Origin of the sequence: Sorangium sp. So ce887, from assembly GCF_051521455.1 — a bacterium.
Lineage (GTDB): Bacteria > Myxococcota_A > Polyangia > Polyangiales > Polyangiaceae > Sorangium.
On record NZ_CP150354.1, the window covers coordinates 10,272,862 to 10,330,532 of the forward strand.

Annotated in this window: 43 protein-coding genes and 2 tRNA genes (2 of these 45 only partly in view); 15 read left to right on the plus strand and 30 right to left on the minus strand. The window is 72.4% G+C overall.

Annotated features, from left to right (window positions below):
• A protein-coding gene (locus tag WMF36_RS38445) for a hypothetical protein (protein ID WP_437575800.1) crosses the window boundary here: on the plus strand, window positions 1-350 show its 3' portion. The gene continues 1,504 nt to the left of window position 1, outside the view; the window shows 350 of its 1,854 coding nt (coding positions 1,505-1,854); the start codon falls outside the window, past its left edge; it ends in the stop codon at window positions 348-350.
• A 27-nt stretch (window positions 351-377) separates the two neighbouring features.
• Here the strand turns inward: WMF36_RS38445 and WMF36_RS38450 are convergent, their stop codons facing one another.
• The 7 genes from WMF36_RS38450 to WMF36_RS38480 all read right to left on the minus strand — a co-directional run bounded on the left by WMF36_RS38450 (window position 378) and on the right by WMF36_RS38480 (window position 11,078).
• Window positions 378-1,241, minus strand: coding sequence for a hypothetical protein (locus tag WMF36_RS38450; protein ID WP_437575801.1), 864 nt, complete (start codon window positions 1,239-1,241; stop codon window positions 378-380).
• Between the two features lie 138 nt (window positions 1,242-1,379).
• Entirely contained in the window at window positions 1,380-2,597 is a 1,218-nt protein-coding gene (locus tag WMF36_RS38455; RefSeq protein WP_437575802.1) for a hypothetical protein, read from the minus strand.
• An 824-nt stretch (window positions 2,598-3,421) separates the two neighbouring features.
• Window positions 3,422-4,672, minus strand: coding sequence for a protein kinase domain-containing protein (locus tag WMF36_RS38460; protein WP_437575803.1), 1,251 nt, complete (start codon window positions 4,670-4,672; stop codon window positions 3,422-3,424).
• Between the two features lie 229 nt (window positions 4,673-4,901).
• Window positions 4,902-6,650, minus strand: a complete 1,749-nt coding sequence (locus WMF36_RS38465; RefSeq protein WP_437575804.1) for an ABC transporter permease — start codon at window positions 6,648-6,650, stop codon at window positions 4,902-4,904.
• On the minus strand, window positions 6,647-7,885 hold the full coding sequence (locus WMF36_RS38470; RefSeq protein ID WP_437575805.1) for an ABC transporter ATP-binding protein: 1,239 nt from the start codon (window positions 7,883-7,885) through the stop codon (window positions 6,647-6,649). The genes WMF36_RS38465 and WMF36_RS38470 overlap by 4 nt, the downstream gene beginning before the upstream one ends.
• On the minus strand, window positions 7,882-10,017 hold the full coding sequence (locus WMF36_RS38475; RefSeq protein ID WP_437575806.1) for a hypothetical protein: 2,136 nt from the start codon (window positions 10,015-10,017) through the stop codon (window positions 7,882-7,884). Before WMF36_RS38475 ends, WMF36_RS38470 begins: the two co-directional genes overlap by 4 nt.
• Window positions 10,014-11,078, minus strand: coding sequence for an AAA family ATPase (locus WMF36_RS38480; RefSeq protein ID WP_437575807.1), 1,065 nt, complete (start codon window positions 11,076-11,078; stop codon window positions 10,014-10,016). The genes WMF36_RS38475 and WMF36_RS38480 overlap by 4 nt, the downstream gene beginning before the upstream one ends.
• 298 nt (window positions 11,079-11,376) lie before the next feature.
• On the opposite strand from WMF36_RS38480, the gene WMF36_RS38485 reads away from it, so the two are divergent.
• On the plus strand, window positions 11,377-11,922 hold the full coding sequence (locus tag WMF36_RS38485; protein WP_437575808.1) for a hypothetical protein: 546 nt from the start codon (window positions 11,377-11,379) through the stop codon (window positions 11,920-11,922).
• A 33-nt stretch (window positions 11,923-11,955) separates the two neighbouring features.
• On the opposite strand, the gene cysK is transcribed toward WMF36_RS38485, so the two are convergent.
• Together cysK and WMF36_RS38495 are read right to left on the minus strand one after the other, a co-directional pair.
• Window positions 11,956-12,912 (minus strand): cysteine synthase A, encoded by a 957-nt coding sequence (cysK, locus tag WMF36_RS38490; RefSeq protein ID WP_437575809.1) that lies wholly within the window; start codon window positions 12,910-12,912, stop codon window positions 11,956-11,958.
• Window positions 12,913-12,963: 51 nt separating this feature from the next.
• Entirely contained in the window at window positions 12,964-14,034 is a 1,071-nt protein-coding gene (locus WMF36_RS38495; RefSeq protein ID WP_437575810.1) for a sulfate/molybdate ABC transporter ATP-binding protein, read from the minus strand.
• Window positions 14,035-14,392: 358 nt separating this feature from the next.
• Between WMF36_RS38495 and WMF36_RS38500 the strand changes: the two genes are divergently transcribed.
• Window positions 14,393-15,340 carry an NAD-dependent epimerase/dehydratase family protein gene (locus WMF36_RS38500; RefSeq protein ID WP_437575811.1) on the plus strand — a complete coding sequence of 316 codons (948 nt, stop codon included), beginning with the start codon at window positions 14,393-14,395 and terminating at the stop codon, window positions 15,338-15,340.
• 220 nt (window positions 15,341-15,560) lie between these two features.
• Here the strand turns inward: WMF36_RS38500 and WMF36_RS38505 are convergent, their stop codons facing one another.
• Window positions 15,561-15,782: a hypothetical protein gene (locus tag WMF36_RS38505; protein WP_437575812.1), complete on the minus strand. Its 222-nt coding sequence runs from the start codon at window positions 15,780-15,782 to the stop codon at window positions 15,561-15,563.
• A gap of 659 nt (window positions 15,783-16,441) precedes the next feature.
• Here WMF36_RS38505 and WMF36_RS38510 point away from each other — a divergent pair.
• Window positions 16,442-17,413 (plus strand): glycosyltransferase family 2 protein, encoded by a 972-nt coding sequence (locus tag WMF36_RS38510; RefSeq protein WP_437575813.1) that lies wholly within the window; start codon window positions 16,442-16,444, stop codon window positions 17,411-17,413.
• Window positions 17,414-17,524: 111 nt separating this feature from the next.
• Entirely contained in the window at window positions 17,525-18,508 is a 984-nt protein-coding gene (locus WMF36_RS38515) for a lysylphosphatidylglycerol synthase transmembrane domain-containing protein (protein WP_437575814.1), read from the plus strand.
• 24 nt (window positions 18,509-18,532) lie between these two features.
• Here WMF36_RS38515 and WMF36_RS38520 read toward each other — a convergent pair whose 3' ends face one another.
• Window positions 18,533-19,171 carry a hypothetical protein gene (locus WMF36_RS38520; protein ID WP_437575815.1) on the minus strand — a complete coding sequence of 213 codons (639 nt, stop codon included), beginning with the start codon at window positions 19,169-19,171 and terminating at the stop codon, window positions 18,533-18,535.
• Between the two features lie 109 nt (window positions 19,172-19,280).
• Between WMF36_RS38520 and WMF36_RS38525 the strand changes: the two genes are divergently transcribed.
• The 4 genes from WMF36_RS38525 (at window position 19,281) to WMF36_RS38540 (ending at window position 24,355) form a co-directional block, all read left to right on the plus strand.
• Complete coding sequence (locus tag WMF36_RS38525; protein ID WP_437575816.1) at window positions 19,281-21,455, plus strand: DUF2079 domain-containing protein; 2,175 nt, start codon at window positions 19,281-19,283, stop codon at window positions 21,453-21,455.
• Window positions 21,430-21,873, plus strand: a complete 444-nt coding sequence (locus tag WMF36_RS38530; RefSeq protein ID WP_437575817.1) for a universal stress protein — start codon at window positions 21,430-21,432, stop codon at window positions 21,871-21,873. Before WMF36_RS38525 ends, WMF36_RS38530 begins: the two co-directional genes overlap by 26 nt.
• Before the next feature lie 209 nt (window positions 21,874-22,082).
• On the plus strand, window positions 22,083-23,297 hold the full coding sequence (locus WMF36_RS38535) for an ammonium transporter (protein WP_437481525.1): 1,215 nt from the start codon (window positions 22,083-22,085) through the stop codon (window positions 23,295-23,297).
• 308 nt (window positions 23,298-23,605) lie between these two features.
• Window positions 23,606-24,355, plus strand: coding sequence for a YebC/PmpR family DNA-binding transcriptional regulator (locus WMF36_RS38540; protein ID WP_437575818.1), 750 nt, complete (start codon window positions 23,606-23,608; stop codon window positions 24,353-24,355).
• A gap of 22 nt (window positions 24,356-24,377) precedes the next feature.
• Here the strand turns inward: WMF36_RS38540 and WMF36_RS38545 are convergent, their stop codons facing one another.
• The gene (locus WMF36_RS38545; protein WP_437575819.1) at window positions 24,378-25,202 is read right to left on the minus strand and encodes a CPBP family intramembrane glutamic endopeptidase; all 825 of its coding nucleotides are present in this window, start codon (window positions 25,200-25,202) and stop codon (window positions 24,378-24,380) included.
• Window positions 25,199-26,512, minus strand: coding sequence for a bifunctional phosphopantothenoylcysteine decarboxylase/phosphopantothenate--cysteine ligase CoaBC (gene coaBC, locus WMF36_RS38550; RefSeq protein ID WP_437575820.1), 1,314 nt, complete (start codon window positions 26,510-26,512; stop codon window positions 25,199-25,201). Before coaBC ends, WMF36_RS38545 begins: the two co-directional genes overlap by 4 nt.
• Before the next feature lie 145 nt (window positions 26,513-26,657).
• Between coaBC and WMF36_RS38555 the strand changes: the two genes are divergently transcribed.
• Together WMF36_RS38555 and WMF36_RS38560 are read left to right on the plus strand one after the other, a co-directional pair.
• Complete coding sequence (locus tag WMF36_RS38555; protein WP_437575821.1) at window positions 26,658-27,191, plus strand: hypothetical protein; 534 nt, start codon at window positions 26,658-26,660, stop codon at window positions 27,189-27,191.
• Window positions 27,192-27,345: 154 nt separating this feature from the next.
• Window positions 27,346-28,374 (plus strand): tryptophan--tRNA ligase, encoded by a 1,029-nt coding sequence (locus WMF36_RS38560; protein ID WP_437575822.1) that lies wholly within the window; start codon window positions 27,346-27,348, stop codon window positions 28,372-28,374.
• Between the two features lie 64 nt (window positions 28,375-28,438).
• On the opposite strand, the gene WMF36_RS38565 is transcribed toward WMF36_RS38560, so the two are convergent.
• The 3 genes from WMF36_RS38565 to uvrC form a co-directional block, all read right to left on the minus strand.
• A complete protein-coding gene (locus tag WMF36_RS38565) occupies window positions 28,439-30,184 on the minus strand; it encodes a VanW family protein (protein WP_437575823.1) in 1,746 nt (581 codons plus the stop codon).
• A gap of 65 nt (window positions 30,185-30,249) precedes the next feature.
• Window positions 30,250-31,575: a serine/threonine-protein kinase gene (locus tag WMF36_RS38570; protein WP_437575824.1), complete on the minus strand. Its 1,326-nt coding sequence runs from the start codon at window positions 31,573-31,575 to the stop codon at window positions 30,250-30,252.
• A gap of 269 nt (window positions 31,576-31,844) precedes the next feature.
• On the minus strand, window positions 31,845-34,106 hold the full coding sequence (uvrC, locus tag WMF36_RS38575) for an excinuclease ABC subunit UvrC (RefSeq protein WP_437575825.1): 2,262 nt from the start codon (window positions 34,104-34,106) through the stop codon (window positions 31,845-31,847).
• Between the two features lie 2,201 nt (window positions 34,107-36,307).
• Here uvrC and WMF36_RS38580 point away from each other — a divergent pair.
• Together WMF36_RS38580 and WMF36_RS38585 are read left to right on the plus strand one after the other, a co-directional pair.
• Window positions 36,308-36,760: a DNA-binding protein gene (locus WMF36_RS38580; RefSeq protein ID WP_437575826.1), complete on the plus strand. Its 453-nt coding sequence runs from the start codon at window positions 36,308-36,310 to the stop codon at window positions 36,758-36,760.
• 983 nt (window positions 36,761-37,743) lie between these two features.
• Entirely contained in the window at window positions 37,744-37,869 is a 126-nt protein-coding gene (locus tag WMF36_RS38585; RefSeq protein ID WP_437575827.1) for a hypothetical protein, read from the plus strand.
• Between the two features lie 2 nt (window positions 37,870-37,871).
• Here the strand turns inward: WMF36_RS38585 and WMF36_RS38590 are convergent, their stop codons facing one another.
• Both WMF36_RS38590 and WMF36_RS38595 read right to left on the minus strand, forming a co-directional pair.
• Window positions 37,872-39,128: a DUF2062 domain-containing protein gene (locus tag WMF36_RS38590; RefSeq protein ID WP_437575828.1), complete on the minus strand. Its 1,257-nt coding sequence runs from the start codon at window positions 39,126-39,128 to the stop codon at window positions 37,872-37,874.
• A 3-nt stretch (window positions 39,129-39,131) separates the two neighbouring features.
• On the minus strand, window positions 39,132-40,004 hold the full coding sequence (locus WMF36_RS38595) for a tetratricopeptide repeat protein (RefSeq protein WP_437575829.1): 873 nt from the start codon (window positions 40,002-40,004) through the stop codon (window positions 39,132-39,134).
• A 118-nt stretch (window positions 40,005-40,122) separates the two neighbouring features.
• On the opposite strand from WMF36_RS38595, the gene WMF36_RS38600 reads away from it, so the two are divergent.
• On the plus strand, window positions 40,123-42,219 hold the full coding sequence (locus tag WMF36_RS38600) for a peptidoglycan DD-metalloendopeptidase family protein (protein ID WP_437575830.1): 2,097 nt from the start codon (window positions 40,123-40,125) through the stop codon (window positions 42,217-42,219).
• A gap of 187 nt (window positions 42,220-42,406) precedes the next feature.
• Here WMF36_RS38600 and rpsI read toward each other — a convergent pair whose 3' ends face one another.
• The 11 genes from rpsI to WMF36_RS38655 form a co-directional block, all read right to left on the minus strand.
• Entirely contained in the window at window positions 42,407-42,799 is a 393-nt protein-coding gene (gene rpsI, locus WMF36_RS38605; protein ID WP_437575831.1) for a 30S ribosomal protein S9, read from the minus strand.
• Between the two features lie 8 nt (window positions 42,800-42,807).
• Window positions 42,808-43,257, minus strand: coding sequence for a 50S ribosomal protein L13 (gene rplM / locus WMF36_RS38610; protein ID WP_437481539.1), 450 nt, complete (start codon window positions 43,255-43,257; stop codon window positions 42,808-42,810).
• Between the two features lie 277 nt (window positions 43,258-43,534).
• Window positions 43,535-43,619, minus strand: a tRNA-Ser gene (locus tag WMF36_RS38615).
• Between the two features lie 105 nt (window positions 43,620-43,724).
• A tRNA-Ser gene (locus WMF36_RS38620) sits at window positions 43,725-43,811 on the minus strand.
• Window positions 43,812-44,008: 197 nt separating this feature from the next.
• Window positions 44,009-45,826, minus strand: coding sequence for an ATP-binding protein (locus WMF36_RS38625; RefSeq protein WP_437575832.1), 1,818 nt, complete (start codon window positions 45,824-45,826; stop codon window positions 44,009-44,011).
• Between the two features lie 111 nt (window positions 45,827-45,937).
• Window positions 45,938-47,773: a glutamine--fructose-6-phosphate transaminase (isomerizing) gene (gene glmS / locus WMF36_RS38630; RefSeq protein WP_437575833.1), complete on the minus strand. Its 1,836-nt coding sequence runs from the start codon at window positions 47,771-47,773 to the stop codon at window positions 45,938-45,940.
• 58 nt (window positions 47,774-47,831) lie between these two features.
• A complete protein-coding gene (locus tag WMF36_RS38635; RefSeq protein ID WP_437575834.1) occupies window positions 47,832-49,106 on the minus strand; it encodes an MFS transporter in 1,275 nt (424 codons plus the stop codon).
• 171 nt (window positions 49,107-49,277) lie between these two features.
• Entirely contained in the window at window positions 49,278-49,727 is a 450-nt protein-coding gene (locus tag WMF36_RS38640) for an RNA recognition motif domain-containing protein (RefSeq protein WP_437575835.1), read from the minus strand.
• A 502-nt stretch (window positions 49,728-50,229) separates the two neighbouring features.
• The gene (locus WMF36_RS38645) at window positions 50,230-51,591 is read right to left on the minus strand and encodes a hypothetical protein (RefSeq protein WP_437575836.1); all 1,362 of its coding nucleotides are present in this window, start codon (window positions 51,589-51,591) and stop codon (window positions 50,230-50,232) included.
• Entirely contained in the window at window positions 51,588-53,012 is a 1,425-nt protein-coding gene (locus tag WMF36_RS38650) for a hypothetical protein (RefSeq protein ID WP_437575837.1), read from the minus strand. The genes WMF36_RS38645 and WMF36_RS38650 overlap by 4 nt, the downstream gene beginning before the upstream one ends.
• A complete protein-coding gene (locus WMF36_RS38655) occupies window positions 53,005-55,464 on the minus strand; it encodes an MMPL family transporter (protein WP_437575838.1) in 2,460 nt (819 codons plus the stop codon). The genes WMF36_RS38650 and WMF36_RS38655 overlap by 8 nt, the downstream gene beginning before the upstream one ends.
• A gap of 132 nt (window positions 55,465-55,596) precedes the next feature.
• Here WMF36_RS38655 and WMF36_RS38660 point away from each other — a divergent pair, with 132 nt between their 5' ends.
• Window positions 55,597-56,208 (plus strand): peptide deformylase, encoded by a 612-nt coding sequence (locus tag WMF36_RS38660; protein WP_437575839.1) that lies wholly within the window; start codon window positions 55,597-55,599, stop codon window positions 56,206-56,208.
• A 30-nt stretch (window positions 56,209-56,238) separates the two neighbouring features.
• Here WMF36_RS38660 and WMF36_RS38665 read toward each other — a convergent pair whose 3' ends face one another.
• Window positions 56,239-57,671 carry the 3' portion of a UDP-N-acetylmuramoyl-tripeptide--D-alanyl-D-alanine ligase gene (locus WMF36_RS38665; RefSeq protein WP_437575840.1) on the minus strand. 43 nt of this gene lie beyond the right edge of the window, so only the last 1,433 of its 1,476 coding nucleotides appear in the window; the start codon falls outside the window, past its right edge — the gene reads right to left on this strand; it ends in the stop codon at window positions 56,239-56,241.

A 57,671-nucleotide genomic window follows, 5' to 3' on the forward strand; every position in this document is an offset into this window, starting at 1 on the left:
GCAGCGGAGAGCGCGGCCAGGGCTCGCAGGCGGGCGGCGCAGGCAAGCAAGGGCAAGGGCCCGGGCAGCCAGGTCATTCCGAGGGAGGCGGGCCGGGCAGCCACGAGGGGCAGACCGGCGCGATCGCGGGGGGTGAGCTGCGCTCACGCGCCGGCGCGAGGCTCAATCCGGGCAGGCCGATGCCCGGGATCGCGATGGGCCGGACAGCGGGACGCGCCGGAGACACCGCCAACGTGCAAGGCGAGGGCGCGCTCGGCGTCGTGGGTCCCCAGGAGATCGGCGGCGTCGAGCGCAGCGACGTCCCGGAAGAGTACCGCGAGCAGGTCGGTCGCTACTTTCAACCACGGTGAGCCCGGATCGGGCTCCTGGCGGCGGGCTCAGAAGCTCGCGCCGACCAGCAGGCCCTTCGCGTCGGCGGTGACGAGGGGCGCGGCGTGGAAGCGGGTGAGCGCGGCCCGCGGCGCCGGCGGCGTGCGGCCCGACGTGCGGAGCGCGTACGCGGCCGTCCCGGCGAGCACCACGCCGCCGCCGACGAAGCTCCAGAAGGAGAGGTTGGCGAGCGTGGTCTGGGTGTCGCGCAGGTCGATGCGCCGCGCGCTGCCGGAAGGCTCCGCCGCGGCGGACTTGCCCTTCGCGGTGGAGAGGATCGCGAAGGTCACGCCCGATGCGACCCCGAGCAGCCCGACCGCTCCGCCCGCGACCACCAGCGGGAGGTTCGAGCCGGCGTCGAGGCTCAGGGCGATGCTCTGGTCCGAGCCCCTCGCCACGAGCAGCGACGTCGACGTCCGGACGCCGGAGCGGCGCGCCTCGATCGTGCGCTTGCCAGGATCGACGAACACCTGGGCCTCGATGGGCGACCGGCCGATGACCTTGCCGTCGATCAGCACCTCGGCATCATCGACGTTCACGTTGATGATGAGCGCGCCGACCTGCGATTTGGCCGCGGCGAGCCGCTGCTGCAAAAAGAGCTTCTTCTCCTCCGTGTCGCCGAGAGGAAACGTGTTGAGCGCGTACAGGAGGTGCTCGGCCGCCTCGCGGGGCTGGCTCACCTCCAGCTCGACGTTCCCGAGATTGCCCGCGACGTCGAAGCTCTGCTGGAGGTCCCACGCCGCCTGATAGCGCGCCTCGGCCTCGACGAACCGCGCCTCATCGTAGAACCTGTTCCCCTCCCGGTAGAGCTGCGCGGCGCGCTCGCCCGCGCTCGAGTTCGCGGCCGGCGCGTCGGCCGGAGAGGTGGGCATGAGCCGAGCTTTGCCGGTCGCGCTCGCGACGCCCGGCGCCAGAGCGACCGTCGAGCACAGGAGGAACAGAGGCGCGTATTTCAAGAATGGCTTTCGCATGGGGGCTGCCGGAGGATTGCAATCCGGAGAGGCGACGCCTCAGGGGAATGGGCGCGGGGGCGCGGTCGTCCCCGGCGGCGTCGTGGGCAACGCAGGGGTCGCAGACGGCAGGACCGGTGGTGGGATCGGAGGGCTCACGGACGATTCGTAGAAGTCTTCCGGCGGGGCAGGCGGCTTGGGGGGACGCTTCACCTGCCCCCCAGGGCGCACCGACGGCGGGCGGGCAGCGGCCACCGCCCCGGAGTGTGCGGGCGGCGAGGTCCGCTCCGCGGCAGGCGACGCGGGCGGTACGTCCGGCGCGGTGGGGACCGGCTGCTCCGCGGTGGGAAGCGGCTGCTCGCTGGCCGCCACCGGAGGCGGCGGCGGCGGCTCGGGCAGCGCGTTCGGGGTGGGCGTCGCGATGCCGGGCTCGGGGGCCGGGACGCGGGCGTCCTCGGCGACCGAGGCGTCGCGCGGGCCCGAGGGGTTGGCGGCGCGCCACAGCACCCAGAAGCCCGCGACCGTGGCGCTGCCGAGAAACACGAGCAGCGCGAACAGGCCGAGCGGCACCGCGCGGCGGCGCGCCGCGAGCGCTGCCGCGGAAGCAGCGGCGGCGACGGCGGCATCGGGGGGCGCTGCGGCCGGCGGCAGGTCCGCTCGAGAGACGGCTGCGGCGGGCTGGGGAGCGGCCGACGCGGCCGGCCGCTGCTTGCGGGTCGGCTCTTCGGGCGGCGGCCAGACGCCGCTGCCCACGCCGACGCGGGCCGTGCGCACGCCGCCGGGGCGCGCGCCGCCCGGCCCCTCGGGGACTCCCGGCGGGGGGCTCGGCATGCCGTGCACCGGGATCCGGCGCATCGTCGGCCGGTTCCGCTCGTCGACGCCCTTCAGCAGCGACGGGGCGACCTGGATCTTCTGCAGGTCCATCGCCTGGTGCTCCCGGTTCGGGGGCAGGGTGACCGGGGGAACATACACCTGCTTTTCGCTCGGCCCCGCCTCGCGGTCCTGACGGCGCCGCGGCCTGGGCTCGCCCCACTGCATCATGCGCTCGGCGGGCGGCGCTGCGGGGGCCGGCGCTGCCTCGTCCGGCCTGCGGCGCGGTTCCTGCGCATGCGCCCGCGGGTGCGCCAGCGAGGGGTGCTCCTGCGGTGCGAAGCTCGGCGCGTCGTAGCCGCGCGGCGGCTGCTGCGGCTGCGTCGGCGGCTGCGACGCGGCGTCGCCCGCAGCGCCCTGACCCGCCGGCTGCCCTGGCGAGCTCTTGTTCGCGTTCCTGTTGGTCATGCCAGCCCCTCTCGCCACGCGCAAAAGGCGCGCCGCTGCCCCGCGTGGGCAGCAGCGCATCGAGCATCCGGTCCAAAGCTCCGCGTCGTCATGGACGTGCTCCCGAGGCGATCTGCCTCGACCGCTGCTCTGTAGACGGCGCGGCGGGCGCCGCGGCAGCGCTCCGGCCAGCGCGGGTGCGCCGCGGGCCAGCGTCGAACGTGCGCTGGCCGGCGCGCGATACGTCGGCGCTCGCTCGGGGGTAGGGCCACGGCATAGCCCCGAAGATACCCCACCCAGCCGTCGCCACCACGCACCCAAGCATCACGACCCCTCCGCAGCGATACAACGACGGCGTCCAGGGATGCACCAGGATCGGGAGCCACCGCCGTCACGGGCGTGACGGCGCCGCTCGGTGGCCGCGCGCGCCGAGGCCCCGGACCGCGACCTCGGGCGAGGCGCGGCCCAGCGGGCCGACCGAGCGCGAAGTTGACCCTGGCCACCATCCTGCCGCCTCCCTGGACCCCGTGGGTGTTGTCCATGGCTACGCTGTCGTGTCTTCCTCGATGCCGCAGCCTCGATTTATTACACCCGTCCTGCACCTGTCCCCCACCCAGGTTGAGCCGCCCCCAGGTTGAGCCGCCCCCACCCAGGTTGAGCCGCCTCCCCCACCCAGGTTGAGCCGCCCCCAGGTTGAGCCGCCCCCACCCAGGTTGAGCCGCCCCCACCCAGGTTGAGCCGCCCCCCCAGCGCCAGCGCTGCCCGTCCATCCCACCCCCGCAGGGTAGCGGTTTCGCTGCGCCGGGTGAGGTTCCTTGCAACTGCGGCGACGTCGCGGCCGCCCGTCAGCCCACGACGCTCACCAGCAGCGCCACGGCGAAGCCGAACAGCACCACGCTCACCACCAGCATCGCCATGGCCGCCAGGCTGGACTCCGCGCGCGCCGCCCGCCGTCGCGCGCGCCTCCCCCCGGCCCGCCGCGCCTCCGGCCCGCGCGGCAGCGCAGGTCCCGAGCTGGGCTGCGCCGCCCCGCCGGGCGCCGTCAGGCCGAACGCCTCCACGGTCGCGCTCAACGTCGGTGCGACCAGCGCGCGGACCGGCGGCACCGTCAGCGGCGCCGTGCTCTGCCAGCACGACCCCGCCGGCAAGGTCGGCGCCGGCGTCGCCTCTCGCGAGAGCGCGGCGCCGATGCGCGACAGCTCGTCCGCGAACGCCGCGGCATCCGGGAAGCGGAGCTCCGGGCGCTTCTCGAGCGCCCTCATGACGGCGCGGTCGAGCTCCGGCGGCACCGGCCGCGGCGCGTGACAGGACGGCGGCGCGGGCACCTCGCTCGCGTGGGCGCGCACGAGCTCGTGCACGCGCTTCATGTGCTCGAACGGATCGCGACCGGCGAGCAGCGCGTAGAGCACCACGCCGGCGGCATACACGTCGGTGCGGGCGTCGACGGCGAGCCCGCACGCCTGCTCGGGCGAGAGATAGCGCGGCGTGCCGACGAGCACCCCCTCCTCGGTCTGGTAGAGCGACGGCGCCGGCGCGCGGCCGTCGCCGCGCGGAGCGATCACCTTGGCGATGCCGAAATCGAGCACCTTCACCACGCGCCGCCCCTGCGCGTCCGCGTCGCACACGAAGAGATTCTCGAGCTTCACGTCGCGATGGACGATGCCCGCGCCGTGCGCCGCGGCGAGGCCGGCGAGCGTCTGCGTCACGAGGTCGAGCGCCTCCAGCGGCGGCAGCGCGCCGCGCGCCGCGAGCTCCTCGCGCATCGTCCAGCCGTAGAGCCGCTCCATCACGAGGAACGTCCGCCCCTCGGCCGTCCGCCCGAAGTCGGTCACCGTCACCAGGTTGGGATGGGCGAGCCGCGCCAGCGACTGCGCCTCGACGCGCATCCGCTCCACGAGCCGCGGCTCGCGGTTCAGATCGCGGTGCAGCAGCTTCACCACCACGGGCTTGTCGAGGCCCACGTGCGCGGCCTCGATCACCTCGCCCATCCCGCCCCGCCCCAGCCGACGCACGGGCCGGTACGGCGTTCCGTACAGCAGGGTATCGCTCAGCTCGAGCGTCGAGCACCGGCGGTCGTCGTGCGAAGACAAGGCCATCCCCCGCGGGTCGAGGTGGTGCCGCTGTCGTCACGCGACGCGAGAATCGAGATCCCCTCTCGCTCCCGGACCTCGAGCGCGGGCGCACTTTTCACACGCCCTCAGGAAGCGCTCAAGATTTCGACAGATCCGCGCGCAGGCGCATCGTGAAGCATTCCCGCATGTCGATCCAAATTTCCAAACAATGAACCCGGTGCGTACGATTTCAGAGCACGTCGCGGTGACGCGCTCACGCGAGGGTGCCTGCGGCGCTCCCTGGCTCGGCATGCTCCGGAGCGGCTGGATGCGCCGGAGCCGCCTGTTCGGCCGCGAGCGCCGCCTCGTCTTCCTGGGCGAGGAGCGCGTCCGTCGCGGCGAGCGCTGCCTCGCGCTGCGCGATGAGGGCGGCGCAGCGCGAGCGCGCCGCGGCGAGCAGGCCGAGCCCGACGGCGACCCAGACGACGGCGGCCGTGTGCCCGGCGACGACGACGGACCCCGGATCGCTCTGCGTGGCCCTGTCGAGCATCACGAAGGCGTAGAACGGCGAGGGGGCCGCGATGAGGAGGGCGCTCTCGCTGACGCTGAGCTCCGTGACCAGGCCGGCGATGGCCGCGACGATCCACGGGCCGACCGCGATCGAGAAGAGGAGCGTCAGGAGCAGCACCCGCGCCACCAGGGGCGCGGCGATCCGCGCGCGAAGAAAGGCACCGAGCCCGACGAGGAACACGTAGAAGGCGAGCGCGTAGACGGCGAAGTACTGGAGCTGCTGCGCCTGGATCTCCGGCGTCCAGCCGGGCGCGGCGAGGATCAACCGGTGCCCGGCGGCCCAGAGCGCGGCGATGGCGGGGACCCCCGCCGCGAGGAGAAGGTACGCCGAGCGGGTCACGCCGGGGCCGAAGAAGCGACGCAAGCGGCTGGCGCGGCCCCGGGCCCAGGTCACCTCGACGCGGCGCGACGGCCCGATCGGATCGCCGGCGAAGAGGCACACGCAGAAGATCAGGAACGAGAACATCGCGCACATGCCCGCGAGGATCGCGGCCAGGCGCTCGGACGGGTCCACCGCGAACGCCGGCACCGCGACGGCGGCGGCGACCACCGGCGTGCAGGCAGCGAACCACGTCTTCAGGCCGGAGGAGCGATCGTCGCTCTCGCTCGTGAGGTTCGCGACGGTCACCTGGTACAGGAACCACGCGGGGACGACGACCGCGGCGATCGGCAGGAGGATCAGGAAGAGCACGTAATCGAGGCCGAGCGGCGCGCGCTGGTACGCGACCGGGAGCCAGATGGGGGGGCCCTCGGGCACCTCCGGCCACGCCAGGTGGGCCGCGTACGAGAGCCCCGTGCCCCCCGCCGAGAACAGGCAGATCGACAGGGGGAACGCGAGCAGCAGCGTGACGAGGATCGCCCCGCGGAGGCTCGCCATCTTCGAGCTGATCGCGAGGCCGAAGGCGACGCTGAGCAGCGCGATCAGGAAGAGGAACAGGAAGGCGATCACCACCTCCATCGCGGTGATCCCGCCGAACAGGAACGGCAGCGCCCCGACCGGCGCGAGCATCACCACGTACATCGAGATCGCCGTGTAGGCGGCGAGGAACTTGCCGCGCGCGATCTCGCCGGGCGCGATGCCCGTCAGGAGCACCGCCTCCCAGGTGCGGCCCTCGCGCTCCGAGGCGATGCTGTTCGCGGCGACCGCCGGACCGACCAGCGCCACCACGAAGTACGCGAGCGAGAAGAAGACCTGGAACAGGATCACGCCCGTCTTCGCGGGCGCGATGTCCCTCGCCACGATGCCGCCGATCGACGCCACGAGCAGCGTCATCAGCACGGCGAGCACCAGGAGGATGATCGGCGTGCGGGCGAGGCGCGCGGCCTGCTTGAGCTCGCGGATCCAGATCGGGTTCGGCTCGCCGAGGAGGCGACCCACGCGGCGCCGCGCCCGATCGACGAGCCGCTGAGACGCCGGGCCGCCGGGCGGCGATGAGCCAGTCTGCACGCTCACTGCACCTCTCCTTGCGTGACCTCCAGGAAGATCCGCTCGAGCTCGTTGCGCTCCGGCTCGACCCCGATCACGCCGATCCCGCGCTGCACGAGGTGCTGCACGATCTCGGCGATCTTCACGTCGTTGCCCATGTAGCCGACGTGCACGGCGCCCGCGACGATCTCGATGTCGGTGATCCCCGGGCCGCCCCGGAGCAGGAAGGCCGCGCCCTCGGGATCGCCGAGGACCCGCACCTTGACCTTGCGCCGGGAGAGCTGCGACATCCCGGGATAGCCCGCCGCGGGGCCCGCAGGGCCCGCGGGACCGGCGGCGTGACGCGCGTGCGGGTCGTATCCGGGCGGCGGACCGGCGGCCTGCAGGGGATCGACGGCGGCCGGATCCCCCGGCGCCCCGGGAGGCGCGGGCGCCTCGGGCCCATACGGCGGCGCGTGATGCGCCTGCGCCGGGTACGCGCCCGGCGCGGCGGCGTACCGCGGCGGCGCGTGCCCGAGCGCCTGCGCGCCGCGCAGCGCCTCGAGGCGCGCCGCGATCTCGCCGATCGGCCCGGCGACGACGAGGCGGCCCTTCTCGAGGATGCCGATCGAGGTGCACACGTCGGAGAGCTCCGTGAGGATGTGCGAGGAGAGGAAGATCGTCTTCCCCAGGCTCCGGAGCTCGAGCAAGAGGTCGCGGATCTCGATGCGCGCGCGCGGATCGAGATCGCTCGCCGGCTCGTCCAGGATGAGGACCTTGGGATCGTGCAGCAGGATCCTCCCGAGCTGGAGGCGCTGCTTCATGCCCTTCGACATCGTGGCGACGATCCGGTCCTGGATCTTGCCGAGATCGGTCAGCTCCAGGACCGCGTCGACAACGTCGAGCGACGGCACGCGGAACGCATCCGCGAAGAACTCGAGGTACTCGCGCACCGTGATCCGGTCGTAGACGCCGGCGTGATCCGGCATGTACCCGATGCTGCGGCGGACCGCCGCCGGGTCGATCGTGACGTCGACCCCGTCGATCTCGACCCGCCCCGCCATCGGCTCGAGCAAGGTCGCCATGACCCGGATCGTCGTCGTCTTGCCCGCGCCGTTCGGCCCGATGAAGCCGAAGATCTCGCCGGGGCCGACGTCGAAGGTGACGTCCCGGAGCACGTCGAGCGAGCCGAAGCGGTGCGAGAGGTGGCGGACGCGGATCGTCGGCGCAGGCCGCTCGATCTGCGCCGCGGGGGGCGGGGCGCCGCCGGACGCGGCGCTCACGGCCGGCCTCCGAGGCCGACGATCCGCACGAGCACGCGGTCGCTCTCGATCCGCAGCCCGGAGTCGCTCGCGCGGCCCTCGCCGCCGTCGAGCTGACCGAACAGGACGGGCACGCCGGCGGGGAACCAGTCGACCGCGGTGCCGGCCGCCTCCTCGATGGCGAGCCACGCGGCGCCGAGCCCCGGCGCGTCGGGCTCGAGCAAGGGGACCAGCAGGCTCCCGCCGAGATCGTGGATGTCGATGCCGCCGACCCGCCGCCCGAAGCCCGCGTGCGCGAGCCAGCGCTGCCCCTCGGCCCGCGCCGCGAGATCGACCCCCGCGCGCGACGAGACCTTCTCCCCGTTCTGGATGCGGGCGAAGTAGCGGGCCGCGCCCTCCGGAAGCCACAGGACGCCGCCCCGGAGATCGCGGCCGCTCCGGTTGCTCACGACGACCTCGCCGCTCGGCTCGGCGACGATCGCGATGCCGTCGCCGAGCGGCGCGGCGCCGTCCTCGCGCACGATCACCGTCTGCCAGGGGAGCGCCGCGACCTTCGTCAGCCGGGCCCCGTCGCGGTCGACGACGAGCCGGTCGCGCCGCCCCGAGAGCTCGGCGACCACCGCCGTGCTGATGACGCTGCTCGCGTCGGTCGTGCGGACGGTGAGCTCCTCCGCGCTCGAGACGAAGAAGCCGCGGAACCGGCGCACCGCCCCCTTCGTCATGCCGGCCCCCGCCTCGATCAGCGTGAGGTGCCGCGCCCTGCCTCGCACCCCCTTCGCGAGCAGGCCCACGCCGACGATCGCCGCGAACGCGACCGCCGCGTACACGGGCAGGTGCCGGAGCGCGCGGAGCGGCCTCCCCTGCCGCGCGGCGCGCGCGAAGTTGATCGGGCCGGCGAGCACCGCGTAGATGCAGAGCAGCAGCGCGGAGACCCCGATGGCCCAGCGCGCGCCCTCGTTCGGATCGAGCTCCCGCCGCACCGGATCCAGGTCGAGGCCCATCGCCTCCTCGCCCGGGCGGAAGGCGACCGTGGAGCGGCGATCGTGGGCGCGGCGCGCGAGATCGGCCACCCGGATCTTCACCCACGGGTCGCCGGCCGCGGGCAGGCGCGTGGGGTCGAACGCGAGCAGGTGCACCTCGCCGAGGCCGTAGAACGCCGAGCTGCCATACGGGCTCGCCCGCAGGTTTCCGCCCGACCAGCCGGAGAGCGCCTCGGCCACCGCGGGGCTCGCGCTCGGCGCGGGCAGCAGCACGTTGCCCTGCTTGCCGAGGCCGCTGGGCACGCCCGGCGGCACGATCTCCTCGAGGGTGGGCGGCGCGATGCCGGCCCTCGAGACCTCGCCGCCGACGAGCGCCGCGAGCGTCGGGTGCCGCAGATCCTCGGGGCGCGCGACCGACAGCGCCAGCGTGCCGCCGGAGAGCACGTAGCCGGCGAGCGCGTCGAGCTCGGCGCCGTTCAACCTCGAGAGCGTGTCGGTCCGCATGAGCACCGCGTCCGCCGCGCTGTACAGCGCCGCCCGGTCGGGCAGCAGCGGATCGCCCGTCGCGCCGTCGTAGCGCGGCTGCCCGACCCACAGGACGGCGTCCGGCGACAACCCGGGCCCGCGGCCGGTCGGCATGTACAGCGGCGCGACCGGCGCCTCGTGGAGGCCCCCCCGGAGGAGCGACGTCTCGCTGACGTCGAAGAGCACCACCGCGCGCTGCGAGGTCGACGAGAGCACGTGCGACGACACCGCCGCGCCGCCCTCGTCGAGCGCGCGCACCTGCACGTCGCCGAAGGGCGACACCTGCACTGGCACGCGCACGTTGACCGACGCGCCCGCCCCGACGGTGTACGGCGCCGACGCGACGAAGACGCGCTGCTCGGAGGTGCGCCTCGACTCGACCTCGACCTCGCCTCTCGCCGTCCTGCCGCCGTTGTTCTGGATGCGCACGATGATCTGGTTCCACCCCCAGGGGACAGCGCCGCTCGTCCCGAACACCGGCGCCGCGTCGACGGCGAGCTCCGGCGCGCGGGGCGGCGGCGCCTGCCCGGACGCGGACCCCGCGGCGAGGAGCGCCGCGAGCCACGCCGCGCCGGCCGCGCCCTTCGCGCCCTTCGGCGGCGACGCGATCCGGAGCGACCGCCCCCGCGCCTCGTCGCCGGGCCTCATCGGCGGATCGCCTGCGCCACGGGCTCGGGGCGCGGCTCGACCGCGGAGAGGAGCGCGGCGACCACCTGATCCGTCGTGATCCCCTCCGCCTCGCCCTCGAAGGACCGGATCATGCGGTGGCGGAGCGCCGGCCTCGCGACCCGCTGCACGTCGGCGAAGGCGACGTGCGCCCTGCCCTGGAGCAACGCCACGGCCTTCGCGGCCAGCACCAGCGACTGCGCCCCGCGCACGCCGGCGCCGAACCGGAGCGCCCTCCGCACGATCTCGGGCGCCCCCTCGACGGCCGGATCGCTCGCCCGCGTCAGCCGCGACGCGTACCGCATCACGGGCTCGGCGACCGCGACGTCGCGGCAGAGCGAGCGGAGCGAGAGCACATCGTCGCGGGTGAGCACCCGCGGCGGCGGGCCGCGATCGTGGCCCGTGGTCCGGGCGAGGATCTCGGTCAGCTCGTCCTCGGTCGGGCTCGGCACGAGCACCTTGAGCAGGAACCGATCGAGCTGCGCCTCCGGCAGCGGGTACGTCCCCTCCATCTCGATCGGGTTCTCGGTGGCCAGCACGAAGAACGGCTCTTCCATCGCGTACCGCGTGCCCGCGATGGTGCACGCGTGCTCCTGCATGGCCTCGAGCAGCGCGCTCTGCGTCTTCGGCGTCGCCCGGTTGATCTCGTCGGCCAGGATCACCTGCCCGAAGATCGGCCCCTTGTGCAGCGAGAAGTGGCGCGAGCCGTCCGCGGCCGAGACGAGCACGTTCGTTCCGGTCACGTCGCTCGGCATGAGATCCGGGGTGAACTGGATGCGGGAGAACCTGAGATCGAGGCAGCCGGCGATGGTCCTGACGAGGAGCGTCTTGCCCAGCCCGGGCGCCCCTTCCAGCAGGACGTGCCCTCCCGCGATGATCCCCCAGAGCGTCTGCTCGATGACGTCGCCCTGGCCGACGATGGCCTGCCCGATCGCCTCGCGCAGCCGCGCGCTCGTCCGCTGCGCGAGCTCGAGCCTCGCCTCGAAGGAAGCCGGGGCCGCGCCCTGCTCTCCGTCAATACCTGCGCCTGATTCCGCCGCCATCTGGTCGTCCTCGGGCGACGACCATAGCCGGCCCCGCGCCGGGCGTCGATCGGGGCCGAGGCGCGCGACGAGGACGACGAGGAGCGGCGAGGCGCCGCGCCGGCGCCGCCATGCCGCCGAGAAGACTCGACATCTCGTGTCGAGACGAGCGAGACGAGATCGATGGGGCCGCGCGGGCCGCGCGCCGGGAGAACGGGAGAACGGGAGCAACGGAGCCGCCTCCGGAGGCGCCGCGGACACACGGCAAACCCTCCGTCGATCTCCTCGGCCGCGGACGCCACCATGCTATGTTTCATGAATGAGCATGCTTATCCGGATCGGTCGCCGTGCCGTTGCCTCGCTCTTCCTCACCGCGCGCACCGGCGCGGCCCTCACCGCGGCTCTGGCGCTCGGCGCGAGCGCCTGCGCCACGGTGGCGGGCGAGCATGAGGTAGAGGCCAAATTCCTCGTCAAGCCGACCTCGCAGTCGACCTTCTCCGGATGGAGCGAGGTCTCCATCACGCAGGACCCGAATTCCGTCGACGGCGCCGAGCTCAGGTTCATCCGGCTCGAAGCGCGCGACAACAACGTGCCCGACCTGACGTTCATCAAGAGCATCACGGCCGAGGCCGTCGTCGACGGCGTCGCGACCGTGGTCGCCAAGAAGGCGCCGATGCCTGCCGGCGAGCGCATCGTCCCGCTGGATCGCGCCTATCACGGCGACATCCGGAAATTCTTCTATGAGGACGCCGAGAATGACGGTTACACCGTGCACGTCGACTGGCACGGCGAGGTCGATCTGACGAGGACGATCCCGCCCGAGGGCGTGTGGATGAGGGTCATCGTCGCCATCCGCGTCGAGTGATCGCGCCGATGTGCGGCTGCCTTCCCTGGGCCCTCAGCGGGACACGGCCATGCGCGCGCAGCCGACGAGCTCCTTGAAGAGCGGCGAGGTGACGTACCGCTCCCCGCCGTCGGGCAGGATCACCACGATCTTCTTGCCCTGCATCTCGTCGCGCGCCGCGATCGACAGCGCCGCTGCCATCGCCGCGCCGCCGGAGATGCCGACGAGGATCCCCTCGGTCTTGGCGAGCCGGCGCGCGGCCTCGAACGACTCGTCCTCGGACACGGGCACCACCTCGTCGATGAGCTCGCGCCGGAGGATCTTCGGGACGAAGCCCGCGCCGATGCCCTGGATGAGGTGCGCCCCCGGGCGGCCGCCGCTCAGCACAGCGGCGTTCTTCGGCTCGACCGCGATCATCTTCACGCCCGGCTTCTTCTGCTTGAGCACCTCGCCCACGCCGGTGATCGTCCCGCCCGTGCCCACGCCGGCGACCACGACGTCGACCTCCCCGTCCGTGTCGTCCCAGATCTCGCGCGCGGTCGTCACCCGGTGCGCGGCGGGGTTCGCCGGGTTCTCGAACTGCTGGAGCATCACCGCGCCCGGCGTCTCCTCCACGATCTGACGCGCCCGCGCGACGGCCTGCACCATCAGCGACCCGGGCGTCAGCAGCACCTCGACCCCGAACGCCCGGAGCAGCGCGATCCGCTCCGGGCTCATCGTCTCGGGCATCGTGAGGATCAGCCGGTAGCCCTTGGCCGCGGCGATCATCGCCAGCGCGAGCCCCGTGTTGCCGCTCGTCGGCTCGACGAGGACGCTCCCCCGGGTCAGCCGGCCCTGCCGCTCGGCGTCCTCGATCATCGCGAGGCCGATGCGATCCTTGACGCTGCCGCCGGGGTTCCGGCTCTCGATCTTGCCGATCAGCTCGGCGCGCAGCCCCTTGCCCGCAGAGCTCAGGCGAACGAGGGGGGTGCGCCCGATCGTCGCCGCGATGTTGTCGAAGATTGAACCCACGTGGCGCCTCCGTGATCGCCCCCGGGCCAGGCGGAACCGCCGGCCGGGTGGCTAGATGGAGTAGTCTTGCACGAAGATCTTCGCATCACGGAGATTTACAAGCACCCTGTCTCCCTCGGACAGGGCGAGCTCGGCGACGCGGTCCTTGGTCAGCTCGACGGAGAGCGGCTGGCCATCGGAGAGGCGGAGCTCCGCCTTGACCATCCATCCGACCCGCGACAGCCGCTCGACGCGCGCCATGCTGGCGTCGTCGGCGCCGCCCGCGCGCGACGAGTCGGGCCGGGCGTGGAGCTCGATGTCGTGCGGCCGCACGAAGGCGTGCACGCTCGCGCCGTTGCCCGTCCCGGGGGGGGCGTGTACCGCGAGGGTCCCGAGCGCGGCCTGGCCGTCGCGGACCTCGCCCTTGAGCACGTTGATCGACCCGACGAAGCTCGCCACGAACTCGGTCGCCGGCCGGTCGTAGATCTCCTCGGGCGTGCCGATCTGCTCGACCCGCCCCTTGTGCAGCACGATGACCCGGTCGGCGAGGTCCATCGCCTCTTCCTGGTCGTGGGTCACGAAGACGCTCGTGATCCCTCGCTCCTTGTGGAGCCTGCGGATCCACTCGCGCAGCTCGAGGCGCACCTTGGCGTCGAGCGCCCCGAACGGCTCGTCGAGCAGGAGCAGCGACGAGCCTGGCGCGAGCGCGCGCGCCAGCGCGACCCGCTGCCGCTGGCCGCCGGACAGCTCGTGCGGGAACCGGCCGCCGAGCCCCTCGAGCTGCACGAGGCCGAGGAGCTCGTCGACGGTGGCCACGATCTCCTTGCGGGGCCGCTTCCGGATCGCGAGGCCGAAGGCGATGTTGTCGCGCACGTTCATGTGCCTGAACAGCGCGTAGCTCTGGAACACGAAGCCGATGTTCCGGTCCTGCACCCGGGTGTGCGTCGCGTTCTTGCCGTTCAGGATCACCTCGCCCGAGTCGGGGCTCTCCAGCCCGGCGATGATGCGCAGGACGGTGCTCTTGCCCCCTCCGCTCGGCCCCAGCAGCGCGACCAGGGCGCCGCCCTCGATCTCGAACGAGACGTCGTCGACCACCTTGTTCGGACCGAACCGCTTCGTGAGCTGCTCGACAACAATTCCCATAAGCGACAGCTAGCCTTCTGCCCCGTCTCGCGCGCGCCTCGAACAGAAAAAAACCAGGGCGCCCGAGCGCGGTCCAGCGTCGCCCGCCGGACGGGGAGGCGCAACCAGATTCAGAAATATACATCGGAAAGGTGGGTGTATTTGCAAAAAGCGCGTCGCTTGCGCTCCGGCCTCCGCTGCTGGAGCTCGCTCGGCGGCGGGCGCGCGCGTCGCGCAGCGGGCGGCAGCCGGTCCAATGGACGGGCTGAAGTGCTAGCATCGTCGCGCCGCGACGCGGCAGGACCGGGACGGGAGGCCGCAGGGCGGCAGGACGAGGGCGGCGGGCCGCGCGGCGCGGCGGGACCAGGACGGGAGGCGGATGCGTTGTCTGGTGACTGGGGTGGCCGGATTCATCGGCGCCCACCTGGCGGAGCGGCTGGTCGAGCTCGGGCATGAGGTGCTCGGGGTGGATCGCTTCACCGACTACTACGCCCGCGAGCTCAAGGAAGGGAACCTGGCCCGGCTGCTCGGTGAGCCGCGCTTCTCTCTCTCGACGGCCGATCTCGCGACGGACGACCTGCGCCCGCTGCTCTCGGCGTGCGAGGTGGTCTTCCACCAGGCGGCGCAGGCGGGCGTGCGCCCGAGCTGGGGGCAGAGCTTCGAGGGCTACCTGCGCGACAACGTGCTCGCGACGCAGCGGCTGCTGGAGGCGGCGAGGGCGCACGGCCGGGTGCGCAAGCTCGTCTATGCCTCGTCGTCCTCCGTGTACGGCGATGCGGAGGACGTCCCCATGCACGAGTCCAGCCGGACCGCGCCTCACTCGCCCTACGGGGTGACGAAGCTCGCGGCCGAGCACCTCTGCGAGCTGTACCGGCGCAACTTCGGCCTGCCGACGATCTCGCTCCGGTACTTCACGGTGTACGGCCCCGGGCAGCGGCCCGACATGGCGTTTCACCGGTTCATCGCCGCCGTGTTGAAGGGCGAGGTGGTCCGCGTGCACGGTGACGGCGAGCAGACGCGCGATTTCACGTACGTGAGCGACGTGGTGCAGGCCAACGTCGAGGCGATGGAGGGCGGGGCGGTCGGCGTGTTCAACATCGGCGGCGGCTCGCGGGTGAGCCTGAACGAGGCGCTCGGGCTGCTCGGGGAGCTCGCCGGGCCGGTGCGCGTGGAGCGGGGCGAGCCGCAGGCCGGCGACGTCCGGCACACCTGGGCCGACACGGCGGCGGCGCGGTCGGCGCTCGGGTATGTGCCCCGGGTGCCCCTGCGCGAGGGGCTCGCCGCGCAGGTGGCCTGGCAGTCGAGGAGGCTCGGGCTCACCCGGTAGCGGGGCCCGGCGCCCTCATGGGCCGGGGAGTCCCGATGGGGGGATGAGAGCGACGGCGTGCACCGCCGCTCCCACGAGCGTTGCGTTGCAGACGCAGAAAAGGAGGATCTGCTGCGCTGGGCTGCCGTCTGCGACCTTTGGATAACATCCAGACTTTAGGTCCGGTACGGATCGGGTCTATTCAGCAGATCATCGGCTTCTCCGCCGGCGCCTTCGCACGTCACACACGCATGGTTGTGGCGATGTTGCAAACGCCTGACAGCCCACCGACCCGCGTCGCCGCGGCGGCAGAACCATAGCGCTCGATCTCGGTGCGTGTCGATCGCTCTTCGGCCATGGCTCGCGCAATTTGCGTCGCGGACGCCATTGCGATCGGCATCGTCTTTTTCTCAATCCGATTCTCAATCCGATCGCCGTGCGTCGCGCCGCTGTTGCCGTCCATCGCGTCACCCGCCTCCGAGGCGCGCCAGCACGCACGTCACGTTGTCCGGCCCGCCGTGCTCGTTCGCGACCGGGGTTGCGGCCGGCCCGACCGGGGTTGCGGCCGCCGGCCCGACCGGGGTTGCGGCCGGCCCGACCGGGGTTGCGGCCGGCCCGACCGGGGTTGCGGCCGGCCCGACCGAGGTTGCGGCCGCCGGCCCGACCGAGGTTGCGGCCACGCCGGCGGCGCCGCCGGCTGACCCGACCGAGGTTGCGGCCACACCGGCCGAGGTTGCGCCGGCGGCGCCGCCGCCGAGGTTGCGCCGGCGGCGCCGCCGGCCGGAGCGCGACCGGCCGGCGGCTCATGCCGTCCTGCCGGGCCTCCGCAGCCCTTCTCCGAACCCCTGCCGGGCCTCCGCAGCCCTTCTCCGAACCCCTGCCGGGTGTCCGCACGGGTGTCCGCACCCCTTCTCCGAACCCCTGCCGGTGACCGGCAGCACCTTGCCTTCGCGCGATCGGCATCCGGCGGCGCTTCCCGAGGACGGAACCGCACGTTCCTGTGGCGATCTGCTATCCTCCGCCGCCGTGATTGTGGACCAACCCCCCACACCTGCCCCTACGGAGGCTCCGGAGGACCGAGTCACGTTCGGGCTCTCCGCCTTCGATCCTCGTCCGAGCCTGATGGCGCCCTCCGTTGCGCCGGCCGCATCGGCGCCGCCGCACGTCTCGGTGGTCGTCCCGGGGCTGAACGAGGGCGAGAGCCTGGCCGAGCTCGCGCAGCGCATCGATCAGGCGCTGAGGGGGCGCTTCACCTACGAGCTCATCTTCGTGGATGACGGCAGCACGGACGACACCTGGGCCGTCATCTCCAGGATCCGCGCGGAGAACCCGGTGGTGAAGGGCATCCGGCTGCGGAAGAACTTCGGCAAGGCGACGGCGCTGACGGCCGGCTTCCGCAAGGCGAGGGGCACGGTGGTTGTCACGATGGATGCCGATCTCCAGGACGACCCGGCCGATCTGCCGAGCTTCATCGCCAAGGTCGAGGAGGGGCTCGATGTCGTGGTCGGCTGGAAGGTCAACCGGCTCGACCCCAAGAACCGCCTTGTCCTGTCCCGCATCTTCAACGGGACGGTCCGCTCGGTCACGGGCGTGAAGCTCCACGACATGAACTGCGGCTTCAAGGCGTACCGGAGCGAGGTGCTGCGCACCATCCCGATCTACGGCGATCTCTTCCGGTTCATCCCGGCGCTCGCCGCGTGGCAGGGCTTCCGTGTCGCCGAGATCCCCGTGCGCCATCACGCCCGCAAGTACGGCAGCTCCCGCTACGGCCTGGAGCGCATCCTGCGCGGCTTCTTCGACCTCCTCAGCGTCATGTTCCTGACGCGCTACTCGAAGAAGCCGATGCACCTCTTCGGCCTCATCGGCCTCGTGTTCGCGGCGGTCGGGGTGATGATCAACGCCTACCTGACGTTGCTCTGGTTCCTCGGTTACAAGATCGGCGATCGCCCGCTGCTCCTGCTCGGCGTGCTGATGATCCTCCTTGGCATCCAGTTCTTCTCGATGGGTTTCATCGGCGAGTTCCTCACCTTCCAGATGCAGCAGCGGCACCAGCACCAGGCGGAGGAGCTGCCCATCCGCGAGGAGATCGAGTGATCTCCGCCCCCGTCGCCGCTCGGACCGGGCTCCCTGCGCTCGGGGCCGTCTCCCCGCTCCGGCTCCCCTGCTTCGCGGCGCCGCGCTGAGCGCGCCGCGGCCCTCGCTTTCATGCGCCGCACCGTCCTGCGCGCCCTCGTTCGCCTGATCGGCCCGCTCCTGCTCGTCCTCGTGGTCGTGCGCATGGACGATCGTGACGCGGTGTTCGACACCGTCGCCTCGGCCTCGGCCGCCCCGCTCGTGCTCGCGGCGGTGCTGAATGTCTTCAACATCCACCTCAAGGTGGTCCGCTGGGACGCGCTGCTCCGTGCCCGTGGCATCCTTTACCCTCTTCGTCGAGCGTGGAGCGCGTACCTCACGTCGCTGTACGTCGGCATGTTGACCCCGGGTCGGGTCGGCGACCTCCTGCGGATCCGCTACCTGCGCCACGACCTGGGTGTTCCCTACGCGGAGGGGCTGGCCACGGTCGTGATGGACCGGCTCTGCGATCTCTACGTGCTCGCCGCGTTCGTCGCCGTCGGCGTGGCCCGCTACAGCGCGGTCATTGCCGGTCAGCTGGCCTGGCTGACCTGGGGCGGCATTGCGCTCACGGTCCTCGCCCCGCTCGTGCTGCTCATCCCTGGCCTCGCCGAGCGCGTGCTCCTCGCCTTCTCGCGCAAGATCGCGAAGGAGCCCGCGGACAGCGCCGAGCCTGGCGCCGCGAGCCGCTTCCTCGTCGCGTTGCGGGCCCACGTCGGTCGCGGTCTGCTCTTCACGCTTCCGGTCACGGTGGCGACGTTCGGCGTCAACTTCGTGCAGGGCTACCTGATCGCGCGCGCGCTGGGCATCTCGCTCTCGTTCTTCGACGTCACGTGCCTGCTTGCCATCGCGAACCTCCTCGGCCTCTTACCCATCTCGATCGCCGGCGTCGGTGTCCGAGAGTTCTTCTTTTCCCTCGTATTCCCCACGCTCGGCCTCACCGCCGAGCACGGCGTGAGCTTCGGCCTCCTCGTCTTCGCCGTCATCTATCTCAACGTCGTCGCCCTGGGTTTCGTGAGCTGGCAGCTGTCCCCTCCGCCCACTGCCCCGGCCCCCCCGGCCCCTGCTCCTCCCTGACAGCGCCCCCCTCCCCGCGCCGCCTCACAGGGAGAAGCGCGTCGTGAGGGCGATGGGGTCCCAGTCGAAGGACGGGACCCGCGTGGCGGCGGCGCGGAAGGCGTCGATCACGCACTCGCCGACGTCCGTCCCGGCGTAGGGCGGGCCGTCGAGCTCCACCTGGGCCCCGCCGCTCGGTGCGAAGGTCACGGTGACGCTCCCCTCGCCGCTCGGACCGTCCGGCTGCCAGCAGCGCTGCGCGCGGACCCGGCCGTGCTCGAGCGCGGCGCCCGCGGCCCTGCCCACGCGCAGGCGCGCCGCGTCGACCCGGTTCGACCCGTGATCGTGCCCATCATGGGAGCGCGGCAGCATCTCGGCCGAGGCAGGGTACGGAGCGCCCCGCTGCGGGCAGTGCGCCGGGCGCACCATCGCGTAGCCCGTCGCGGTGGCGAAGCCGCACACCGCGAGCGCCATCAGCAGGGCGCGCTGCCCTCCGCCCCGGCCGTGAGGCCCGTCGGGCGGGCCGTCGTCGCCAGATCCGCCGCGCAGCCGCTCGACCTCGGCTCGGATCTCGGCGAGCTCCGCATCCCGGGCGGCCAGCGCCGCCTCCCGCTCCTTCAGCTTGGCTTCGAGGGTTTCGATGCGGGCGCGGGCCGCATCGAGATGATCCCGGTAGTGCGACATGGGCCCATTCTACCGCGGTCCACGGGCGGCGCCCTGCCCTTCCCGCGCCCCCCGCACCGTTCCTTGACAGCGGGGGGTAGGGTCAAGTAGCCGAGGACCCGCCTCTCCCATGCTAGAGAACCACCGTACCAGGCTGAACAGCGCGCTCGCAAAGCTCGACGGCGCCATCGAGCGGCTCGCGCGCGCCGCCTTGACCCTGGCGCCGTGGCCGATCCTCTTCGGCATGTGCATCGCCGTGACGGCCTGGGTCTTCACCCACCCGAGCCGCCTCGCCCCGCTCGCGACGAACAAGCTGAACGAGCTGGAGCGCCGCTGGATGGCCGGCGGCGCCGTCGCCGCCATCGTGGGGGTCGGGCTCGCCTACTTCCTCGCGATGCTGGCGCGGCGGGTCCTGACCCGCTCATGGGACGTGGTGGGCACGGCAGGCCGCCTCAACCGCGCCCTGCTCCCCCTGCTCGCGCTCCCGTTCGTCGCCGCGCTCAAGCTGCCGAACATCGAGAAGGACAGCCCGAAGACCGCGATCTTCTTCGCCGCCCTCGCCGCCGCGACGGTGGGCGCGGGCGTCTACGCCTGGGGCCGCGGCGCGCGGCTCTCGCCCGCGCTCGGCGACCCGCCCGGGCTCGACGACGCGCCCGCACGCGGCGGCCCGCTCGCGAAGGCCGGCCGGTGGCTCGCGCCGCTCGCCGTCGGCGCGCTGTGGGCCGGCTACGCCCTCTTCTTCTCCCGGCTCGCGATCACCAACCACCACGCCCTGCACACGCGGACGCCGGACCTCGGGTACTACGACAACATCTTCTACCAGTCGATCCACGGGCGGCCGCTCGGCTGCTCCTGGCTCAGGGCCGGCTACCACGGCTCCGCGCACTTCGATCCCATCCTCGTCCTGCTCTCGCCGCTCTACCTCCTCTACCCGAGGGCCGAGTTCCTCCTCGTGCTCCAGTCCGTGTGGCTCGGCGCCGGCGTCATCCCCGTGTACCTGCTCGCGCGCGACAAGCTCGAGCACCGCGGCAAGGCGCTCCTGCTCGCCGTCGTGTGGGCCCTCTACCCGGCCCTGCACGGCGCGAACATGTACGAGTTCCACTCGCTCGCGCTGATCTCGCCGCTCGTCGTCTGGCTCCTCTACTTCTACGAGACCGGCAAGGACAGGCTGTACTGGGTCACCCTCGCCGCGCTCCTGCTCTGCCGCGAGGACGTCTCCCTCCTGATGTGCTTCATCGGGCTCTACGCCATCCTCGACCGGCGCGCGGGCCGGACGCGCCTCGGCTGGGTGACCATCGCGACGAGCCTCGTCTACCTCGTCGTCGTGAAGGCGTTCTTCATGACGTCGGCCGGCATCATCATGTCGGGCAAGGACGCGTACTCGTTCGCCTACTACTACGAGGAGCTCATGCCGAACCGGAGCGGGCTCGGCGGCCTCGTCATCTCGGTCCTCACGAACCCGGTCTTCGCCCTCAAGGTCATGCTCGAGGAGCCGAAGATCCTGTTCCTGCTCCAGCTCTTCGTCCCGCTCTGCTTCCTGCCCTTCCTCGCCAAGCCCGGGCGATGGATGCTCGCCTACGGGCTCCTGTTCTGCCTGCTCGCCTCGCGCGACGCTGTCTTCTCGATCCACTTCCAGTACTCGTCGATCCTCTTCCCCATCGCGTTCGTGCTGATGCCGATCGCGCTCAAGCGGGCCGAGGACTCCGCGCCGGCCGCGTACTTCGGGCTCGACGGGCGGCGCCTCTCGCGCGCGCTGCTCGCGGCGACGCTCGTGGCGAGCGCGCTCGTGTCGTGGAAGTTCGGCGGCCTCGTCGAGAACGCCTCGTTCAGGGGCGGCTTTCACCGCGTGGCGCGCAATCTTACGCCCGATCAGGAGCTGACCTACGCGTGGGTGAGGCAGCAGGTCGCGGCGATCCCGCCCGGCGCGATCGTCGGCGCGACGAGCAAGATGGGGCCGCACGTGTCGAACCGGAAGGAAGCCTATTTCTACCCGGGGGACCGCGCCGCGATCGTCCAGTACGTGCTCCTCGACGAGGGGGAGCTCAAGGGCAAGGACCTGGACCGCCACAACGCGGCGGTGAAGCGCGGCGAGCTCAAGGAGCTCGGCCGGCTGAAGAAGATGGCGCTGTTCCAGCGGGTGAAGCCGGCGTCGAAGCAGCCGCCGCCGGTGCCGGACGAGCTCTACGAGCCCCCTACCGGCGACCCGCGTCCGGAGCTACGAAAGCCGGACAAGAAAGACGGCGGCGCGCCGCCCGAGCCCCCCAGCACCGCGGAGCAAGATGAAGACCCTCCTCCTGGCCCATGACTTCGATGAGACCTCCGAGCTCGCCCTCGACACGGCGATCGAGCTCGCCCGAAAGCTCTCCGCGAAGATCGTCGTTGCGCACGTGTACAGCCTGCCCGTCTACACCTTCCCGGAAGGCTCGTCGCTGATCCCCTCGGCGGAGGACGCCGCGCGCCTCGCCGAGGCGGCGCAGCGGAGCCTCGATCAGGTGCTCGAGCGCCGGCGCGGCGTGGCCGACGTCGAGCTCTCGGGCGTGCTGCGCGCCGGCGTCCCCGACGAGGAGATCTGCCGGCTCGCGGAGGAGATCGGCGCCGACATGATCGTGATCGGGACGCACCGGCGCGGCGCGATCGCGCGGGCGCTGCTCGGCAGCGTGGCCCAGCGGGTGGTGCGCGCGGCGAAGGCCCCGGTGCTGACCGTCCGCGGCCCGCAGGATTGACACGGCGGGGGCACGCGCCCCCCGCGATCCACCTGTGACTTCCGCGCGGGTTGCCGCTTCGGGCCTGACGTACGTGGCATCACGAAACCATCGCATCCGGTATCCGGTGCCGCCGGATCGGGCGTTAGAAATTTCCTGACCCCCTGTCAAATGCATCCAGCCGCGGCGCCGAAACCTCGTTGAAACATCGGGCACGTTACGCCCGTGCCATGAAGATCGACACTGGGGATACGGCCTGGCTCCTGGCATCGACAGCCCTCGTCCTTTTCATGACGCCGGGCCTCGCCCTGTTCTACGGCGGCATGGTGCGCCGCAAGAACGTGCTCGCGACGCTCATGCACTCGTTCGCGGCGCTCGCGGTGATCTCCGTGCAGTGGGTGGCGATCGGGTACTCGCTCGCGTTCGGCACGTCGCAGGGCGGGCTCATCGGCGGGCTCGACTATATCGGCATGCGCGGACTTGCAGGGGTGGAGCGGGGAACCGTGCCGCACCTCGCCTTCGCGGCGTTCCAGATGATGTTCGCGGTGATCACGCCCGCGCTCATCGCGGGGGCGTTCGCCGAGCGCATGCGGTTCCCGGCGTACCTGGTCTTCATCCTGCTCTGGTCCACGCTTGTCTATGATCCCGTCGCCCACTGGGTGTGGGCGGAGAAGGGCTGGCTCTTCGAGATGGGGGCGCTCGACTTCGCGGGCGGCACCGTGGTTCACCTCGCCGCGGGCGTCTCGGCGCTGATCTGCTCGCTCGTGCTGGGCAAGCGCACGGGGTACCCGCACGAGCGGCACGTGCCGCACAACCTGACGATGACCCTGACGGGCACGGGCATCCTCTGGTTCGGCTGGTTCGGGTTCAACGCCGGCAGCGCGCTCACCTCGGGCGGGCTCGCGGCGCTGGCGCTGCTCGACACGCACCTCGCGGCGGCGGCCGGCGGCGCGGCGTGGCTCTTCGTCGAGTGGGCGCAGCGGGGCAAGCCGACAGCGCTCGGCGTCGCGTCCGGCATCGTGGCCGGGCTCGTCGGCATCACGCCGGCGGCCGGCTTCGTCGCGCCCTGGGCCGCGGTCGTGATCGGCCTGCTCGCGGGCGCGGTCTGCTATTTCGCGGTCGTCTCGAAGGAGCGCCTCCGCTACGACGACTCGCTCGACGCGTTCGGCGTGCACGGCGTGGGCGGCCTCCTCGGCGCGCTCCTCACCGGCGTCTTCGCGGAGAAGGCCCTGAACGAGGCCGGCCGCGACGGCGTGATCGCCGGCAACCCCGGTCAGATGGTCCCGCAGCTCGCCGGCATCGTGGCCGTGGGGCTGTACGCCGCGATCATGACCTTCCTGCTCCTCAAGCTCGTCGACAAGCTGGTCGGCCTGCGCGTGGCCGAGAGCGACGAGCGCGAGGGCCTCGACGCCACCGAGCACGGCGAGACCGGCTACGCGCTGTAGTCACACGGCGGGCACCCCCGCAGAACCCAGGTCGTCAAGGGCCTCGGCCGCGCTCGTTCTCCTGGTCAGGAGGGGTGCGGGCGGCCGAGATGCCGTCGTGGTTGCCTCCACACGGGCGCACCGCTAGAGCGACAGACGGTTCGAAACGCGGGGGCGCCGGGACCGCCAAGAGAGGTCGACCATCTCTTGACGGTCCCGGCGCCTCGGCGATCCCTCCCCTCGAACCCATCGGTGCTCCAGCTTGCGCCGAACCTTTCCCCTGGGCGCGCTCCGCGAGCGAGCGCCCCGTCATCACGGAGCAGACAGGCATGAGCGGCCATTCCAAGTGGGCCACCATCAAGCGGAAGAAGGGCGCCCTCGACGCAAAGCGCGGCAAGCTCTTCACGAAGCTCATCAAGGAGATCACCGTCGCCTCGCGCATGGGCGGCGGAGACCCGAACGGCAACCCGCGCCTCCGTAAGGCGGTCAACGACGCCAAGGGCCAGGCGATGCCCGCCGACACGATCAAGCGCGCCATCCAGCGCGGCACCGGCGAGATCGAGGGCGCGAACTACGAGGAGATCCTCTACGAAGGCACCGGCCCCGGCGGGACCCTGTTCCTCTGCGAGGCGATGACCGACAACCGGAACCGCACCGTCGCCGAGATCCGGAAGATCTTCGAGAAGAACAACGGGCAGCTCGGCGCAGGCGGCTCCGCGCAGTGGGCCTTCGACCGGAAGGGGATCCTCCTCATCGCGAAGGACGCGGCGACCGAAGATCAGCTCATGGACATCGCCGTCGGCGCGGGCGCCGACGACTACAGCGACCAGGGCGAGGAGTGGCAGGTGCTCTCCAGCGTCGAGATGATCGAGCCCGTCGTGAAGGCGCTCGAGGACGCGAAGATCCCGGTGAAGTCGAGCGGCGCAGGCTACGTCCCCAAGACAAAGAAAGAGGTCGCGGGCCGCGACGCCGAGGTCTGCCTCAACCTCGTCGACTCGCTCGACGACCACGACGACGTGCAGAACGTCTACGCCGACTTCGACGTCCCCGAAGAGGAGCTCGCGAAGCTCGAGGGGTGATCCCGGCGAGGGCGCCCGGACGTCACGGGCGCCAGATCGGGAAGCTCACGATCGCCCACGAGAAGAACGCGTGGGCGAAGATCGCCGGCGGCAGACGGCCGGTCCGGTGCACAACGCGACCCCACACGATCGAGCAGCCGAGGCCCGCCGCGACGAGCAGCGGGTTCGGCCCGGCGAGCGGATCGCCGAGCAGAAAGAGCGTGGGGACGTGCGCGGCGGCGAACAGCGCGCTCGACAGCAGCCAGGCGGTCACCGGACCGAACGGCCCCTCGAGCGCGCGCATGACGAGCCCACGCCAGACGACCTCCTCGAGCGCGGCCACGACGAAGACGACCGCGCCGACGAACACGCGCGCGTCGGCCGAGGGGTCGCCGAGCTGGAGGTACAGGCGAAAGAGCCACGCCTCGCGCGGCGAGCCCCGCGGGGCGAGCGCCAGCTGCACCGCCATGGCCAGGCCGTAGAGCACCGCCGCGACGAAGGCGCCGCGCGCGAGATCGCCCGAGAGGGGGCGGAGCGCGACGCGGAGCTCGCCGCGCCGGCGGAGCCACAACACGGTCACCGCCGCGAGGACGGCGTAGAGCGCGCCGAGCGCCGCGAGCATGCCGGGCGCGCCCGCGCGATCGGGGTGGAACGCGTACGAGACCGCGAGCGCGACGCCGGCGGTGACGGACGCGGCGATGAGCGCGGCCTCGCGGCGCGAGGCCCGCGGCGGCTCGCGCGGATCGGTCGCCCCCGGATCGCGCGGCCGGGCCGGGAGGGGCGAGCCCGGGGCAGCCGGCGGGGGCGCGGCCGCAGCAGGGGGCGCGGCCGGCGGGGACGCGGGAGGCGCAGCGTCGCCCGGGATCATCGCGCGCACAGCTGCACGACCCGGTCGAGGATGCGGTCGGCGAGCACGGGCTTGGGCAACACGCCGAGCGAATCGGCGGCGTCGCGGGTCACGATCGTGGCGCGGTTGTCGTCCCGGCCGAACGAGTCCGCCGCGTGGTTGGCGACGATCATGTCGACGCGCTTGGTCGCGAGCTTGTGCCGGGCGTAGGCGATCACGCCGTCGTCCGTGGCGGTCTCGACGGCGAACCCGACGAGCACCGGCGGCCGCGCTCTGCCGGCGCGCGCGGCGCTGGCGTCGCCGGCGCGCGCGAGGCCGACCTCGGCGAGCAGGTCGGGGTTCGGGACGAGCGGCAGCGAGGCGAGATCGGGCGTCCGCTTCAGCTTTGTCGCGTGCTGCTCGGCCGGGCGGTAGTCGGACACCGCGGCCGTCATGATCAGCGCGTCGGCGCCGCGCAGGTCCTCGCCGAGCGCCTGCCAGAGCGCGGTGCGCATCGCGAGCGCGCCGCGCACGTCGACGCGCCGCGCGCCGGGCGGCGTGGCGAGCGACACGGGACCGGCGATGAGCGTGACCTGCGCTCCACGGAGCGCGGCCCGCTCGGCCACGGCGAAGCCCATCTTGCCGGTCGACCGGTTGCCGAGGAACCGCACGGGATCGAGGTCCTCGAGCGTGGGCCCCGCGGTGACGACGACGCGGAGCCCCGCGAGATCGCGCGGGGCGAGCCGCGAGAACGCCGCGGCCGCGATCGCCGCGGGCTCGGCCATGCGCCCGAGGCCGCGCTCGCCCGAGGCGACCTCGCCGAAGACCGGGCCGACGAGCTGCACGCGCCCGTCGGCCTCGAGCGAGGCGACGTTCCGCGCCGTCGCGGGGTGCGCCCACATGCGGGGGTGCATCGCCGGCGCGGCGAGCACCGGGCCCTTCGCGCACAGGGCGAGCGCCGTCACGAGATCGTCGGCGCGCCCGGCGGCGAGGCGGGCGAGCAGGTCGGCGGTCGCGGGCACGAGGAGCACGAGGTCGGCCTCGGCGGCGAGCGCGACGTGCAGCTCGCCCGCGAAGCCCGGATCCCACATCGTGTCGCGCACCGGCTCGCCGCAGAGCCCGCTCAGCGTCATGGGCCCGAGGAACTGCTGCGCCGCGCGGGTCATGATCGGGAGCACGCGCGCGCCACCCTGGATCAGGAGCCGGGCGACCTCGGCGGCCTTGTAGGCGGCGATGCTGCCGGAGACCGCGAGCGCGACGGTCGGTCGCCCGCCGGCGGAGGCATGGACGGCGACCGGCGGAGCGGGGGTGTCGGGGTGAGGCGCAGGAGATGACGGCGTTCGGCCGGACATGACGCAGGTGCCAGCGTGGGGGATCCGCTTCGCGGTCCCGGCAAACATCGGCCGGGGATCCGCTTCGCGATCCGCGTCCGCCCACCGTGGCACGAAAACCGGCAGCCGTACACGCTGCGCCTCGGGCGGATGCTACCCTCGCCGGGTGCGCTCCTTCGATCGGCCGCGCAGTCGCGCCCCGGCGGGCTCCGAGCAGCTCGTCACGGTGGCGACGTACAGCGAGTCCGTCGAGGCGCAAATGGGACGCTCGGCCCTGTCCGCTCATGGCATCCGCGCCTTCCTCGCCGATGAGCACGTGGCGACGCTGACCCCTCATTATATCGGCAGGTCCCTCGGCATCCGGCTCCAGGTGCCGCGCGCGGAGCTGAAGCGGGCAGCCGAGATCCTGAAGCCGCCGCCGCCCGTCGACGACGATCGCGAGCTCGACGAGGACGACGAGACGGCCGAGCTCGATGGGCCGAAATGCCCGGCGTGCGGAGCGCGCTACGCTTACCGCGAGTGGGCCCCGGGTCAGATCCTCGCCCTCATCGCGCTGCTCGGGTTGCCGCTCCTCGTCCTGAAGAAGCGGTGGCACTGCCGCAAATGCCACGCCTACTGGGCCCCGGAGGCAGCTGCGCCGAAGCGCGGAAACCCCTACCGCGCCCCGCGCGGCGGGGCGGCGCGGCGCTCGAAGGGCTAGTGTGCCGGGCGGCGTCCGCGACGCGGCGCCCAGGTGCCGCGCGAAAGCCACGATGACGCGACGCCCAGAAATCCATGGCGGGATTTCTGGTACGCAGCACTATCATCACCCGCCGAGAGCTCGTAATGGACTCCCTCAGAGGAACACGACAACGATGGCAAGCACCGTCCTCACCGGCATCAAACCCACCGGAACGCCGCACCTCGGCAACTTCGTGGGGGCGATCAAGCCGGCGCTCGCGCTCGCAGGGACCGCATCGAACGCGCTCTACTTCGTCGCGGACTACCACGCGCTCAACGTCATCCACGACGCGCAGAAGCTCCGCGGCCTGGTCCACGAGGTCGCCGCGACATGGCTCGCGCTCGGCCTCGACCCCGAGAAGGTCATCTTTTACCGGCAATCCGACATCCCGGAGATCTTCGAGCTCACCTGGATCCTCTCCTGCTTCACGGCGAAGGGGCTCATGAACCGCGCGCACGCCTACAAGGCCGCTGTCGCCAGGAACATGGAGTCCCGCGCCGGAGCGTCGAGCGCCGCGAACGTGGAGGACACGGACGACCTCGACGCCGGGATCAACATGGGCCTCTATAGCTATCCGGTGCTGATGGCGGCCGACATCCTCCTGTTCAAGACGAATGTCGTGCCCGTGGGCAAGGACCAGGTCCAGCACATCGAGATCGCCCGCGACATCGCGCAGCGGTTCAACGCGATCTACGGCCCGACCCTGATCCTGCCCGCGGCGCGCATCAACGTCGACACCGCCGTGATCCCGGGCCTCGACGGCCGCAAGATGAGCAAGAGCTACGACAACGCCATCTCGCTCTTCCTGCCGCCGGAGAAGCTGCGCAAGACGATCTTCAAGTACAAGACGGACTCGTCGCCCCCGAGCGAGCCGAAGGATCCGGACTCGTCGCCGCTGTTTCACCTCTACCGGGAGTTCGCGACGCCGGAAGAGACGGAGGCGCTCCGGGGCCGCTACCGGAGCGGCATCGGCTGGGGCGAGGCGAAAGAGGCCGTGTTCGAGGTGCTGAACCGCGCGCTGGAGGAGCCGCGGCGGCGCTACGCCGAGTTCATGGCCGACCCGGCGGGCGTCGACGCCCTGCTCGCGGAGGGCGCGGTGCGCGCGCGGCAGATCGCGAGCGCGACCCTCCAGGAGACACGCCGGGCGGTCGGCGCGCGCTGAAGGCCGCCGCCGGCGCCAGGCAGGCGCCGACCGCGGCTGCCGGCGCCAGGAAGGCGCCGGTCGCTCAGCCGTCGTCGCCCTTCTTCTTCTGCCGCTTCTTGCTCTTGCCGCTCTTCGCCTCGTCGCCCGCCGGGTCCTTCTGGCCTCGGGCTTCTCTCGCCGCTTTGCTCTCGGACGCGGGCTCGCTCGTGGCCTGCATGATGGCGGTGCCCTCGGCGGGCGGGGCGTCTTCACCCCGCGCGCGGCCGCCTTCGCGCTCATCCCCCTTCGCGCGGAAGGTGCCGATCCCCGCGCGCTCGGTCCAGCCGCGCTCGCCGGTGAGCCCCGGCTCGCGGCTCTCGACGGTGCCGCCGCCCGGCTCGGGGCCGGTCACGCCGGGCGTGCGGACGTCCGGACCCTGCGTGACGACGAGGTACTCGTCCGCCACGTACTCGGGGTGATTGTCGTCGGCCGCCTTGACCTCCGGGTCGCGCGGGCCGCTCCCGACATGGACGATCTGCGTGGTCGGCGGGTAGCTGTCGCTCCACTTCTCTCGCACCCCATACGCGCCGTCGCGGACGACCCGCGAGCTCGTCGTCCTGAAGCCGGGGATGCCGCGCTGGGCGAGCACCCGTGTCCCCTCAGGCAGCTTCGGCGCCGGGCGCTCCAGCTCCTCGAACGGGACGACCGCGTCGACGCGGCGAAAGTACGTGACCGTGAGCTTGCGCGAGGGGCCGAGGATCTCGGCGCGCACGACGCCGCCGGCGACCGTCTCGTGGAGCACGACCGGGAAGTCGAACGGGTTCCTGAAGCGATAGTTGATCGTCGGATAGACGACGGTCGCGTCGAGGCCGAGCTTGATGTAGTAGCTCGGACGGGAGTGCGGATAGCGCTCGACGATCTCGAGCCCGGCGAAGAACGCGGCGCCGTGGAGCGTGCCCGAGATCTGGCAGGTCCCGCCGCCGAGCCCGTCGACGAGCTCGCCCTGGGCGATGACCGGAGCGACGCGGTAGCCGTGCGCCTCGTCGCGCGGGCCGACCGTCTCGTTGAAGTCGAAGATCTCCCCCGGCAGGACGACCACCCCATCGAGCTTCGAGGCGGCGAGCCTGAGGTTATACGTCCTCTCCTTGGACCTCGCCCCGGTCGCGTAGCGCGTCTCGAAGTAGCCGAGCACCTGGTCGAATTTGACGTTGCCGAGCTGCTCCGCGACGAGCTTCGGCGCGATCGTCTCGACGCTGGCCTGCGCCGTGTCCTCGCCCGCCCGGAGGGCGGCGTCGATCCGCGCGAGCGTGCCGTAGACGTCCAGCCGATACCCGATCTTCTCGGGCCTGAGCTGCTTCGCCTCCAGGTCGACATAGGCGTCGACCGCCGGCGCATCGAGCTCGACCTTCAGATCGAGCAGCTTGCTGATCGCCCGCTCGGAGTCGAGGAGGAGCGGGATCGGGATGTCGAGCGGCGCGTCCTCGTCCTCGCGCTCGTGCGCGCGGCGGAGCGCGCTCGCCGGGCGGAGCGCCTCGCGGACGAACTCGGCGAGGCGGACCCGGTTGATCTCGACGCCGAGGTCGTTGCGGCGGAGCGCGCGCGCGGAGCCGTCGGGGAGCACGATCCGGATCTCCCCGGTGGCGTAGCGGCGCACGAGATCGAGCGCGTTGGCCACGACGTCGCCGCCCGCCGGCACCGGCACCTGCGCCACGCGGAGGACCGGCGGAGGCTTGGGGCCGTCGTCCAGCGGCGGCGGCAGCACGAGGTAGGTGATGACCAGGCCGCTCGTGACGAAGATCGCCACCAGCGCGGCGAACCGCCAGAGCTCCGGCGAGCGGCGAAGATCCATGGGAGGGCGGCCATCTTGGAAAGCCATCCCCGAACCGTCAAGGAAACGCCGCCGCCGGCGGGCCGCTACGGGGCGGCGCGCTCCCCGTGGGCGCGACCGCGCAGCGCCTTCGACGCGGCGCGGGCGGCCCTGAGGACCGGCGCCTGGATGGAGCCCGCCGTGGGCACGATCAGACCGCCCCGCCCGTGCGACGGGCGGGGGCCCGGCGAGGACCGCAGGAGGTACGCGCCCGCGAGCGCCACGAGGACCGCGAGGGCGACGGAGGCCACGGGGATGAGCCAGCGCCGAGCGCGCCCGTCGGGCGGCGGAGAGCTCCGCGGCCCGAGCGCGCCGCGCTCCACGATCGCGCGCCCGGGAGGGTCGACGGCCTCTGGCGAGCTCGGCTGTGGGGGCGGATCGTCGGGGTCGATCGAGCGCTCGCGCGCGATCTGCATGGCCTCCTGGATCGCGGCGCGCCGGCGCTCGCCGCGCGGGCCGAGCTGCTGCTGCATCAGCGCGGCGAGCTCGTCCGACGTGGCGAGGGGCATCGCGAGCGACACCTGCTCGATGGCGCGGCGCAGCTCGGCCATCGTGGCGAAGCGCTCGTCCCGCGGCTTCGCGAGCGCCTTCATGATGATGCGCCCGACGTCCTCCGGGAGCGAAGGGACGAGGGTGCGCGGCGGCTCGACCGCGGTCTTGTCGCAGATGCGGCGCACCGTCGCAGGCTCGTTCTCGGCGAGGAAGGGGTGCTTGCCCGTCACGAGCTGATAGAAGACGATCCCGAGCGTGAAGACGTCGGTGCGCCGATCGATGGGCTCGCTGCCGGCCTGCTCCGGCGACATGTACGCGTACTTGCCCTTCACCTGGCCGACCTTGGTTCGCTGCAGGTTCGAGGCGGCCTTGGCGACGCCGAAGTCGAGGATCTTCACCGACCCGTCGTAGCCGACCAGGATGTTTTGCGGCGAGACGTCGCGGTGAACGAGGCCGACGAGCTTGCCGTCGCGGCCGCGCAGCTCGTGCGCCGCGTGCAGGCCGAGGGCCGCCTCGCCCACGATGCGGAGCGCGACGGGGAGCGGGACGCCGCCGCGCGCCTTGTTCTCGCGGAGAACCAGGTTGAGCGGCTCGCCGTCGATGAGCTCCATCACCTGATAGAGGACGCCGTCCTCCTCGCCCATATCGATGGTCTCTGCGACGTTCGGGTGGTGGATCTGCGAGACCAGCGTGGCCTCGTCCAGGAACATCGCCTCGAAGTCGGGGTCGTCGCTCAGCTCGGCGCGCAGCAGCTTGACGGCGACGATCCTCGGGAGCTGACCGCTCGTCCGAGCGGCCCACACCGAGGCCATGCCCCCGAGCGCAATAGGAACGAGGAGCTCATAGCGACCGAGCGTGTGGCCAGCGCGTACTTCTCCCATGGTGCTCACGTGCCGCGTAACCCCGGAACGAGGCAGTCCCCGCCGGGAATGGAGCCCGCCGAGCGCGGCCTCCCTGAGGTCGGGTCCGCGAGAAGCGCTCGGTGTGCCAGGTGGTGTTCTTGATCGAGGATCGACAGCGTGCGCCCGGAGCGAAGCCGGGCGCCTGTTGTCCGGATCGTCGCAGAGAACGCCTTGGCGCTCAACCCGGAACGCTGTTCGGTCACAGCGTGATCTTTACACGGTGCATCGCAGAGCGGGCCCGCTCGCGCTCACCGGGTGAGCCCCGGATCCTTGTCGGGATCGCCGCCGTCCTCGACCGGCGCCGGCGCGGCGGGCGGCGGGGCCTCGGGAGACGGGATGACCTTGCGCAGCGCGGAAAGGTGGCGCTTGGTGACGCCGGTGACCGCCAGGATCTGAGCGTCGGTCGCGCGGCGCACGCCCTCCAGGGAACCGAGCTCCCGGAGGAGCGCCGTCCTCACCGGGCTGCCGAGCCCTGGGATGTCCTCGATCTCGGAGCGGAGGCGCCGCGCTTTGCCGAGCCGCTTGCGTGCGTGGTTTGCGAAGCGGTGCGCCTCGTCGCGCGCCCGCGCCAGGAAGAAGAGGGCCGAGCTCGTGGAGCGGAGCGGGATACCGTTCTTCTGGCCAGGCAGATAGACGCGGTCGACGAGCTTCTCGCCGGCCTGCGTCTCGCGCTCCTTCGCGAGACCGACGATCGGTAGGTCGTGCAGGCCGAGATCGCGCGCCGCCGACAGCGCGACCTGGAGCTGGCCGCGCCCGCCGTCGACGACGAGCAGGTCCGGCAAATCCCACTCGGCTCCGCCGGGCTGCGCGCTCTTCGGCGCCTCGCTGCCCGAGCCGGCCGCCTGCCGCTCCGTGAACACCTGCGCAGGTTCTGTCTCCGGCGGAGCGTCGCCCGCGCTCACCGGGCCGCTCGTCTCTTCGGGCGCGTCGCCGTCGGTTTCATCGCCCTCGGGCGCTTCGTTCTCGGTCACATCGCCCTCGGGCGCTTCGTTCTCGGTCACGTCCTCCGTCACGTCGCCCTCGAACACGTCGCTCACGGCCGCCTCGGAGGCGCCGAGCGCGTCGACATCGGAGTCTCCGGCCACGGCGTCCGCGCGGGCCGACGGGCTCGCCGGCCGAGCGGCCTTGCCGCGGCGGAAACGTCGCGCGAGCACCTCGTACATCGCGGCGTAGTCATCGCCGTCGGCCACGCTCTTCACGTTGAAGGTGCGGTAGCGCTTCTTGTCGGGCTGACCGTCGAGGAGCGCCACGATCGATCCCACGGTGTCGCCGCCGCCGAGATGCGAGATGTCGCAGCACTCGATGCGACGCGGGAGCGTCGGGAGACGGAGGCGCTCCCTGAGCTCCTCGAGCCGGGCCTCGAGATCGTCGGAGCTCCTCTGCTTTTCGCGGAACGCGTGAGCTGCGTTCTCGCTCGCCATCTTGAGCAGATCGGCGCGGGGCCCGCGCTGAGGCACGAAGAGCGTCACCTTGCGGCCGCGCCGATCGCCGAGCCACTCCGCGACGCCCTCCGCGCCGTCGGGCAACACCGGCACGAGGACCTCATCGGGGATCATGGTGGACGCGACGCCATAGTACTCGTTCAGGAAGCCGCCGAGCACCTCGTCGTCCGGCAGCTCCATGTTGCGGAGCGAGAAGGACAGCGTGTCTGTCACGCGACCCTGGCGCACCATGATCACTTCGACCTCCACGAGCGTCCCCTCGCGGTAGAGGCCCACCACGTCTTGATCGACGTCGTTCACGTAGACGACGCGCTGCGCTTCCCGCACCGTCTCGACCGCCCGGAGCTGATCGCGGTAGATGGCGGCGCGCTCGAACTCGAGCTCCCGCGACGCGTCCCGCATTCGCGCGGTGAGCTCGCCCGTGAGCTCGTCATGGCGCCCCTCGAGGAAGAGCGCGACCGAGCGGACCATCTCCGTATAGAGCTCCCGGTCCACATCCATCACGCACGGCGCGAGGCAACGCTTGATCTGGTACTGCAGGCAGGGGCGCCGGCGCGACGCCATCTCGGCATCGGAGCAGGTGCGGAGCTGGAAGTGCTTGTTGACCAGGTGGAGCGTCCGCCGCGCGCTCGTCGCCGAGTGGTACGGGCCGAAATAGCGGGCCTTGTCCGGGGCGGGACGGCGGACCGTCTCGAGCATCGGCCACTCCTTCTGCGTGTCGAGCTTGAGGCAGAGGAAGTCCTTGTCGTCACGCAGCTTGACGTTGAACCGCGGCTTGTGCTGCTTGACGAGCTCGTTCTCCAGTACGGCCGCCTCCTTCTCGGTGGCGGTCACCACCGTCTCCAGATCGGCCACGATCTTCCGGAGTATCGGGATGAAGTACCGGGCGTCGCTCCCGCTCTCCTGAAAGTAGCTGCGGACGCGCGAGCGCAGGCTCTTCGCCTTGCCGACGTAGACGACGGCGCCCGTCTTGTCGATGAACAGATAGCAGCCAGGCTTCGTCGGGAGCGAGGCGAGCTTGGCTGCGAGGAGGGCTTCGGGATCCTGCTTGGCGCTCGGGTTGACCACGGCCGGAACGATCTAGAAGTCGCGCGCGCCGGCAGCAAGCGCTCCGATCACGACCCTTCCGTCACAGGGGGGCGACGCGTCCCGCGCCGGTTCTCCTTTACATCTCGGAAACGCCGTCATGCAGCGCGGCATCGCTCGCCGCGGCGGAAGAGGCGGAACGCCCAGGTCGAGATCTCACGCCGGCCGCTCGAACGGCGAACGGCGCGAACGGTGGATGCGCGGTGGCCTGCGCGACAGTCACGCCGCCGAGCTCGTCGCGCTCGACTCGCGTGAGCGCGGCGACAGGCGCGGCGCGGCGAATGCGCGGCTTCGTCTGGGGCACGCTCGCGGCGCCCGGTGGCGTGGTGCGCTGCCCGCGCCGGCGGCGACGCCTTCCTGATCACGGTGGCGCCGCCCTCGGCTGTCTCGCCATCGCCCGTATGGCGGGCGGCGGAGACGACAGCGGTGATGCCTCACCGCGCCCGGCTCGACGCGAGACACGCCGTCGATCGGCCAGTGGACCGAGCGGCAAGATCTTCGCAGGAGGAGGTCTGCGGTGTCGCGCGTTCGTGCTTCGTGCCCTCGCGGGCGACGGCGTCTTCGCCTCGGTCGCAATCCGGCGCGACTCCTCGTCGCGCCATCGCGCCCAGTCCGTCTGGAGCTTCTTGGCCTTGAGAAAGGCCGCCCGCTGGAGAGCGAGGTTGCCCAGGCCGGCCCACGGTGCCCGCTTGTCCTCGCCGTAGCTGCGCTTCGGGTTCTCCCCGCAAGCCACTTTCAGCCCGCCGGGCGCCACGGTGACGCGCGTCTGGGGACCATCTGGGGAGCATCTGGGAGGGGCCGATGCCCGGCCGGAGCTCCATCGTTACCGCGCACCATCTAATCAGGTTGCCTGAACCCGAAAGGACTTGTATGGTCGTAACACCACCAGCGACTGCCCGTTCGATTCCCGGGTCCTGTCGCCAGAAGGCATCGGCGGACTGAGCCTGCGGCGCCATCGGCCCCACCTCTGGTTCCCGTTCGCTGCCGTCCAGGTGCGCCGCTGCGCCTGGTGTCGGGTGGACCCCGAGGTGGGAGTGCATCGAACAGCCGAGGAGTGACGAACTGTCCACCAGCGTCCATCACCGCCGCCCCGCTCGGGGGATCGATGTCGCCCTCGGCGGCGGCGGTGCCGCGCTCTGCCTCCGCTCGCGGGGGCGAGCCGCGGGCGAGCGTCACCCTGGTGCCCAGCACGAGTGTCACCGCCTGAATCAGGATGAGCGGCTGAGCAGGAGCGGCGGCCTCGTGACCTCCCGCGGGCAGACTTCCGGCTTGCCGGGGCGGCGACCGGGGCGCGGGCGCGGCGAGCGGTTTGGAGGACACGGCCGGAGGCTGGGCAGCTCCAGCACAGCCGCAAAAAGACGCAGCCAGGCCCAAGGCGAGGTGGCGTTCGGCCAGCAACATGGGTGGGCGCATACGCCTCGGGCCGTCGCGCCGATCGGCCAGGGGGATGTCCTGGCAGGTGGGTGGGGTAGCCCTCATGACGTCGACAGCCCCGGAGGGCGGATCGGTGGCCGACACGTTGCGGTCGATCCCGGAGAGCAGCTCGGCCCGGAGACGAGAGCTCGGGCATACAGACACGCCGCCGGGGCCGAGCGGAATGCAGAAATGAAAGACCTCCGGTCCAGCGCACAGGGGTGGGCCGGAACGGCGGCCTCGTCCATGACACGTTTCCTCATCGAGGACGGCTCACCCGGGGGGGTCAGGCTCCTCCGCGCTCCCTCGGTCAGGCGCCCGCTTCGCCTGCTGCGCGGTGGGTCGCTTGTGTCCGGAGCACAGGAAAGCCAATCTTCGTGGGAATGTCGCTGGCTCCACGCGGCTCGGGGGCTGCCCGCGGCGCGCGTCGCGCGGCAGCAAGAGAGGCCGCAGCGCGGCGCAGAGAGGAGCACGGCGCTGTCCATCGCACCCCTCCTGGGTTTGGGCAGAGCCTGGCTTCGTGGAGCGGTGCCACCGGGCTTCGCCCCGCTCCGCGAAGCCACCAGGCTTGGCTTCGCGGAGCGAAGCCACCAGGGAGACGTGGTGGCTGGAGTCCGGCTCGACCGGTCGTCCCAGCATCCCATGACCGGACGGGGAGCTCGCGAGCGCGGGTTCCCGACGCACGTTGAGGGGACACCTCTCGAATTATTTTCAAGCACGGTGCTGTTCAGCAGTTGACAACTCTAGCTATTCATGGGACGCGAGATCCAATGAGCAACGTCGAAACCGAGATCAAAAGCCACGTTGATGCATTCGTCTCTCAGCTGAGCGGACTTGTCCGCAAAGCGGCTCTCGAGGCTGTCGCCGACGCCTTGCGAGGGGAGGGCCAGCCGGCCGCTGCCGCCGCCGCGCCGCGCAAAGCAGGTCGGGCCAAGGCCGCTCCTCCGGCGCCTGCGGAGGTCAAGAAGGCGGCGGGGCGCCCCGCTCGCGCCGCGAAGCCCACCCGCAAGAAGGGCGAGAAGCGCTCGAAGGAAGAGCTCGCCGCCATGACGCAGAAGGTCCTGGAGCACATCCGGGCCAACAGCGGCCAGGGCGTGGAGCAGATCGCGAAGGATCTGGGCACCACCACGAAGGAGCTGACCCTTCCGATTCGGAAGCTGCTCGTCGAGAAGAAGATCACGTCGAAGGGAGAGAAGCGGGCGACGAAGTACTTTTCCCGCTAAAGCTGGCCGCAACGCGCTCCGGGCGAGTCCGGCCAAGCCAACCGAGGTCGACGTCCAGCCTTCCCCCAAGCCCAGCAGGGGAAATCGTGGCAAGCCAGGAGCTGTCCAGGCAGCCGCGGAGACGTCGTACATCGGGGCGGAGCAAGCTCCGCAGCCGTACACGCCTCTGGAACTCCCCCAGGAAAGCTCCCCCACCAATGGCCTCTCCGCGTAACACCGTGGAGAATCCCGCACGCGCGGTGGAGAAATCCGCGCGCGCGGGCTGTCAGCTCCCGCCCGACCGCTGCTGAACGGATCCGCCCGGCGACACGACTCGGAGGGCTGCTCCCGACAGCCGCTGTGCGCCCAGGCTCGCTCCGGCGCCCAGGACGCCGGGTTACCGCCGAGCCGCCATGCCCGTGCTCCTGTCGTGGACACGGGAAGGCGGGCAGCGTCACGTCACCCGAAGACCCCAACATGTCGTGGGGTGACATCGAGGGACCACCACATCTAGCCGCCAGGAGCTGTGGGGTGGTCAGGATTGCCAAGCTGGCAGAGCACGATCGGCGCAGCGCGCGAGCGTTGCCGCTGTGAGCGCCTGGCCCGCTCTGCATCCACCCGGTGTCCCGGCGCGGACCGACGGTTGAGCGTTCGAGGCAACACCGCGTCCCGAAACGGGCTGGCGTCCAACGCACTTTCACAGACATCTGAGCAGGACGCCCCAGGCGGATATTGCGAACTTGCAACGTGGGCGAGCCCTGCGTCCAGCAAGGAGGGATCCTTGGGCGCTATCGACCCCTGTTGATCACGAAGGAACGCGGACAACCGGGGGGTACCGCCAGGCCCCCTCGGATCAAGCATGGTCTGTGCCACCGGGGAATCATTCCGCGGATACGGCGGCTCATGAGCCGAGAGAACCGGAGAAAGCAAACCGTCACCGCGCTGGACAGGTTCTGACCATCCGCGTGCTCGTCTGATCATCGGCGGTGCTCGTCTCACCCTCCGTGGTGCTCGATCGACAGGCAATCCACCTGGCCGAGCCTGCACGCTGGATCGAGCGTTCCGGTGACACCGCTGAGGGCGACGCGCCGGAGGCGCATGAAGAGATCTCGGCGCGAGGCGCGACTTGAGCTCAGCGCTCGGCCCGGGTCCCGACGATGAGGACATTCGAGAACGGCGTTTTCCCCCAGGCGGGCCTCGTCTCGCACGAGAAGCCGAGCTGCTCGAGGAGCGCCACGATCTCGCGGGCAGGGCGGAAGCGCACACGCTCGCCGCGGTTGAACCGAAGCGCAGTGAAGATGCGCTCCTCGAGGAGCGTGATCGAGCTCCTCAGGCCGCGCTCGGTGTCCGCCTCGCGGACGAGCAGGCGCCCTCCCGGGCGAACTGCGGTCGCCGCCCGTCTCAGGATCGCGTCCTGCTCCTCCACGCGGAAGTAGTGGAGCAGGTCGATGAGCAGCACGGTGTCTGCCTCTCCCAGCTCGGCCTCGCGCGCGTCCGCACACCAGAACTCAGCGGCCAGCGGGGGGGCGGCGTGGAGAGAGCGCGGCTCGCCGGACGAACCGGGCGGCTCGGACGATCGCGACAGAGGCGCACCCGGATTCCCGCCGGCCGCGCGGCGGGCGTCCTCTATCTTGGCTCGGTCCCAGTCGAACCCACGCGCGCGCGCGGCCCTGCCCAGCTCGAGCAGGAGAATCGGCAGCTGGCCAGCCCCGGTCCCGATATCGAGGACCTCTCCCAGCGCGACCGGGCGGTCGCCGGCGATGTCGGCAATCAGCCGCGCGACAGGATCGCCGAGCAGCTTGAAGCGGACATAGTGAAACCGGGTGCGCTGCGCCGGCGTGGCGCCCTCCGGCGGGCTGTACCGCGCTGCGACGCGCTCGATCGCGTGAACCCACGGCGGCGCGTCGCCGGGGAGCCGATACGGCTCCATCCTGCTGCGCTGCAGCGACGGCGCGCGGCGCCGCTTCAGCGCGACGAGCGCGAAGACCAGGCCGCCGCCGAGCGCGGCGAGCGCGAGCCCGACCACGGGGGCGCCGAGGAACATGTGCTCGGGGAACTCGGACAGTGCTTGCGCCCAGCTCATCTTCTCATGAAAGCGCAGCCAGCGACCGGTGCGGAGGTACGCCCCGACCTGGACCTCGGCCGTGAGCAGCGCTGGCGCGAACAAGGGGTTGGAGATGTTCGCAGCGACCCAGGCAATCGCTGCATCCAGACGGAACCACAGGCAGAGGAGGAGGACGAGCGGCGTGTGGCAGCCGAAGATCGGCTGCGATCCGATGAACAGGCCGATCGCCACCGCCACGGCCGTCCGGCCGGCTGACAGCTCGCTGCCACGGAGCTCACGCCACGCGCGGCGCGCCTCCTCGCGGAGCAGAGAGTATTTCGCCAACGCTCAGGGTTTGCCTTCCGGTGCAGGGTGATCCGTCTCCTCCGCTGCATCGGCCGTCATCGTGGACAGGAGGTCGCTCACCTCCGTGGGGGTCGCCTCGTCGAGCGCATCCCAGGAGCCGCCCCTCGTGATGGTCGGCGACGAGTCGCGCGACACGGCGTCGCCGGTGCTCCCGCTCCGCTGCGCCTCCACCATGCGAAGGTACATCCTCGCCGTCTTGTTGTCGGGCTCGATCACGAGCGCCTGGCGCCACTCGGCGATCGCGTGCTCGGACGCACCGAGGGAGTGCAGCGCGACCCCGAGCAGCACGCGCGCAGGCGCGTACTTCGGGTTCGCGTCGCACGCCGCGGCGTAGTGCTCGCGGGCGAGCGGCAGATCGCCGGCGTCGCGGTACATCGTCCCGAGGCGCAGCTGGAGATCGACGAACGTCGGGCACAGGGCCACGGCCCGCTTCAGCTCGGCGATCGCTTCCTGCGCGCAGCCCGCGTCGGCGTAGGCCTGCGCGAGATCGGCGTGCATGTTGGCGATCTTGCCGCGCGCGAACGGGTCGAGGACGCCGCCGTCCCCCTCGCCGCGCCGGATACGAGAGTAGACCTGTCGCGCCGCTTCGTATTTGCCGAGGTCGTTGTATGTGACAGCGAGGTTCAGCAGCGCCTCGGTGTAGTGCTCGTTCAGCTGCACCGCGCGCTCGAAGTGGGCCTCGGCAGCAAGGAAATCCCCGCGCTCGTGGAGGATGACGCCGAGCATGTTGAAGACGTCAGCGAAGCGGTCGGTCTTCTCGAGGATCTGACGCAGGGCGTGCTCGGCGAGATCGTACTCGCGCCGCTCGTAGTGCTCCCTGCCGAGAACCAGAAGCTGCTTCAGCCGGTCGTCCATGAGGCCCGCCAGCTTACGCGACCGGCGTACGGTGCGGTCGGGTCTTCCGCGCAACCCTTGCGCTATCCGGGTGGTCGCGCGGTTGCAACCCCGTCGATGCCTTGGTACGCACGTCGGCGTGCCGAGTGCAGTACCCCAGAACCCGCTGGAGGCCTCCGGAGCGCCGGAGGCCGCGGACCGCTCCGAGGAGCGGAACGGAGCCGCCGGCAGCGCGGCGGGGCCCGGCGCCGCCGCCCCGCTGGACGCGCCGCGCGCAGAGCCCGGCGCCGCCGGCAGCGCGGCGGGGCCCGGCGCCGCCGCCCCGCTGGACGCGCCGCGCGCGGACCTCGCGCGCAGCAGCGCGGCCGAGGACGTAACGGACGACGCGCTGGACGCATCCAGCAGGCCTGCGACGCCGCCGCTGCCGAGCCATCGCCGGGGCGAGAGCGCTCCGGCCGCGCCCTGGTCGCGCGGCGGCGATCTGCGCGCGCGCGCGGCGCCGACGTGGGGGCAGCTTCCTCCTCCTTCTTCTCGCGGGCGCGGAGCAGCGCAATGGCCGCGCGGCAGCGATCCGCGACCGCATCCCTCGCGGCCGTCGCTCGTGGACGGCGGCCCCTACGCGGGACCCGGCATGGCCGACGGCCCACGCCTGCCCGCCGGCCTCAGCCGGCCGCCCCCGGGGCCGCACCTCTCGCCGCGCATGACCGCGGTCTTCGGCGGCATCTTCGGCCTCGCGACGCTCACCTCGCTCATCGCGCTGTTGATCCAGAGCGTCCCGGTGCGCGACGAGCGCGCGCTGGTCGCAGGGAGCCCGGCGGGCTCGGCCGCAGGCACGGAAGAGGCCGACAGGCTCTCCGCCGCGCCCGAGGTGAAGGCCAAGAAGCGCACGCCGCTGCCTGGCCCGTGGCGGCTCTCCGAGCTCGCGAAGGATCCGTCCGTGATCCTGGCGAGCGACGTGATGGATCGCCGGTCGTTCATCACGGCCCTCGGCGAGAAGGGCGTGCCGAAGGCGCAGATCTATCGGGTCATGAAGGCCTTCGACGGCCTGCGGAAGTTCGACAAGTGCGGCCGCAAGGACCGGTTCACGGCCGCGATGGACCGCTCCACGCGCCGCGTCCGCGCCTTCGAGTACGAGGTCTCGGCGAGCGAGATCTACCAGGCGAGAGAGGACGCGGCCGGGCTGCTCTCGGGCGCCACGCTCGACATGAAGATCGCCGAGGAGGAGGTCATCGCCGCCTTCTACGTGGGGAAGGATCTCACGAGCGCGTACCAGGCGGGCGGCCTGGAGCCGGGCGTGCTCGACGAGATCGACGAGGCGCTGAGCGGGCGCATATCGACGGAGGGCTTCGAGGAAGGGAGCACCGTCCGGCTGATCGCCATGGAAGAGACGGCGCTCGGGATGTTCTCCCGGTACAAGAAGATGATCGCGCTCGAGTACCGGCCAGCGGACCCCGCCGAGAAGCCGCTGCGCATCTACGATTTCAAGGGGCAGGAAGCCCGCGGCTACTTCGATGAGCGCGGCCGGCAGCCGTTCGCGGGTGGCTGGCGCGCGCCGGTCCCGGGCGCGCCCGTGACGTCGAAGTTCAACCCGAAGCGGATGCACCCGGTGCTGAAGAGGCCCATGCCTCACAACGGGACCGACTTCGGCGCGCCGACGGGAACGCCGGTGTACTCGGCGTACCGCGGCGTCGTCGAGTGGGTCGGCCCCGCGGGTCCGAGCGGCAACCTCGTCACCGTCCTGCATCCGAACGGCATCAGCACCGGTTACGCCCACCTGTCGAGGTATGCCCCCGGCATCAAGGCCGGCATGAAGGTGGGCACCCACCAGCTCGTCGGGTACGTGGGCTCGACGGGCCGCTCGACGGGCCCGCACCTTCACTTCAGCGCGAAGAAGGACGGCAAGTACTTCGACGCCGAGACGCTCCAGCTCGACGGCGAGCGCGTGATGCCCGGCGTCGATCGCGAGGCGTTCGCCGCGGCGAAGGAGGCGCTCGACAAGCGGCTCGACGCCATCCCGCTGCCCGAGCCGCCGCCCGAGCCGGTGAAGCCGGAGGCCGCGGAGCCGACCCCTCCGCCGCCCGCGGCCGCCGGCAGCGAGGCCACCGTCTCCGCGGCGCCCGAGGTCGGGCCGAGCGGACCGACCGAGCCCGAAGCGAAGCCGCCCGAAGGCGCCGGAGACGACGAGGGCGAGCTCATCGAAGGCCCCGATCTCAAGAGCCCGCCGGAGACGATGTGACACCGGGCGGGCCGAGAGGTCCGCTCGGAGAGAACAGAAGTACGAGGACGCCGGGGACGAGCCCTCGCGTCCTCGACGTCCTCGGGTGGCCGACAGACAAAAACATAGAGGACGCCGAGGGATGAGCCCTCGCGTCCTCGACGTCTTCGCCATGGCGTCCGCCCTGAGGGGCGGCAACCTGGGCCTGCTATCGCTTCGAGTACTGGAAGCGCTTGCGGGCGCCGGGCTGGCCGTACTTCTTGCGCTCCTTCTTGCGCGCGTCGCGCGTGAGGAAGCCCGCGCGCTTGAGCGAGGGCCTGCGCTCCGGATCGAGCTCGCAGAGGGCGCGCGCGATGCCGTGCCGCATCGCCTCGGCTTGGGCGCTGTGGCCGCCGCCGACGACGGTCGCGTTCACGTCGAACTGCTCGAGCACCTCGAGCAGCTCCAGCGACTGCCGCATCACCATCCGCGAGGTCTCGCGGACGAAGTACTCGTCGGCGGGCCTCTTGTTGACCTTGATGGTACCGGTGCCCGGCGTGAGGAAGATGCGCGCGACCGCGGTCTTACGCTTCCCAGTGGCGTACGTTCTCGTTTCCGTCATGGCTTTGCTCAGCTGTAGCTAAGGGGCTGCGGTTTCTGCGCCGCGTGGGGGTGATCGGGACCGGCGTAGACCTTGAGCTTGGTGATGAGCTCACGTCCGAGCACGTTCTTCGGGAGCATGCCCTTCACGGCCTTCTGGATGGGGAGCTCCGGCTTGCGCTCGAGCAGATGACCGTACGCCTCGGAGCGGAAGCCGCCCGGCGCGCCGCTGTGCCGAACGTAGTTCTTCTGCTGGAGTTTGCGACCCGTCAGAAGGACCTTCTTGGCGTTGACGACGATCACGAAGTCGCCGGTGTCGACGTGCGGGGTGAACGTGGGCTTGTTCTTGCCGCGAAGCACCGTGGCGATGCGGCTAGCAAGGCGGCCGAGGGGCTTGCCTTCCGCGTCGATCACCCACCACGTACGCTCGTTGCGGGCCTCCGCAGGCTTGGCGGAAAAGGACTTGGGCTGAGGATTCATTGGGCGAAAAACTCCGGAAGGGCGCCTGCCAAAAACGGGCGCAACTTCTACAAGGCGGCCCTCCGCCTGTCAAGCGTCTCGGGTCCTATCGTGGGCCCCTCGTCGTCATCGTCATCGTCCGGCGTGGGTCGGTCAAGCGCGTCGATCGACGTTCTGGCGACGTTCTGGCGACGTTCTGGTCGCACGAGCGCTCGCGCCGGCTCGCGCTCTTAAGGATTTCCTGCGGGCTCGGTTCGGAGGAGCTCACCATCAGGAGTCGACGGACTGTTCAGCTCGGCGGAGAGGGCGGGATTCGAACCCGCGGTACGTTTCCGTACACACGATTTCCAGTCGTGCACCTTCGACCACTCGGTCACCTCTCCCGATACTTCCTCGATGCGCCCCGCTTCTGCCGGACCGGCGCCGCCCGCGCGTGAGCGAGCGGTCAGAGCCCACCTGGTTCAACGGGGGCAAGCAGCCAAGCGTAGCGGAGAGAGCGGGATTCGAACCCGCGGTACCCTTGCGGGTACACCTGATTTCGAATCAGGCACCTTCGGCCTCTCGGTCACCTCTCCGCGGGCGAACATGTCAAAGCGGGGCCGGCTGGTCAAGCATCTCCTGACCACCGGCCGGTCCGGAGGCGCGCTTTCGCTGCCGGGGCCTCCCGCCAGCAGCCCGGCCCGAGCTCCTGGGTGCGGATAGCTCGGCGCCTCCTCCGTGATGATCAACCTCGTGCAGATGGCTCTCGCGGAGGGCGCTCGACCCCGCCCCGCTAGGCGCCGCCGCCATCGCCAGCGGCGGGTCGGGCCGGGCCGGCGCTCCCTGCGGCCACCTCGCGATCGCCCTCGGAGAAGACGTCGCGCCCGAGCGCCGCCGGGCTCCCGGGTCCGCCCGCCGCGCGTGAGGTCGACCGCGGTCCGCCCTCGCCCTCGACCGTCTGTGCGGCGCGCGCCGCGGGTGTGCCTGCGCGCGGGAGCCGGATGACGAAGCGCGCGCCCCCGAACGGGGACTCGAGCACGTCGATGGTGCCGCCGTGGTCGACGACGATCTTCTTCACGATGCTCAGGCCGAGCCCGGTGCCGTCGTACCGCGTCGTGACGTAGGGATCGAAGACCGAGTCGCGCACGGCGGGATCGATGCCCGGGCCGTCGTCGTCGATCGCGATCAGGTGGCTCTGCCCCTCGCTCCGCGCCGAGACACGGACCCTGCCCCACAGGACGCCGGGGCGCACTGCAGCGCCTCCGCCCGGCGCCGCTCGCTGCGCGTCGCGCAGCGCCTGCGCCGCGTTGCGCACGATGTTGCCGAGGGCGCGCCGGAGCATCTCCCGATCGAGCGCGGCCGGCATCGGGGCGTCCGGCACGTCAAACTCGAGATCGATGCGCCCGAGCAGCGCCTCGTCCGAGGCGTGCTCGCGCCCCGCCTCCTCGACCGCCGCGAAGCGCTCACCCTGCTCCCGCAGGAACTCCGCGAGATCCGACGGCTCGAGCTCGGCCTGCGGGAGCCGCGCGAAATTGGAGAACTCGCCGACGAGCCGGCGCAGCGTGCCGACCTCCTCCTCGACGACCTCGAGCGTGGTCTGGAGCAGGCGCTGGTAGGCCGGGTCGCTGCCCGCATAGCGGCGGTGGCACTCCTCGACGGCGAGCTGGATGGGCGTCAGCGGGTTCTTGATCTCGTGCGCGAGGTGCCGCGCCATCTTTTGCCACTCGCCCATGCGCTTGAGGAACTCGATCCTCGCGCGGCTGCCCTCGAGCTCCTCGAGCATGCGGTTGAAGGCGCGGCCGAGGTCGGCGACCTCGTCGTTGCCCTGGAGCGCCACGCGCACCGAGAGATCGCCCTCGGCGACGGGCCGGGTCGCCGCGGCGAGCCGCGCGATGCGGTCGGCCACGGGGCGCGCCACGAGCACGCCGGCGAGGACGGCGAGGACGATCGTCGCGCCGAGGAGCGCGGCGAAGGCATCGCCGTAGCTCTCGTCGAGGTACTTCTTCCGGTGCTCACGCTCGAGGGCGCGGTACGCCTGCGCGAACGCCTGCGCGGACTCGAGCTCGTCGAAGCGGGCGCTCGGCGCGGCGAACGTCGCGACGAGGGTCCTCGCGTCGCCGTCGCACTCGCCGTCCTCGGGCGCGGGCTCGGCGGGCAAGCCGGGGCGGCCGGAGGCGCGCTCGATCGCCTTCCGGACCGTGAGCGTCTTCTCGTGCGCCGGGTCCACCGGTCGGCCGCGCTCTCGCGCGCTGACGAGCTCGCCGTCGCAGCGCTCGACGCGGAGGGAGACCAGCGTGGCGTGGGCCGCGACGATGCGCGCGAGCTCGTCCGAGAGGAGCTCCGCGTCTCCGGCGAAGGCGCTCCGGCGCAGCGGGTCCGCCGCGGCGATCACCTCGGCCTCGGAGCGCATGCCCTGCTTGATGGCGGCGGCCAGCTCGGCGTACAGGCCGAGCGCCCTGTCCAGGTGGACGCCGAACTCGGGCTGGAACGCCGTCGCCGACACCCGCGCGATCACCGTCCTGGCGACCACGATGCTGGCGACGAGCGGGATGAGCGCGGTCACGAGGATCGCCGCGACGACCCGCCGCTCCGTTCTACCGGGGATGCGCATGCGCGCAGCATAGCCGCGGCCCCGAGCCGGCGCGCATGCGGGGCGCGAGGCGCCCGCGCCGCTCAGGAGCGCCGCCCGCGACGCCGGAGCGAGCCCGCCGCGAGGGAGCCGCTACTCGACCGTGACCGTCTTCGCGAGGTTGCGCGGCTGGTCGACGTCGTTGCCCTTCAGGTTGGCGACGTAATAGGCGATGAGCTGGAGCGGGAGCACCGTGAGGAGCGGCCCCACCTCGTCCAGCACCTTGGGGATCCAGACGTGGTGCTGCGCGATCTCGAGGATCGACTCGTCGCCCTTGGTGGCGATGGCGATGACCTGCCCCTCGCGCGCCCGGACCTCCTGCAGGTTGGAGAAGGTCTTGTCGTAGTGCGCGTCGCGCGGGCAGACGACGATGACGGGGAGAGCCTCGTCGATGAGGGCGATCGGCCCGTGCTTCATCTCGCCGGCCGCGTAGCCCTCCGCGTGGGCGTACGAGATCTCCTTGAGCTTGAGCGCGCCCTCGAGCGCGATGGGGAAGCCGAGGCCGCGCCCGAGGAAGAGGACGTCCTTCGCGTGGACGAGGCGCTTCGCGATCGCGTGCACGTAGTCGGCGTCGCCGAGCACCTCGCGCATGTGGCTCGGGATCTCCCAGAGGGCCTGGAGGACCTCGCGCCCGCGCTCCGCGGAGAGCGACTCGCGGCGGCGGCCGAGGTAGACCGCGAGCAGGAGCAGCGCGGCGAGCTGCGTGGTGAAGGCCTTGGTCGAGGCGACGCCGATCTCGGGGCCCGCGTGCGTGTAGAGCGCGCCGTCCGAGAGGCGCGGGATCGCGCTGTCGAGCACGTTGCAGAGCGCCAGCACCTTGGCGCCCTGCGCCTTGGCCGCCTTGAGGGCCGCGATCGTGTCGGCGGTCTCGCCCGACTGGCTGATCGCGATCACGAGATCGTCGGGGAAGAAGATCGGCTCGCGGTAGCGGACCTCGCTCGCGAGCTCGACCACCGTGGGGACCCTGGCGACCTGCTCGATCCAGTAGCGGCCGGCGATGCCGGCGTGGTGGCTCGTGCCGCAGGCGACGATGTAGACCCGGCGCAGCTCCCTCGCGAACTCGGGCGTGACGCCCATCTCGGTCGAGTGCACGTCGCCGGCGGCGAGATCGATCCTGCCGCGCAGCGTCGCCTCGACGACGTCCGGCTGCTCGTGGATCTCCTTCAGCATGAAGTGCTTGTAGCCGCCGCGCTCCGCCTGGACGGGGCTCCAGTCGATGCGCTTCACGCGCCGCTCGACCTTGTCGCTCCCGGCCACGGTCTCGATGCGGACGCCGTCCGCGCGCAGCTCGACGATGTCGCCGTCCTCGAGGAAGATCATGTCGCGGGTGTGCGCGAGCAGCGCGGGGATGTCGCTGCCGCACAGCATCTCGCTCTCGCCGACGCCGACGACGAGCGGCGAGCCATACCGGGCGGCGACGATGACGTCGGGCTGCTCGCGCGAGACGACCGCGATCGCGTAGGCGCCGTGGACCTGCCGGAGCGATCCGCGCACGGCCTCGAGGAGCGACTTCGCGCCCTTCTGGAGCTCGCGGTGGACGAGGTGAGCGACGATCTCGGTGTCCGTGTCGGAGAGGAACTTGACCCCCTGGCTCTCCAGCTGCTGCCGGATGGCCACGTGGTTCTCGATGATGCCGTTGTGAACGACGGCCACCGGGCCCGCGGAGTGCGGGTGGGCGTTCACCTCGCTCGGGCGGCCGTGCGTCGCCCACCGCGTGTGGCCGATGCCCGTGGTGCCGTCGAGGGTCCGCTTCTCGAGCGCCTCGCTGAGCTTGACCAGCTTGCCGAGCGTCCGGACGATCTCGATGCCCTTGCCGTCATGAATGGCAATGCCGGCCGAGTCGTAGCCCCGATACTCCAGCTTGCGCAGCCCTTCGACGATGATCGGCGCCGCCTTCTTTGACCCAACGTATCCGACGATCCCGCACATGCTCGCCTCGTTCAGGTAGTGCCCGCGCGCGCCTACGCGTGCTGCGGAAAACGTAACGTTACTCCTGGCCCTGGGAGCTGGCAGAAAAAATTGAGCTCCCTGACAGTGAACGCCGCGCCGATCGCGCGAAGGTCACAGCCAGGACGAATGCGAACAACGCCGTGATCGAGGCGATGCCGAACGTGAGGGTGCCGCCCCCGCGCTTGTAGAGTTCGCCCCATGTGAGCATGCCGATGACGGACCCGGCGCCGGCGCTTGCGGAGAAGAGCCCCTGCGCCGTGGCGAGGATCTGCGGCGGGGCGCGATCCCGCGTGTACGCGAGCGAGGCGACCCACATCATGGCGAAGGAGACCGCATGGAGCGGCTGGATCGCGAGCAGCGCGGGCCACCAGCGCACGTTCGAGAGCAGCGCCCAGCGGAGCGCGGCGCCCGCGAAGGCGAAGGCGAGCACCGCGGGCGGCGCGAAGCGCTTGAGCAGAGGGCCGGAGAACGCCATGAGCGCGATCTCGCCGGCGACGCCGACGGCCCACGCGACGCCCACGAGCGACTCGGGGAAGCCGACGTCGCGCAGGTGCAGCGTGTAGCAGAGGTCGTAGGAAGAGTTCGCGCTCTGGGCCAGGAACGACGCCGCGAGGAACAGGCGGAAGTCGCGGCTCTGGAGGAGAGCACGGGCGCGCTCTCGCACGGAGCCGCCGGCGGCCGGCGAGCGCGGCGCGCCCGCATCGCCTCCCGCGCCGACTCGGTGGCCGAGCCGCAGAAGGGGCGCCTCGGCGCGCGCTGGTAGGGTCCACGAGATGGTGAACGCGGCCAGCAGCGCGGCGGCGATCGTGACGGGGAACGCCGCCGGCCGCGCCGGATCGACGAGGGCCCCGCTGACGATCGCCATCAGCGCGAAGCTGATCGATCCCCAGAGCCTGAGCCGGCCGTAGGCGATCCCGGAGCTCAGCGACGTCTCGATCGCGACGACGTCGGCCATCGTGAACATCGGCGCTCGGAAGAACGCGAACGCGAGCGCCGCGACGAAGAGCCCGCCGAAGCCGAGCGAGACGCCGAGCGCCGACGACAGCGCGAGCAGCGCGAACGCGACGAGGGCGCCGGCGCAGGCCGCCCGGATCAGCCACACCCGCACGCCGAGCGAGTCGGCGATGAAGCCGAACACCGGCGGCGCGACGAGGCCCATCGCGGGCAGCGTCGCCGCGATCGCCCCCATCGCGAGGCCCCGGACCCCCCGCCCCTCCAGCCAGCTCGGGAACAGCGGCAGGTACACACCGAGGACGGCGAAGATGCCGAAATAGTAAAGCGAGATCGCCCGCGGTGACGGCTTGAGCGACAAAGGAAAGGACGGTGGCATCGGCGGTCAGCCGCCGCGCCCAGAGCGAGAGGGCGTTCAGCGTGCCGGTCTCTGACGCTCGCGGGGCAGAGGAGCAAGCTCCCCCGCCCGCGAACGAAAACGGCGGCGCCTCCCGGGAGAGGCGCCGCCGCGTGAACGTCGACCTAGCTCGACTCAGTACCGATCGCCGCCGCCGCGACCGCCACGGCCGCCGCGACCACCACCACCGCCGCCGCCGCGACCACCGCCGCCGCCGCCGCCGCCGTAACCGCCGCCGCCGCCGCCGCGACCACCACCGCCGCCGCTGCTGCCGCCGCCGCCGTAGCCGCCGCCGCCGCCGCCGTAACCGCCGCCGCCGCCGCCACCGCTGCGCTGGACCCGCTCCTCCGCCTCGTTCACGCGAAGCGGACGGCCGTCCATCATGGCGCCATTCATCTGCTCGATTGCCTGCTGGGCCTGCTCAGGCGTGCCCATCGTGACGAACCCGAAACCTCGCGACTGCCCACTCTCGCGGTCGGTCACGATGTGCACATCCGTCACCTCGCCGCTCTGGGCGAACGCAGCCTGCACGGAGGCCTTGGTGGCGGAGAAGGGGAGATTACCAACGTAGAGGCGAGTACCCATGACACTGATTCACTTCACGGCTCTGCGAGATGCGTCAGCTTCGGTGCCGAACATGCCCTGCCGCCCCGATGGAGCCGTGGGGGATCGAGGGAGGGCGGCGCTGGGGAGGAGCCCCCGATGCGCCACACGTTGCGTCGTCCAGTCCGCGATCAATCCGCGATCCCCGAGAAGAGAAGCGTCGTGTCGAGTGCCAGTGACGTTCGTGACCAGCCGATAGTAACCAAATGTCCCCTCGGCGCAAGCGCTCGAAGCACCCCCCCTCCCCGTCGGCGCACCGGCGCGCCGCTCGCCCGGACGTCCTGAACAACTGAAGCGCGGTCGCGTCGGCTGCCCGGCGGGCGCCGGCGGGCGCCGGCGGGCGGTGCAGCCATCTGAACATGAAGGAGGGAAGGCTGGAAGAAAACCATAATGATTTTCATGACTTACCGACTTCATGTGAAACCTCTCTGGGCAAATGACAGCACCACCCGTCGGCGGGCGTCGGGTTCCACGTCGGAGCGCGTCAGCGCCTGGCAGAACGACGGAACGTGGCGCCAAGATCCCAGCCCTCGCCGCTTCCGGCGCGCGCGAGCGCGATGTCCGGCAGCACGCCGCCCGCGATCCGGACCTCGGCGATCACGCCGAGGCGGAGCGTGGCGGTGAGCGAGCGCGGCGCTGCAGTGGGCGCGAGCCGCGGCGGATGACGGGCAAGATCGAGGGCTCGGCCGCGGTCGGCGGCGGTCGCGAGCGCGAGCAGGGCGTTGAGAGGCCCCGGACCGAGCGGGCGCACCAGCTCGATCGCGAGCGCCGCCTTGCCGCGGGCCCGGCGGCGTCCGAGCTCCGCGCGCGAGACGGGCTCTGCCGTGACCTCGTGCCCGGGCCGCGAGAGGATCGGCGCGACGGCCTCGGCGACCTCGACGAGATGCGCGGCAGAGTCATCCACGAGCAGCTCCGCCGGAGGACCGCCCCACGCGGGATCGCCGTGCGCCCTCGGGAGACCGACCAGGCCGAGATGCGCGAGGCGCTCGGGCGGCAGCGCGTCGACCAGCCGCTGCGCAACGCCGGGCTGACCGAAGGGCCCGGCCTCCGGGCCCGTGGTCAGCACGATCCACCCGGCGACGCCGAGATCGAAGCGGACAGCGCCGCGGCGGTTCGTGTGCAGCCCGGCGCCGAGCCAGCCGAGGTCGTCGCGCTCGGTCTCGAACGCGCGCAGGGAGGTCGTCAGGTCCTCGGAGCGGATCACCTCGATCGCGTCGAGGAAGGCAGCGCCGCGCGCGGCGACGTCGTTGCGCGTCAGCAGGATCCGCTGCGGGCCGAGGTCGGCCAGGAAGGCGCCGGTGCCGTCCGGCGCCGCGGGGTCGAAGCTGCGCGGCAGCAGCGCCACCATCGGCGACGCGAGCGCGCGGGCGACGCGGGCGGGATCCGCGCGCGGGAACACGGCGGCGAGCGGATCCTTCGGGTGCCGCTCGGGCCTCGGGACCTCGGCGAGCGCCGCGCCGGCGCCGCGGGCGCGGGCGCGCTCGACCGAGCTCACGATGTCGCGACCGTCGAGCTTGAGCAGGCGCGCGGTGCGCAGCCCCTCGCGCAGGCGCACGACCGCGGCGTCCCCCTCGCGCGACGGCAGCGCGGACGAGAGCGTCGGGTACGGGTTGCCGGACGCGTCGAGCCCGAAGAGGCTGTCGGCGATCGCCGACGCGAACAGGGCAGCGGCCGGATCGCTCAGGTCGTGCGGGTCGAGCGCGCCCGTCGGCCACGGGAGGTGCATCGAGATGCGGCCGCCAAGCGGGGTGCGCCCCATGGCGCGGGCGCGCTCCGGGAGGGCGGCCGCGCCGAGCAGCGCGCCGGCGCCGCCGAGGAAGGCGCGACGCGGGAACGAGCGGCTCACCGCACCACCCAGATCTCGTCGGCCGTCGCGACCGCGAAGGGGGCGCGCCCGGGCCCGTCGGGCGGGCAGACGGCAAGCGCGCGCACCCCCGCCGGCGCCGGCAGGCGCAGGAGCTCCTGGGGCGCCGCGCGCGAAGGGCCGCCGTCGCGGCGCTGCCACGACCAGACCACGACGGCATCCTCGAGCGGATCCAGCACGTCGAGGCTGGCGAGCAGCTCGGGCTCTCCGTCCTGATCGAGATCGCCGATCGCGAGCTGCGCCCCGGCGCTGCCCACGACGTTACGGCGGCCCGCGCTGTCCCGGAGCTCGACCGCGCCGCGCTCGCGCGCCGCCCAGACCGTGAACGGCTCGCCCCGCGCCGACAGGAGCTGCGCCGACGCGAGCGCGTCGTACCGGCCGGTGAGCGCCGACGTCGCCGGCGGCGGATCGGCCGGGGCGCACGGCCCGAGCGGGCCGGTGAGGAGCGCCCCCCACGTCTTCGTGCAGGCCGAGCCGCCGGCGTCCGGGACCGCGAGCCCGGGGAGCTCGGCGAGCGCCTTCAGCTTGCCGTCGAAGCGGACGCTGCGCGCGCGATCGGTGAGCCCCACGTCGGCGAAAGGCGGCAGGAGCTCGCCGTCCCGCTCGCGCTCGACGAGCGTGGCGAACGCGAGCGGCTCGCGGAGCGGCGACGGGTGCACCGCGATCACGTCCGGCCACGAGCGCGACGCGAGCGGCACGACCCGGCCGCCGCGGAGGCGGAGCGTCGTCACGCGCCGCCGGCTCACGCTGAGGATCTCGAGCGCGCCGTCGGCGTCGAGATCGCCGCACGCGAGCGCGACCACGTCGCCCTCGAAGTTCTTCGCGCGGTCGACCCTGGCGGCGACGAGCGGGACCGGCGCGAGGAAGCTGCGGACCTCGGCGTCGAGGGGCGCCTCGGCGTAGGCGTGGGCGACGGGACCCGGCTCCGGATCGCGGATGCGCGCCCAGACGGTGCGCGGCACCGGATACACGTCGGCGGTGACGCGCAGCCGCCCCGCCGCGATCTCGACGGCGAGGTGAACGAGCGCCGCGTCGTCGCGCGCGGCCTCGCGCGCGAGCGGCAGCGGGATCGGATCCTTCTGCGCCCGCGCGCCGGGGCCGAGCTTGCCGGCGAGGTGGGCAGCGAGCGTGGCCGCGAGCTGGGCGCCGCGCGGCGCCGGCGCGTCGGAGACCAGCGGCCCGGCGGCCACGAGCACGCGACCGGTCACGGGGTCGAGCGAGCGCGCGAGCGCGTCCACCGCGCGGGCGACGGCCGAGCGCGGCGGGCTCGGCGCGAGCGCCGGCGCTGCGGGGCGCGGCGGCGCTGCGGACGAAGGCGACGGCTGCGCCGCGGCGGGACGCGCGAGCGCGAGGAGAGCGAGGAGGAGGAGGCCCCGGGGCGACAACGCCGAGATGTTACGCACGTCGGTGGGGTCGGGGCCAGAGCCGCAGCCCCGCCGGCACCACGATGAGCGCCACGACGAGGCCGACCGCGCTGCCGAGGGCGCCGACCCGGCCCAGGTCGCGGAGGCCGTCGAAGCGGCAGAACGCGAGCGCGGAGAAGCCCGCGGCCGTGGTCAGCGCGGTGGCGGCGATCGCCGGCCCCTCGTGGCGCAGCGTCTCGCGGATCACCGCGTCGCCGCCGCCCGCCGCCTCGATGTCGCGGGCGCGATGGAGCAGGAACATGCCCTCGTCCACGGTGATCCCGAGCAGCACCGGGATGACGAGCGCGTCGTACACGTGCAGCGGGATGCCGAGCACCCGGATCAGGAGGAGGACGAGGCAGATCTCGGAAGCGACGACGAGCGCGGCCAGCGCGATGTCGCGCGCGCTGCGGAGGGAGGCCGCGAGCGCCAGCAGCACGAGCGCCCCGGCGACGATCGCGATGCGCGGCATGTCGTGCGCGAGCGTCTCGCGGAGCGACGCCTCGAGCCGGGTGTAGCCGGTGAGCATGGCCTTCGGGTCTTCCTCGCGGATCGCCTGCTCGATCCGCTCGACCGAGCCGGCCTCGCGGGGCCGCACGTAGAGCGCGACGAGCGCCTCGCCCCCGTCCGCCCCGAGATAGCGCGAGAGCAGGATGGACGCGGGGCCCCGCTCGAGATCGGAGAGCGCCACCTCTTGCCTCGGCGGCGCGCGCATCCCGGCCAGCACGGCCGAGAAGCGCTCGGGCGCGAAGCCCGTGTCGCGGAGCGCCCGCTCGAGCTCGTCGGCCCTTCCGGGCAGGTCGAGCGCGTCGCGCGCGGCGAACCGCTCGGCCTGCGTCGAGGCGGCGGGCGCGAGCGCGGTGAGCGCGTCGACGGCCTCCACGTCGGCCTTCATCGAGGCGAGGCGCTCGGCGATCCGGTCGGCCCGGGCGCGGGCGCGCTCCTGCTCGCCGTCCGCGAGGAGCACCACCCACTGCCCGCGCCGCCCGCCGAACGCGTCGAAGATCGCCTGCTGCACCTTCAGCGGCTCGAGCTCGGCGGGCCGGATCGCGACGATGGCCTCGGCGAGCGGCGGCGCGGCGCCGAGGGCGACCGCCGCGATGGGGAGCGCCGCGACCGCCGCGAGCGCGAGCGCGCGGCCCCGGGTCCGGGTGAGCCGGTAGAGGCCGTCGGGCCAGCGCGCCGGCGCCTCGGGCGGCGGGGGCCCCCGCTCGAGCCAGGCGCCGACGGTCGGCGTCACGAGCACGATCGCGATCGCCGTGAGCACCTCGCCGGCGGCGCACAGGAGGCCGAGCTGCCGGAGCGCGTTGATGTCCGACAGCGCGAGGGCCCCGAACGCCGCCGCCGCGGTGACGGCGGCGACGAGCACCGCGCGGAAGGTCCGCGCTCTCGCGGCGCGCCCGGCCGCCTCCGGATCGAGCCCCTCGCGCCGCGCCTCGAGCAGCGCGGCATAGACGTGGACGCCGGTGTCGACGCCGACGCCCACGACGACCGACATGAAGGCGACCGCGATCGCGCTGAGCCCGCCCGGGAGGGCCGTGGCGAGCCCCGCGGTCCAGACGGTCCCGAGCACGAGCGGCGGCATCACCGCGGCGAGCGCGCGCATGCGGCGGAAGAGCAGCGCGAAGACGGCGGAGGCGAGCAGCATCGAGAGCGACCCCGAGACGGCGAGGTCGCGCGTGAGCATCTCCTCGGTGGCCGCGGCGATGGCGTGCCCGCCGGTAAGCCCGAGCGTGAGCCCCGGGTGCGCCGCGCGGATCGGGCCGAGGACGGCGTTCGCGTCGGCGACGAAGACCCGCGCGTCGGCGCCGCGGAGCGCCTGTCCGGCCGGCTGCACCAGGACGAGGTGCACCTTGCCGTCGTCCGTGGCGAACGCGCCGTCGGCCTGCGTGCGCACCCCGGATCCGATGTCCGCGGACTCGAAGACGAGCTGCGCGAGGCGCAGCGGGTCGGCCGCGATCGTCTCGGCCGCGGCGCCGCCGCCCGGCGCGAGCAGCATGGCGCGCGTCTCGGCGAGGCGCTCTCGCATCCCCGCGGGCGAGAGCGCGACGGCGAGCCGCTCCCGCACGCGCGCGTCCGCGTGCCGGAAGGCGAGCCACGGATCGAGCGCGCGCGAGACGTCGATCCGGTCGGCGGCGCGCTGCACGGTCGGGCGCGCCGCGAGGGCCCGCGCGATCTCGGCGGCCACGGCGGCGTTCTCGTCGGGGTCGTCCCCCTTGACCATCACGACGCCGAGATCGCCGCCGCCGAACCCGCGCACGTACCGGCGCAGCGCCGCGGCGTCCCCGCGCTCGGGCAGGAGCGAGGCGACGTTCGGCTCGAGCTCTAGCCGCAGCGTCACGGCGGCGAAGGCGGCGAGCGTCAGCGCCGCGAGGACGAGCGCGACGACGAGGCGGAGCGGCCGGCGCGGGGCGTCCGCGCGGGCCGGCGAAGGCGGAGGGGGCGCTGCCATGGCGGGGGCCGGGCGCGGGCCGGCGCCGCTCCTCTACCCTCACCCCCGCCTCGCCGCGAGGACATCCACGCGCGCCGCGCTCCTTCGCCGGCGGCGCTTGCGCCCCCGAGCGCGCCGATTCATCCCCGCAGCATGGATCTCCCCCCGATCGTCCTCGCAGGCCGAGCCGTCCTGCGAAAGCCCGCCGCGCCCGTCCCGCCCGAGGAGATCGGGACGAAGCAGCTCAAGCACCTCATCTCGACGATGATCGCCGTCATGCGCAAGGCACCCGGCGTGGGGCTCGCGGCGCCGCAGATCGGCGTCAGCCAGCAGGTGATCGTGCTCGAGGACAGCGAGGAGCTGATGTCCCGCCTCACGCCGGGGCAGCGCGCCGAGCGCGGCCGCGTGCCCTTCCCGCTCAAGGCGATCGTCAACCCGACGCTGAGGGTCCTCGCGCCGTCGCCCCAGGGCGCGACGGGCGCGGGGCGGGCGACGTTCTTCGAGGGCTGCCTGAGCGTCCCGGGCTACATGGCGCTGGTCGAGCGAGATCTGTCGGTCGAGGTGAGCGGCGTGGACGCGGACGGCAAGGAGATCCGCTGGGAGGCGACCGGGTGGCCCGCCCGGATCCTCCAGCACGAGGTCGATCACCTCCGCGGCGCGCTGTACGTCGATCGCATGATCACGCGCTCCTTCTGCAGCAACGAGGAGGCGAAGCTCCTGCTCAGCCAGTCCGTCGCCGAGGCGCGGGCCGCGCTCGGCGCGTGACCGCGGCGCAGCGCGACGACGGGCGCGCGCTCACGGCGAAGGCGATGCGCCGGCGCCGCGCCCGGCGAGTTCCTCCACGATCCGCTCCACGATCCGCTCCATCCTGATCCCGCGGGAGCCCTTCACGAGCACCAGATCGCCGCGCTCGACGATCTCCAGCGCCCGGGCCGCGGCGGCGCTCGCGTCGCCGGCGAACCACGCCCGCACGCCGGCCATCTCGGCGGCGCGCGCGATCCGCGCCGCCTCGCCGCCGACGGCGATCAGCGCGGCCGGACGAACGGCCCCGACCGCTTCGCCGAGCGCGTCATGCTCCGCCGCCGCGAGCGCGCCGAGCTCACGCATCTCGCCGAGCAGCAGGACCAGCCGCTTCCCGAGCGCCCCGGCCAACTCGACGGCCGTCTTGAGCGACGACCGCATCGACAGGGGGTTCGCGTTGTAGCTGTCGTCGATGACCACGGTGCCGTCCGGCAGCTCGCGGACCGACAGGCGCCCGTCCCCCGGCGGCGCGAGCCCCGCGGCCGCGCGGGCCGCCCGCTCGGTCGAGAGCCGCTCGCCGAGCGCCGCCTCCACCACGGCGACGGCCGCCGCCGCGGCCAGCGCCCCCGCCTCGCCGAGCAGCGGGACGACGATCTCCAGCGCCTCGCCTCCGCGCTCGATCCGCACCGAGCTGCCGCGCACCCCGACCGGCCGCCGCCCCGCGATCCGGATCTGCGCGCGCTCGCCGAAGCCGTAGGAGACCCGCCGCGCGGCGCCGGCGCGCTCGAGCTGCTCGACCACCTTCGCGTCGTCGCCGTTGCCGAGGGCCACCCCGTCGGCCGGCAAGGCGGCGAGCAGATCCCCTTCCTCGGCGGCGACGTCCTCCAGCGTGCCGAGCCCCTCGGTGTGCTCGATGCCGATGGAGGTCAGCACGGCGAGATCCGGTCCCGCGATCCGCGCGAGGGCCGCGACCTCGCCGCGCTGGTTCGTGCCGATCTCGACGACGGCGAAGCGATGGCGGTCCTCGAGCCCGAGCAACGTCATCGGCAGCCCGATGGCATTGTTCAGGTTGCCCGCGGTCGCGTGCACGTCGCCTCGGCCCGCGCCGGCGAGCAGCGCCGCGAGGGTCCGCGTCGTCGTCGTCTTGCCGGCGGAGCCGCCGATCGCGACGACCGCTCGCGGCCCGTCCGGGTGCGCGCCCCTGCGCCATCGCTCGCGGTGCGCTCTGGCCAGCGCCCCGAGCGCCGCGAGCCCGTCCTCCACGAGCACCACGCCGCCTTCGGGCGGCAGGGCCACCTCCCGGGAGACGACGAACGCGACCGCCCCGCGCTGCGCCGCGGCGTCGATGAACCGATGGCCGTCGAAGGCCTCGCCAGCGAGCGCGACGAACGCCGCGCCGGACGCGATCGTGCGGCTGTCGGTCGAGATGCCCCGCACGTCCGGCCCGGTCCTCAGCACGCGCCCGCCGGTCGCGCGCGCCAGCTCGT

Bases quoted from the DNA above. Each gene is read 5' to 3' on its own strand.
- WMF36_RS38450 (WP_437575801.1), bottom strand. From the start codon at position 1,241: ATGCCCACCTCTCCGGCCGACGCGCCGGCCGCGAACTCGAGCGCGGGC.
- WMF36_RS38455 (WP_437575802.1), bottom strand. From the start codon at position 2,597: ATGACCAACAGGAACGCGAACAAGAGCTCGCCAGGGCAGCCGGCGGGT.
- WMF36_RS38460 (WP_437575803.1), bottom strand. From the start codon at position 4,672: ATGGCCTTGTCTTCGCACGACGACCGCCGGTGCTCGACGCTCGAGCTG.
- WMF36_RS38475 (WP_437575806.1), bottom strand. From the start codon at position 10,017: ATGAGGCCCGGCGACGAGGCGCGGGGGCGGTCGCTCCGGATCGCGTCG.
- WMF36_RS38480 (WP_437575807.1), bottom strand. From the start codon at position 11,078: ATGGCGGCGGAATCAGGCGCAGGTATTGACGGAGAGCAGGGCGCGGCC.
- WMF36_RS38485 (WP_437575808.1), top strand. From the start codon at position 11,377: ATGAGCATGCTTATCCGGATCGGTCGCCGTGCCGTTGCCTCGCTCTTC.
- WMF36_RS38495 (WP_437575810.1), bottom strand. From the start codon at position 14,034: ATGGGAATTGTTGTCGAGCAGCTCACGAAGCGGTTCGGTCCGAACAAG.
- WMF36_RS38500 (WP_437575811.1), top strand. From the start codon at position 14,393: ATGCGTTGTCTGGTGACTGGGGTGGCCGGATTCATCGGCGCCCACCTG.
- WMF36_RS38505 (WP_437575812.1), bottom strand. From the start codon at position 15,782: ATGGACGGCAACAGCGGCGCGACGCACGGCGATCGGATTGAGAATCGG.
- WMF36_RS38510 (WP_437575813.1), top strand. From the start codon at position 16,442: ATGGCGCCCTCCGTTGCGCCGGCCGCATCGGCGCCGCCGCACGTCTCG.
- WMF36_RS38515 (WP_437575814.1), top strand. From the start codon at position 17,525: ATGCGCCGCACCGTCCTGCGCGCCCTCGTTCGCCTGATCGGCCCGCTC.
- WMF36_RS38520 (WP_437575815.1), bottom strand. From the start codon at position 19,171: ATGTCGCACTACCGGGATCATCTCGATGCGGCCCGCGCCCGCATCGAA.
- WMF36_RS38525 (WP_437575816.1), top strand. From the start codon at position 19,281: ATGCTAGAGAACCACCGTACCAGGCTGAACAGCGCGCTCGCAAAGCTC.
- WMF36_RS38530 (WP_437575817.1), top strand. From the start codon at position 21,430: ATGAAGACCCTCCTCCTGGCCCATGACTTCGATGAGACCTCCGAGCTC.
- WMF36_RS38535 (WP_437481525.1), top strand. From the start codon at position 22,083: ATGAAGATCGACACTGGGGATACGGCCTGGCTCCTGGCATCGACAGCC.
- WMF36_RS38540 (WP_437575818.1), top strand. From the start codon at position 23,606: ATGAGCGGCCATTCCAAGTGGGCCACCATCAAGCGGAAGAAGGGCGCC.
- WMF36_RS38545 (WP_437575819.1), bottom strand. From the start codon at position 25,202: ATGATCCCGGGCGACGCTGCGCCTCCCGCGTCCCCGCCGGCCGCGCCC.
- coaBC (WP_437575820.1), bottom strand. From the start codon at position 26,512: ATGTCCGGCCGAACGCCGTCATCTCCTGCGCCTCACCCCGACACCCCC.
- WMF36_RS38560 (WP_437575822.1), top strand. From the start codon at position 27,346: ATGGCAAGCACCGTCCTCACCGGCATCAAACCCACCGGAACGCCGCAC.
- WMF36_RS38565 (WP_437575823.1), bottom strand. From the start codon at position 30,184: ATGGATCTTCGCCGCTCGCCGGAGCTCTGGCGGTTCGCCGCGCTGGTG.
- WMF36_RS38570 (WP_437575824.1), bottom strand. From the start codon at position 31,575: ATGGGAGAAGTACGCGCTGGCCACACGCTCGGTCGCTATGAGCTCCTC.
- WMF36_RS38580 (WP_437575826.1), top strand. From the start codon at position 36,308: ATGAGCAACGTCGAAACCGAGATCAAAAGCCACGTTGATGCATTCGTC.
- WMF36_RS38595 (WP_437575829.1), bottom strand. From the start codon at position 40,004: ATGGACGACCGGCTGAAGCAGCTTCTGGTTCTCGGCAGGGAGCACTAC.
- rpsI (WP_437575831.1), bottom strand. From the start codon at position 42,799: ATGACGGAAACGAGAACGTACGCCACTGGGAAGCGTAAGACCGCGGTC.
- rplM (WP_437481539.1), bottom strand. From the start codon at position 43,257: ATGAATCCTCAGCCCAAGTCCTTTTCCGCCAAGCCTGCGGAGGCCCGC.
- WMF36_RS38625 (WP_437575832.1), bottom strand. From the start codon at position 45,826: ATGCGCATCCCCGGTAGAACGGAGCGGCGGGTCGTCGCGGCGATCCTC.
- glmS (WP_437575833.1), bottom strand. From the start codon at position 47,773: ATGTGCGGGATCGTCGGATACGTTGGGTCAAAGAAGGCGGCGCCGATC.
- WMF36_RS38640 (WP_437575835.1), bottom strand. From the start codon at position 49,727: ATGGGTACTCGCCTCTACGTTGGTAATCTCCCCTTCTCCGCCACCAAG.
- WMF36_RS38655 (WP_437575838.1), bottom strand. From the start codon at position 55,464: ATGGCAGCGCCCCCTCCGCCTTCGCCGGCCCGCGCGGACGCCCCGCGC.
- WMF36_RS38660 (WP_437575839.1), top strand. From the start codon at position 55,597: ATGGATCTCCCCCCGATCGTCCTCGCAGGCCGAGCCGTCCTGCGAAAG.